Origin of the sequence: uncultured Methylibium sp., from assembly GCF_902826655.1 — a bacterium.
Taxonomy (GTDB): domain Bacteria; phylum Pseudomonadota; class Gammaproteobacteria; order Burkholderiales; family Burkholderiaceae_C; genus Methylibium.
On record NZ_CADEFR010000015.1, the window covers coordinates 1 to 56,972 of the forward strand.

Annotated in this window: 47 protein-coding genes and 1 tRNA gene (1 of these 48 running past the window's edge); 23 read left to right on the forward strand and 25 right to left on the reverse strand. The window is 72.1% G+C overall.

Annotated elements, in window-relative coordinates; all coding sequences use genetic code 11:
* From QZV97_RS08520 to QZV97_RS08535, 4 genes are all read left to right on the forward strand, one after another.
* The coding region (locus QZV97_RS08520; protein WP_295641156.1) for a bifunctional (p)ppGpp synthetase/guanosine-3',5'-bis(diphosphate) 3'-pyrophosphohydrolase at positions 1–1,837 on the forward strand (1,837 nt) is incomplete at its 5' end.
* 13 nt (positions 1,838–1,850) lie between these two features.
* Positions 1,851–3,041, forward strand: coding sequence for a CaiB/BaiF CoA-transferase family protein (locus QZV97_RS08525; protein ID WP_295641159.1), 1,191 nt, complete (start codon positions 1,851–1,853; stop codon positions 3,039–3,041).
* Positions 3,042–3,071: 30 nt separating this feature from the next.
* Positions 3,072–4,049, forward strand: a complete 978-nt coding sequence (locus QZV97_RS08530) for a tripartite tricarboxylate transporter substrate binding protein (RefSeq protein WP_295641161.1) — start codon at positions 3,072–3,074, stop codon at positions 4,047–4,049.
* A 69-nt stretch (positions 4,050–4,118) separates the two neighbouring features.
* A complete protein-coding gene (locus QZV97_RS08535; protein WP_295641163.1) occupies positions 4,119–5,555 on the forward strand; it encodes a bifunctional diguanylate cyclase/phosphodiesterase in 1,437 nt (478 codons plus the stop codon).
* 21 nt (positions 5,556–5,576) lie between these two features.
* Here the strand turns inward: QZV97_RS08535 and QZV97_RS08540 are convergent, their stop codons facing one another.
* Complete coding sequence (locus tag QZV97_RS08540; RefSeq protein ID WP_295641165.1) at positions 5,577–5,897, reverse strand: hypothetical protein; 321 nt, start codon at positions 5,895–5,897, stop codon at positions 5,577–5,579.
* Positions 5,898–5,999: 102 nt separating this feature from the next.
* Between QZV97_RS08540 and QZV97_RS08545 the strand changes: the two genes are divergently transcribed.
* From QZV97_RS08545 to QZV97_RS08555, 3 genes are all read left to right on the forward strand, one after another.
* Positions 6,000–6,572, forward strand: a complete 573-nt coding sequence (locus QZV97_RS08545) for an ECF-type sigma factor (RefSeq protein WP_295641167.1) — start codon at positions 6,000–6,002, stop codon at positions 6,570–6,572.
* 51 nt (positions 6,573–6,623) lie between these two features.
* Positions 6,624–9,584 (forward strand): serine/threonine-protein kinase, encoded by a 2,961-nt coding sequence (locus QZV97_RS08550; RefSeq protein ID WP_295641169.1) that lies wholly within the window; start codon positions 6,624–6,626, stop codon positions 9,582–9,584.
* Between the two features lie 99 nt (positions 9,585–9,683).
* The gene (locus QZV97_RS08555; RefSeq protein ID WP_295641171.1) at positions 9,684–10,064 is read left to right on the forward strand and encodes a hypothetical protein; all 381 of its coding nucleotides are present in this window, start codon (positions 9,684–9,686) and stop codon (positions 10,062–10,064) included.
* A 287-nt stretch (positions 10,065–10,351) separates the two neighbouring features.
* Here the strand turns inward: QZV97_RS08555 and greB are convergent, their stop codons facing one another.
* Complete coding sequence (gene greB / locus QZV97_RS08560) at positions 10,352–10,921, reverse strand: transcription elongation factor GreB (RefSeq protein ID WP_295641174.1); 570 nt, start codon at positions 10,919–10,921, stop codon at positions 10,352–10,354.
* 43 nt (positions 10,922–10,964) lie between these two features.
* Here greB and QZV97_RS08565 point away from each other — a divergent pair, with 43 nt between their 5' ends.
* The 4 genes from QZV97_RS08565 to QZV97_RS08580 all read left to right on the forward strand — a co-directional run bounded on the left by QZV97_RS08565 (position 10,965) and on the right by QZV97_RS08580 (position 16,894).
* Entirely contained in the window at positions 10,965–11,336 is a 372-nt protein-coding gene (locus QZV97_RS08565) for a DUF2946 family protein (protein WP_295641176.1), read from the forward strand.
* A gap of 87 nt (positions 11,337–11,423) precedes the next feature.
* Positions 11,424–12,758, forward strand: coding sequence for a PepSY domain-containing protein (locus QZV97_RS08570; protein ID WP_295641178.1), 1,335 nt, complete (start codon positions 11,424–11,426; stop codon positions 12,756–12,758).
* 40 nt (positions 12,759–12,798) lie between these two features.
* Entirely contained in the window at positions 12,799–15,111 is a 2,313-nt protein-coding gene (locus QZV97_RS08575) for a TonB-dependent receptor (protein WP_295641180.1), read from the forward strand.
* 49 nt (positions 15,112–15,160) lie between these two features.
* Positions 15,161–16,894 carry a M36 family metallopeptidase gene (locus tag QZV97_RS08580; protein ID WP_295641182.1) on the forward strand — a complete coding sequence of 578 codons (1,734 nt, stop codon included), beginning with the start codon at positions 15,161–15,163 and terminating at the stop codon, positions 16,892–16,894.
* A 30-nt stretch (positions 16,895–16,924) separates the two neighbouring features.
* On the opposite strand, the gene QZV97_RS08585 is transcribed toward QZV97_RS08580, so the two are convergent.
* From QZV97_RS08585 to QZV97_RS08610, 6 genes are read right to left on the reverse strand one after another with little or no spacing between them, the layout of a single operon-like run.
* Positions 16,925–17,347, reverse strand: coding sequence for a DUF6691 family protein (locus tag QZV97_RS08585; RefSeq protein WP_295641184.1), 423 nt, complete (start codon positions 17,345–17,347; stop codon positions 16,925–16,927).
* Between the two features lie 13 nt (positions 17,348–17,360).
* The gene (locus tag QZV97_RS08590) at positions 17,361–17,804 is read right to left on the reverse strand and encodes a YeeE/YedE thiosulfate transporter family protein (RefSeq protein ID WP_295641186.1); all 444 of its coding nucleotides are present in this window, start codon (positions 17,802–17,804) and stop codon (positions 17,361–17,363) included.
* Positions 17,801–19,114: a homogentisate 1,2-dioxygenase gene (hmgA, locus tag QZV97_RS08595; RefSeq protein WP_295641188.1), complete on the reverse strand. Its 1,314-nt coding sequence runs from the start codon at positions 19,112–19,114 to the stop codon at positions 17,801–17,803. The genes QZV97_RS08590 and hmgA overlap by 4 nt, the downstream gene beginning before the upstream one ends.
* Positions 19,111–19,320: a DUF2783 domain-containing protein gene (locus QZV97_RS08600; protein WP_295641190.1), complete on the reverse strand. Its 210-nt coding sequence runs from the start codon at positions 19,318–19,320 to the stop codon at positions 19,111–19,113. The genes hmgA and QZV97_RS08600 overlap by 4 nt, the downstream gene beginning before the upstream one ends.
* 10 nt (positions 19,321–19,330) lie before the next feature.
* Positions 19,331–20,968 (reverse strand): FAD-dependent oxidoreductase, encoded by a 1,638-nt coding sequence (locus tag QZV97_RS08605; RefSeq protein ID WP_295641192.1) that lies wholly within the window; start codon positions 20,966–20,968, stop codon positions 19,331–19,333.
* Positions 20,969–21,003: 35 nt separating this feature from the next.
* A complete protein-coding gene (locus QZV97_RS08610) occupies positions 21,004–21,957 on the reverse strand; it encodes an MBL fold metallo-hydrolase (RefSeq protein ID WP_295641194.1) in 954 nt (317 codons plus the stop codon).
* Positions 21,958–22,070: 113 nt separating this feature from the next.
* Here QZV97_RS08610 and QZV97_RS08615 point away from each other — a divergent pair, with 113 nt between their 5' ends.
* Positions 22,071–22,859 carry an IclR family transcriptional regulator gene (locus QZV97_RS08615; RefSeq protein WP_295641196.1) on the forward strand — a complete coding sequence of 263 codons (789 nt, stop codon included), beginning with the start codon at positions 22,071–22,073 and terminating at the stop codon, positions 22,857–22,859.
* A 7-nt stretch (positions 22,860–22,866) separates the two neighbouring features.
* Here QZV97_RS08615 and QZV97_RS08620 read toward each other — a convergent pair whose 3' ends face one another.
* A complete protein-coding gene (locus QZV97_RS08620; RefSeq protein WP_295641198.1) occupies positions 22,867–23,493 on the reverse strand; it encodes a LysE family translocator in 627 nt (208 codons plus the stop codon).
* 66 nt (positions 23,494–23,559) lie between these two features.
* On the opposite strand from QZV97_RS08620, the gene QZV97_RS08625 reads away from it, so the two are divergent.
* Entirely contained in the window at positions 23,560–24,546 is a 987-nt protein-coding gene (locus QZV97_RS08625; protein ID WP_295641200.1) for a YafY family protein, read from the forward strand.
* Positions 24,547–24,634: 88 nt separating this feature from the next.
* Here the strand turns inward: QZV97_RS08625 and QZV97_RS08630 are convergent.
* The 5 genes from QZV97_RS08630 to hemC form a co-directional block, all read right to left on the reverse strand.
* A tRNA-Arg gene (locus QZV97_RS08630) sits at positions 24,635–24,711 on the reverse strand.
* Between the two features lie 46 nt (positions 24,712–24,757).
* On the reverse strand, positions 24,758–26,005 hold the full coding sequence (locus tag QZV97_RS08635) for a heme biosynthesis HemY N-terminal domain-containing protein (RefSeq protein ID WP_295641202.1): 1,248 nt from the start codon (positions 26,003–26,005) through the stop codon (positions 24,758–24,760).
* Between the two features lie 9 nt (positions 26,006–26,014).
* A complete protein-coding gene (locus tag QZV97_RS08640) occupies positions 26,015–27,085 on the reverse strand; it encodes a uroporphyrinogen-III C-methyltransferase (protein WP_295641204.1) in 1,071 nt (356 codons plus the stop codon).
* A gap of 115 nt (positions 27,086–27,200) precedes the next feature.
* On the reverse strand, positions 27,201–27,995 hold the full coding sequence (locus QZV97_RS08645) for a uroporphyrinogen-III synthase (RefSeq protein ID WP_295641206.1): 795 nt from the start codon (positions 27,993–27,995) through the stop codon (positions 27,201–27,203).
* An 11-nt stretch (positions 27,996–28,006) separates the two neighbouring features.
* Positions 28,007–28,960: a hydroxymethylbilane synthase gene (gene hemC, locus QZV97_RS08650; RefSeq protein WP_295641208.1), complete on the reverse strand. Its 954-nt coding sequence runs from the start codon at positions 28,958–28,960 to the stop codon at positions 28,007–28,009.
* 89 nt (positions 28,961–29,049) lie between these two features.
* Here hemC and ppc point away from each other — a divergent pair, with 89 nt between their 5' ends.
* Positions 29,050–31,863 carry a phosphoenolpyruvate carboxylase gene (gene ppc, locus QZV97_RS08655; RefSeq protein WP_295641210.1) on the forward strand — a complete coding sequence of 938 codons (2,814 nt, stop codon included), beginning with the start codon at positions 29,050–29,052 and terminating at the stop codon, positions 31,861–31,863.
* Between the two features lie 12 nt (positions 31,864–31,875).
* Here ppc and QZV97_RS08660 read toward each other — a convergent pair whose 3' ends face one another.
* Both QZV97_RS08660 and QZV97_RS08665 read right to left on the reverse strand, forming a co-directional pair.
* Positions 31,876–32,718 (reverse strand): ZIP family metal transporter, encoded by an 843-nt coding sequence (locus QZV97_RS08660; protein WP_295641212.1) that lies wholly within the window; start codon positions 32,716–32,718, stop codon positions 31,876–31,878.
* Between the two features lie 74 nt (positions 32,719–32,792).
* Positions 32,793–33,677: a dienelactone hydrolase family protein gene (locus QZV97_RS08665; RefSeq protein ID WP_295641214.1), complete on the reverse strand. Its 885-nt coding sequence runs from the start codon at positions 33,675–33,677 to the stop codon at positions 32,793–32,795.
* Positions 33,678–33,779: 102 nt separating this feature from the next.
* Here QZV97_RS08665 and QZV97_RS08670 point away from each other — a divergent pair, with 102 nt between their 5' ends.
* Positions 33,780–35,327, forward strand: coding sequence for a Ppx/GppA phosphatase family protein (locus QZV97_RS08670; protein ID WP_295641216.1), 1,548 nt, complete (start codon positions 33,780–33,782; stop codon positions 35,325–35,327).
* Here QZV97_RS08670 and sixA read toward each other — a convergent pair whose 3' ends face one another.
* From sixA to QZV97_RS08690, 4 genes are all read right to left on the reverse strand, one after another.
* The gene (gene sixA, locus QZV97_RS08675) at positions 35,328–35,789 is read right to left on the reverse strand and encodes a phosphohistidine phosphatase SixA (protein WP_295641218.1); all 462 of its coding nucleotides are present in this window, start codon (positions 35,787–35,789) and stop codon (positions 35,328–35,330) included. It abuts the gene before it with no gap.
* A gap of 19 nt (positions 35,790–35,808) precedes the next feature.
* Positions 35,809–37,905, reverse strand: a complete 2,097-nt coding sequence (gene ppk1 / locus QZV97_RS08680; RefSeq protein ID WP_295641220.1) for a polyphosphate kinase 1 — start codon at positions 37,903–37,905, stop codon at positions 35,809–35,811.
* A 133-nt stretch (positions 37,906–38,038) separates the two neighbouring features.
* Positions 38,039–39,139, reverse strand: coding sequence for a porin (locus QZV97_RS08685; protein WP_295641222.1), 1,101 nt, complete (start codon positions 39,137–39,139; stop codon positions 38,039–38,041).
* Positions 39,140–39,447: 308 nt separating this feature from the next.
* Complete coding sequence (locus tag QZV97_RS08690) at positions 39,448–40,410, reverse strand: UDP-2,3-diacylglucosamine diphosphatase (RefSeq protein ID WP_295641224.1); 963 nt, start codon at positions 40,408–40,410, stop codon at positions 39,448–39,450.
* A gap of 255 nt (positions 40,411–40,665) precedes the next feature.
* Between QZV97_RS08690 and QZV97_RS08695 the strand changes: the two genes are divergently transcribed.
* Both QZV97_RS08695 and QZV97_RS08700 read left to right on the forward strand, forming a co-directional pair.
* Positions 40,666–41,130 (forward strand): hypothetical protein, encoded by a 465-nt coding sequence (locus QZV97_RS08695; protein WP_295641226.1) that lies wholly within the window; start codon positions 40,666–40,668, stop codon positions 41,128–41,130.
* Entirely contained in the window at positions 41,120–42,577 is a 1,458-nt protein-coding gene (locus tag QZV97_RS08700; RefSeq protein ID WP_295641228.1) for a PA domain-containing protein, read from the forward strand. The genes QZV97_RS08695 and QZV97_RS08700 overlap by 11 nt, the downstream gene beginning before the upstream one ends.
* A 64-nt stretch (positions 42,578–42,641) precedes the next feature.
* On the opposite strand, the gene QZV97_RS08705 is transcribed toward QZV97_RS08700, so the two are convergent.
* Positions 42,642–44,600: an acyltransferase family protein gene (locus QZV97_RS08705; protein ID WP_295641230.1), complete on the reverse strand. Its 1,959-nt coding sequence runs from the start codon at positions 44,598–44,600 to the stop codon at positions 42,642–42,644.
* Position 44,601: 1 nt separating this feature from the next.
* The gene (gene polA, locus QZV97_RS08710) at positions 44,602–47,382 is read right to left on the reverse strand and encodes a DNA polymerase I (protein ID WP_295641232.1); all 2,781 of its coding nucleotides are present in this window, start codon (positions 47,380–47,382) and stop codon (positions 44,602–44,604) included.
* Between the two features lie 64 nt (positions 47,383–47,446).
* On the opposite strand from polA, the gene QZV97_RS08715 reads away from it, so the two are divergent.
* The 3 genes from QZV97_RS08715 to QZV97_RS08725 are packed head-to-tail and all read left to right on the forward strand — an operon-like array spanning position 47,447 to position 49,589.
* Complete coding sequence (locus QZV97_RS08715) at positions 47,447–47,785, forward strand: hypothetical protein (RefSeq protein ID WP_295641234.1); 339 nt, start codon at positions 47,447–47,449, stop codon at positions 47,783–47,785.
* 6 nt (positions 47,786–47,791) lie between these two features.
* Positions 47,792–48,766, forward strand: a complete 975-nt coding sequence (locus tag QZV97_RS08720) for a homoserine kinase (protein WP_295641254.1) — start codon at positions 47,792–47,794, stop codon at positions 48,764–48,766.
* Positions 48,767–48,776: 10 nt separating this feature from the next.
* A complete protein-coding gene (locus QZV97_RS08725) occupies positions 48,777–49,589 on the forward strand; it encodes a BPSS1780 family membrane protein (protein ID WP_295641256.1) in 813 nt (270 codons plus the stop codon).
* Between the two features lie 75 nt (positions 49,590–49,664).
* Here QZV97_RS08725 and QZV97_RS08730 read toward each other — a convergent pair whose 3' ends face one another.
* Entirely contained in the window at positions 49,665–51,947 is a 2,283-nt protein-coding gene (locus QZV97_RS08730; RefSeq protein WP_295641258.1) for a PhoX family phosphatase, read from the reverse strand.
* Positions 51,948–52,169: 222 nt separating this feature from the next.
* Between QZV97_RS08730 and QZV97_RS08735 the strand changes: the two genes are divergently transcribed.
* On the forward strand, positions 52,170–52,394 hold the full coding sequence (locus QZV97_RS08735) for a hypothetical protein (RefSeq protein ID WP_295641260.1): 225 nt from the start codon (positions 52,170–52,172) through the stop codon (positions 52,392–52,394).
* Positions 52,395–52,419: 25 nt separating this feature from the next.
* Here the strand turns inward: QZV97_RS08735 and QZV97_RS08740 are convergent, their stop codons facing one another.
* Both QZV97_RS08740 and QZV97_RS08745 read right to left on the reverse strand, forming a co-directional pair.
* On the reverse strand, positions 52,420–52,920 hold the full coding sequence (locus QZV97_RS08740; protein WP_295641263.1) for a DUF1097 domain-containing protein: 501 nt from the start codon (positions 52,918–52,920) through the stop codon (positions 52,420–52,422).
* A 244-nt stretch (positions 52,921–53,164) separates the two neighbouring features.
* Positions 53,165–55,528 (reverse strand): UvrD-helicase domain-containing protein, encoded by a 2,364-nt coding sequence (locus QZV97_RS08745; RefSeq protein ID WP_295641265.1) that lies wholly within the window; start codon positions 55,526–55,528, stop codon positions 53,165–53,167.
* Between the two features lie 72 nt (positions 55,529–55,600).
* Between QZV97_RS08745 and QZV97_RS08750 the strand changes: the two genes are divergently transcribed.
* Positions 55,601–56,401: a gamma-glutamyl-gamma-aminobutyrate hydrolase family protein gene (locus tag QZV97_RS08750; RefSeq protein WP_295641267.1), complete on the forward strand. Its 801-nt coding sequence runs from the start codon at positions 55,601–55,603 to the stop codon at positions 56,399–56,401.
* 53 nt (positions 56,402–56,454) lie between these two features.
* Positions 56,455–56,972: the 5' portion of a hypothetical protein gene (locus QZV97_RS08755; protein WP_295641269.1), read on the forward strand. The gene runs 142 nt beyond the window's last position; the window shows 518 of its 660 coding nt (coding positions 1–518); the start codon lies at positions 56,455–56,457; its stop codon lies beyond the right edge, outside the window.

The window sequence follows — 56,972 nt, forward strand, 5'->3', positions numbered from 1 at the left end:
CGAGAGCTTCCGCAAGATGCTGCTGGCGATGGCGCGCGACGTGCGCGTGATCCTGATCAAGCTCGCCGACCGCCTGCACAACATGCGCACGATGGACGCAGTGCTGCCGGTCAAGCGCAGCCGCATCGCGCGCGAGACGATCGAGATCTACGCGCCCATCGCCCACCGCCTGGGCCTGAACGAGACCTACCGCGAGCTCCAGGAGCTGTCCTTCCAGCACCTGAAGCCCTGGCGCCACGCGGCGCTGAGCAAGGCCCTGGTGCGGGCCCGCGGCACGCGGCGCGACATCGTCGAGCGCGTGCAGCGCGATGTCGAGAAGTCCTTCAAGGAGGCCAAGCTGCCGGTGCAGATCTCGGGCCGCGAGAAGACGCTGTACTCGATCTATCACAAGATGGACGACAAGCACCTGAGCTTCGCCCAAGTCAGCGACATCTTCGGCTTCCGCATCGTCGTTCGCACGCTGCCCGAGTGCTACCTCGCGCTGGGCGTGCTGCACCAGCTGTACAAGCCGGTGCCGGGGCGCTTCAAGGACTACATCGCGATCCCCAAGGCCAACGGCTACCAGTCGCTGCACACCACGCTGGTCAGCCCGCTGGGCACGTCGGTCGAGTTCCAGATCCGCACCGAGCCCATGCACCTGGTGGCCGAGAAGGGCATCGCCGCGCACTGGCTGTACAAGGCCCACGGCAGCACCGACGCGCAGCACCTGGGCGCCTTGTGGCTGCAGTCGCTGCTGGACATCCAGGACGAGACGCGCGACTCGACCGAGTTCCTCGAGCACGTGAAGATCGACCTCTTCCCCGACTCGGTCTACGTCTTCACGCCGCAGAGCAAGATCCTGGCGCTGCCCAAGGGCGCGACGCCGGTCGACTTTGCCTATGCGATCCACAGCGACGTCGGCGACCACTGCATCGGCGCCAAGATCAACGGCGAGGCCGCCCCGCTGCGCACGCCGCTGGGCAGCGGCGACACGGTCGAGATCGTCACCGCGCCCAGCGCGCGGCCCAACCCGGCGTGGCTGAACTTCGTGCGCACCGGACGCGCGCGCTCGCGCATCCGCCACTACCTCAAGAACATGGAGGCCGAGGAGTCGCTCTCGCTCGGCGAGAAGCTGCTGGCCCAGGCGATCCGTGCCGAAGGCCTGGCCCTGCCGCCCGGCGACGAGACCTCGGCCGACACCGACGGCGCGGTCTGGCAGGCGCTGCTGCGCTGGAGCGGCACCAAGAAGCGCGACGAGCTGATGGTCGAGATCGGCCTGGGCAAGAAGATCCCCAGCATCGTCGCCAAGCGGCTGGCCGCGCTGCTGGCCGAGCGCGGCGCGCGGCCCGACGCGCTGACGCTGACCATGGGCCGCTTCGCCGCCGCCGACGACGGCCTGCCCTCGCACGGCACCGTGGTCATCGACGGCAGCGAGGGCGCGACCGTGCAGCTGGCCGACTGCTGCCGCCCGGTGCCGGGCGATGCGATCGTCGGCTACCTCGGGCGCGGCGAGGGCCTGATGGTGCACACCGCCGAGTGCAGCACCGCGCAGCGCCTGTTCGGCCGCGACAGCGAGCCCTGGATCACCGTCGAATGGTCCGAGACGCCGCAGCGCAGCTTCGAGACCGCGGTCACCGTGCTGGTCAACAACGGCAAGGGCGTGCTGGCCCAGGTGGCGGCCGCGGTGAGCGGCGCCGAGGCCGACATCGTCCACATCGACATGGCCGACGAGCGCGCCAGCGAGACCACCGAGCTGCGCCTGCTGCTGGCCGTGCGCGACCGCCAGCACCTGGCCGACACGCTGCGCGCGTTGCGCCGCGCGCCGCCCGTGCTCAAGGTCGCCCGAGTCAAGCCCTGAGCTCGACGGCAGCGTGCAGGTCCTCGAAGGCATCAAGGTCGTCGAGCTCGGCCAGCTGATCGCCGGGCCCTTCGCGGCCAAGACCCTGGCCGACTTCGGCGCACGGGTCGTCAAGATCGAGCCGCCCAAGGGCGGCGACCCGCTGCGCACCTGGCGCAAGCTGAAGGACGGCACGTCGGTGTGGTGGGACGCGCAGTCGCGCAACAAGGAGTCGGTCGCGCTCGACCTGCGCCGCCCCGAGGCCCAGGCCGCCGTGCGCGAACTGCTGCGCGACGCCGATGTGCTGGTCGAGAACTTCCGTCCCGGCACGCTGGAGTCCTGGGGGCTGGGCTGGGAGGCGCTGCACGCGCTGAACCCGCGGCTGGTGATGCTGCGGCTGTCGGGCTTCGGCCAGACCGGCCCGCGCGCCGGCGAGCCGGGTTTCGCGGCGGTGGCCGAGGCCTACGCCGGGCTGCGTCACCTGAACGGCGAACCCGGCCGGCCGCCGGTGCGCGCCGGCGTCTCGCTGGGCGACACCATCGCCGGCCTGACCGGCGCCTACGGCGTGCTGCTGGCGCTGTACCAGCGCGACGCGCGCGGCGGCGAGGGCCAGATGATCGACCTGGCGCTCTACGAGGCGATGTTCAACCTGACCGAGAGCCTTGCCCCGGAGTACGACGCCTTCGGCGACGTGCGCGAGCCGGCCGGCGGCGCGCTGCCCGGCATCGCGCCGTCGAACGCCTATGCCTGCGCCGACGGCCGCTTCGTGCTGATCTCCGGCAACGGCGACAGCATCTTCCGGCGGCTGATGCTGGCGATCGGCCGTGCCGATCTCGCCGACGATCCCGGCCTGGCGCGCAACGACGGCCGCGCCGCGCGCGCGACCGGGCTCGACGCCGCGATCGGCGCCTGGACCGCGCAACGCGGCATCGACGACGTGCTGGCCGCGATGGCCGCGGCCGAGGTACCGGCGAGCCGCATCTACACCATCGCCGACCTGGCGCAGGAAGCGCACTACGCCGCGCGCGGCAACCTCGAGCGCATCCCCGCGCTGGCCGGCGGCACGATCGCGGTGCCGGGCATCGTGCCGCGGCTGTCGGCCACGCCCGGTGCGGTGCATCGGCGCGCGCCGCGCATCGGCGAGCACAGCGACGCGGTGCTGCGCGAGATCGGGCTCAGCGACGATCAGATCGCGGCCCTGCGCGAGCGCGGCATCGTGAACTGAACCAACGACAAGAACACCCACGGAGACACCATGACCCCGATCCGCCGACTCGCCGCCACGCTCGCCTCATCCCTCGCCGGCCTCGCGCTGTCGACCACCGCGCTGGCCCAGGGCTACCCGACCAAACCCATCACCTTCATCGTGCCCAACCCGCCGGGCGGCGTGGTCGACACCTCGGCGCGCCTGGTCGGCGACCCGCTGGGCAAGGCGCTGCCCTTCCCGGTGGTCATCGACAACCGCGGCGGCGCCAGCGGCAACGTCGCCTACGGCCACGTCGCGCGCGCCGCACCGGACGGCTACACGCTGCTGATCTCGTACTCGGCCTATCACACCGGCAACCCTTCGCTGAGCGCGAAGCTGCCCTGGGACCAGAAGGACTTCGTGCCGGTCGCGCTGTTGACGGTCGCGACCAACGTGATCGCGATGCACCCCTCGGTGCCGGCCAACAACCTGGCCGAGTTCATCGCCTACGCGAAGAAGAACCCGGGCAAGCTGAACTACGCCTCGCAAGGCAAGGGCTCGCTGGCGCACATCGGCACCGAGATGTTCAAGCAGCAGACCGGCACCCACATCGTCCACCTGCCCTACTCCGGCTCGGGCGCGGCGATCAAGGACGTGCTGGCCGGCGAGGTGCATCTCTTCATCACCACGCCGCCGTCGGTGATGGGCCACGTGCAGGCCGGCAAGCTCAAGGCCCTGGCGATCGCCAGCGGCAAGCGCTACGACCAGATGCCGACGGTGCCCACCAGCGCCGAGGCCGGCCTGCCCGGCTTCGAGCTCGAGGCCTGGGTCGGGCTGTTCGCACCCAGGGGCACGCCGCAGGACGTGGTCGACAAGCTCAGCGGCGAGATCAGGAAGGTGCTCGAGTCGCCCGAGTCCCGCCAGCGCGCCGCCACCGCCGGCGTCGAGATCCGCTACCTGCCGCCGGCCCAGCTGGCCGACCTGGTGAAGCGCGACACCGAGTACTGGGCCAAGGTGATCCGCACCGCGGGCATCACCGCCGACTGAGCCTGCGGCCGGGCGGCCTGCGGGTCCGGCCGCCCTCAACCCGGCGGCCGGGAGGCCGATAAGCCGGAGATGCCGAGTCCTCTGAGCCCCCTGCTGCGGGCCGCCTCGTCCCTGCTGGGGCGGCGGCGGGACGCCGAACGCCCGGCCACCGCGCCCCACGACGCGCGGCGCGACCGGGTCACGGGGCTGCTGAGCCGCGCGGAGTTCGACCTCTCGCTCGACGACGCCGCACTGGACGCCGACCGCAAGGGGCAGCGCTTCTGCGTGCTCTACGTGGACATCGACAACTTCCGGCTCGTCAACGACGCCTGCGGCCACGAAGCCGGCGACCGGCTGCTGGCCGAGGTCGCGCGGGACCTGCCGGCGAGCGCCGGCCCCAGGGCCGTGGCGGGCCGCATCGCCGCCGACGAGTTCGCGCTGATCGTGCCCGGCGACCTGCCCGCCGGCCACGCAGCCGCCGCCTCGATCGCCGCGAGCCTCGGGCGCCCGCACAGCGTCGAGGGACGCGAGATGCGCCTGACCTGCTCGATCGGCATCGCCGCCTATCCGACGCACGGTTCGCGGCCCCGGCTGCTGAGCCACGCCTCGCTGGCGATGCGCAGCGTCAAGCTGGCCGGCGGCGCCGCGCACGCCGAATACAGCGTCCAGATGGGCACCGACCTGCGCGAGCAGGCCGACCTGGTCCACGACCTGCGGGCCGCCCTGGAGCGCCAGCAGTTCGAGCTCTACTTCCAGCCCAAGGTCGACGCCCGCAGCCTGCAGATCACCGCCGCCGAGGCGCTGCTGCGCTGGCACCACCCGCAGCGCGGCATGGTGAGCCCGGCGGTCTTCATCCCGGTGGCCGAGCGCTACGGCCTGATCGGCCCGATCGGCAACTGGGTCATCGAGGCCGCCTGTCGCCAGGCCGCGGCGTGGCGCCAGCAGGGGCTGCGCATGCGCGTCGCGGTCAACCTGTCGGGCTACCAGATGCGGCAGGACGACTTCGCCGAGCGCATCGAGCAGGCCCTCAGGCGCCACGGCATCCCGCCCGCGCGCTTCACCTGCGAGATCACCGAATCGGTCGCGATGGAGGACACGCGCGCCACGCAGCAGGCCTTCGAGCACCTGCGGCGCGTCGGCGTGCACGTCTCGATCGACGACTTCGGGACCGGCCATTCCAGCCTCGCCTCGCTGCGCCGCCTGCCGGCCGCCGAGCTGAAGATCGACCGCGCCTTCGTGTCCGACCTGGCCACCAGCGCCGATGCCCGCGCGATCGCGCGCGCCATCGTGCAGATGGCGCACTCGCTGGAACTGCACGTGGTGGCCGAGGGCGTCGAGACCGAGGCCCAGCGCGACGTGCTGGTCGAGATGGGCTGCGACGAACTGCAGGGCTACCTGTTCGCCAAGCCGATGACGGCCCAGGCGCTGGCGCTGTGGGCCGACGACGACGGCCCGGCCCATGACGGCGTCTTCAGGCCCTCGCTGTTCGAGGAGACCAAGCCGGCCGAACTGCCCGCCGGGCGCTGACGCCGGCGCACGCGCCGCGCCTCAACGCGCGCCCGACGCCGCCGGCGCGACCGCCGACTTCACCTTGTCGGCGCCGCGCTCGACCACCTCGCCGGTCTTCTCGGCACCCTTCTGCACGGCCTTGCCGGCCTTGTTCAGGGCGCGGCCGGTGGCCTGCGCACCGCGCTGCACGCCGCGCTCGATGGCGGCACCGGTCTTCTGGGCACCGCGCTTCACCGCCTGCCCGGTGCGGGCCGCGGTCGACGCGGCCGCACCGGCCGGCGCCGGCGCGTCGTGCGCCTGCACGACGGGCCAGGCCAGGCCCAGCAGCAAGGGGAGGATGGTGACGGGAAGGCGGTTCATCGGCAGGTATCGGTCCGTCCCACGACTGTAGCGCCGCCGGTCCACCGAAACCGGGCAAGATCGGCGCCGAGGAGCCCCTCCAGGCTCCGCAAGGCGCCGCTCGTGCCGGACCCCGACGTCCCGCTGACGCAATGGCTGGTCCTCGCTGCGCAAGGCGAGCGCGGTGCGCTCGATCGCGTGTTCGCGCTGCTCTACCCCGAACTGCGCCGCATCGCCCACGGCCGGCTGCGCACGCAGCGCGACGACGCGCTGCTCGACACCACCAGCCTGGTCCACGAGACCTTCCTGCGGCTGGTCGACGCCGCGCAGCTGGTGCTCAACGACCGCAAGCACTTCTTCGCCTACGCCGCCAAGACGATGCGCCACATCATCGTGGACTTCGCGCGCGAGCAGCTGGCCGAGCGCCGCGGCGGCGGCGTCGCGCCGCTGGCGCTGGACACGGCGCTGGGCGAGCGCCTCGGCGGACCGTCCGGCGAGACCACGCTGGTGCGCATCAACGACGCGCTGCTGGCGCTGGAGGCGGTCGATGCCGGGCTGGCGCGCGTCGTCGAGATGCGCTATTTCGCCGGCTACAGCGAGACCGAGATCGCCGAACTGCTGGGCAGCTCGGAGCGCACGGTGCGGCGCCAGTGGGACAAGGCCCGCAGCTTCCTGCTCGCCTCGCTGCAGGAGTGACGCGCGGCTGGCCGGTTCTGGCGCTCGTTTGCGTACGTGGATCAGAGATTCATGGACATCACCGCCACGCACTGGCCCCGCCTGTCGGCCCTGCTCGACGAGGCCTTCGACCTCGACGCCGGCGCGCGCGCGGCCTGGCTGGCCCGGCAGGCGCGCACCCACCCGGACCTGGCGCCCGCGCTGCACCGCCTGCTTGCCGCGCACGCGACGAGCGAGACGACCGACCTGCTGGCCCGCCTGCCGACGCTCGATGGCCATCCGCCGGCGCCGGCCGATCACGACACGCTGCGGCCGGGCGCGCGCATCGGTCCGTACCGCCTGCTGCGCGAGCTGGGCAGCGGCGGCATGGCCGACGTCTGGCTGGCCGAGCGCGCCGACGGCGCGTTCTCGCGCGACGTCGCCCTCAAGCTGCCGCGACTCAGTCGCCTGCGCCGCGACCTCGCGCTGCGCTTCGTGCGCGAGCGCGACATCCTGGCGCGGCTGGAGCACCCGCACATCGCGCGGCTCTACGACGCCGGCGTCGACGGCGACGGTCTGCCCTGGCTGGCGATGGAGTTCGTCGACGGCCAGGCGATCGGTGCGCACTGCGACCGCCTGCGCCTGGACCTGCGCGCGCGGCTGGCACTGTTCGCGCAGGTGCTGGAGGCGGTGCAGTACGCGCATGCGCACCTGGTGATCCACCGCGACCTGAAGCCATCCAACATCCTGGTCAGCGCCGACGGCCGGGTGCGCCTGCTCGACTTCGGCATCGCCAAGCTGCTGGCCGACGACGAGCAGGCGCACGAGACCCAGCTCACCGAACTGTCGGGCCGCGCGCTGACGCCCGACTACGCGAGCCCCGAGCAGATCCAGGGCCGGCCACTGACGATCGCCAGCGACATCTACTCGCTGGGCGTCGTGCTGTTCGAGCTGCTGGCCGGCCGTCGGCCCTACCGCCTGAAGCTCGACTCGGTGGCCCAGCTCGAGCAGGCCATCGTCTCGGTCGACCCGCCGCGGCCGAGCAGCGTCGTCGACGCCGCCGCCGCCGAGGCGCGCCGCAGCAGCGCGCCCCGCCTGGCACGCGCGCTCGCCGGCGACCTGGACACCGTGGTGCTGAAGGCGCTGGCCCGGTCGCCGACCGGGCGCTACGCGACGATCGCCGCGTTCGCGCAGGACCTCGAGCGCCATCTGGCCGGCGAGCCGGTCCTTGCGCGGGCGCCGTCGTGGATCGATCGCGCCCGGCGCTTCGGCGTTCGCCACCGGCTCGCCGTCACGGCAGCGGCGACGGTGACAGTGGCGCTGCTCGCGGCCGCGACCGTCTCGCTGCGGCAGGCGCAGCACGCGCGCGAGCAGGCCGCGCGTGCCGAGGAGGTCAAGCAGTTCGTCGTCGACATCTTCCGCGGCGCCGACCCCGGCGCCGGCAGCGACCGGCGCACCACCGGCGTCGAGCTGCTGCGGCAGGCGCGCCGGCGGCTCGACGCCGCGCCGTTGCGCGACGAGGCCGTGCGCGTCGAGCTGCTGACGACGATCGGCTCGGGGCTGTCGGGTCTCGGCGAGACGGCCCTGGCCGAGACGGTGCTGGCCGAGGCCGCTCAGCGCGCGGCCGCGCTGGACGACGGGCATCCGGTCGCGGCGACCGCGCGCGCGCAGTACGGCCAGGTGCTGCTGGAGTCGCGCGAGCCGGGCCGGGCCGCGCCGCTGCTCGAAACCGCCGAACGCGTATTCCGCCAGCGCGACGACCGCGCACGGCTGTCCGAGGTGTTGCGAGGACGCGCCGTGCTGCGCTCGCACGAAGGCCGGCTGCAGGACGCCATCGCCCTGGCCCGCGAGGCAGTGCAGGTCGCCGACGGACAGCGCGCGCCGGTCGACCTGCGGGTGCAGGTCGACGCCTGCTACATCCTCGCGGCGCTGCTGCAGACGGCGCAGCAGCCCGGCGCGCTCGACGCGGCGGCGCGTGCCCATGCGCTGGCGCAGCAGCTGTTCGGCGACCGCCCCACCGCACTCGGCCTGACGATCCGCAGCAAGCACGCGATGCTGCGCGCCCAGGGCGACGAGGTCGCAGCCGCGGTGGCCGAGTTCGTCGAGATCACGCGCCTGCACGTCGAGATGCTCGGACCCGATCACCCGGTCGTCGCCGACGATCTGAAGAACCTGGGCGTGCTGCAGCGCCGCCTCGGCGATCCGCGGGGCGCGATCGCCAGCTTCCGGGAGGAACTGCGCATCCGCCAGCTCACGGCGGCCGAGGGTCGCTCGGTCGCCGTCGCGGTGGCGCGCACCAGCCTGTCCGGCGCGCTGTTGCTCGGCGGGTCCTACGAAGAGGCGCTGGCCGAGGTGCGCGAGGCGATGCGCGTCTACGTCGCGCTGTTCGATGCGGACCATGCCGATGCGCGTGCCGCCCGCGCGGCCGAAGGCCTGGTGCTGGCCCGCCTGGGCCGCCTCGACGAGGCCGAGGCCGCCTTCGCCGCGGTGCTGGCGCGGCCCCACGGCAGTCCGGTCGAGGCCGCGATGGTGCGCGGGCGGCTCGCCATCCTGCGCACCGCGCAGGGTCGCCACGCCGAGGCCGCCGATCTGCTGGAACAGGCCGCCGCCTTCTACACCGGCGCGCCCTGGGCGCGCGCGCGACTGCAGGCCGAGCGGGCGCGCGCGCTGCTGCTGTCCGGGCAGCCGGCCGAGGCGCTGCAGATCCTGCAGGCCTCGCGCGCGGTGCTGGCGCGCATCCAGGTCGCCGCCTCGCCCGACCTGGCCGAGATCGATCTCGATGTCGCGCGTGCCCAGCTCGCGCTGGGTCGGCCGGTCGAGGCGGCGGTTGCCGCCGCGGCCGCGGCGACGACCTGGAGCGGCTTCGACGGGCGCCGTCGCGATGCCGGCACCGCCGGCCTGTGGCTGGCCCGGGCGCTGGCCGCTTCCGGCCGGCACGCCGACGCGGCAGCGGCCGCACGCCGCGCCGAAGCGGCGCTCGCCGGCAGCAGCCGACCGGCCGACCGCGAGCTGCTGCGGGAGACGCGGCGGCTCCTGGCAGCCGCCTCTCCCTAGAAGCGATCGTCCGCGCTGGCCGGTTCGGCACCGGCGCCCCGTTCGTCCACCTGCCAGCCGGTGATCGGCTGCGCATCCCTCGACGAACCGGAGCCCAAGATGAAGCACCTGTCCCACGCCGCGATCGCGGCCTGCCTGCTGTCGAACACCGCCTGCGGTGGCGGTGACCATCTCCTGCCCCCCGCGGAAACCACGGCGGCGCCCGCGACCGTCCGGCTGCGCGGCTGCGTCGTGGCCGGCTGGCTGACGCCGCGCGCCGGCGTGCCCGTGTCGGCCCGCACGACCGATGGTCGACTGCTCGATCGCAGCAGCAGCGACCGCGACGGCATCTTCACCTTGCGCCTGCCGGCGCGGCAGACCATCGCGCTCGGCCTCGACACCGGGGGCGGCGAGCCGCTGCTCATGACCGTCGGCAGCAGCGACGGCTGGGTCGGTGGCTGCCTGCGCGAGAGCGGGCCGGTCCACGACTACCAGGGATGAGGCGATGACGGACCTCAGCTGGATCGGGCCGGCCTTCGCGCTGGCCAACAGCCTGCGGGCACTGTCCTTCGTGCCGCAGATCCTGGCGGTCGCGCGCAGCACCGACGGCGCACGCGACATCGCGCTGGTGACCTGGAGCATCTGGACCGCGACCAACCTGCTGGGCGTCGCCTACGGTGCCGTGGTGGCGGCCGACGGCCTGCTGGCGCTGTCGTTCGCAGCCTCGGCGCTGGCCTGCGGCCTGACGATCGCGCTGACGGTGGTCAAGCGCCTGCGCTTCGGCGCGCTCAGCCCGAGGCCGGCTCCGGATAGCGCACCGACACGACCTCCAGCAGTTGCGGCCCGGCCGGCGTCTGCAGCGTCACCTCGTCGCCTTCGCGCGCCTTCAGCAGCGCGCGCGCGACCGGCGACACCCAGCTGACCTCGCCCTGCAGGTTGTCGGCCTCGTCGATGCCCTTGATCGTGATCGTGCGCTCCGTGCCGTCGGTCGTGGCGTAGGTGACCGTGGCGCCGAAGAAGATCTGGTCGTTGCCGTGGTGCAGGCTGGGGTCGGCGACCTCGGCGATCTCGAGCCGCTTGGTCAGGAAGCGGATGCGGCGGTCGATCTCGCGCAGGCGCTTCTTGCCGTAGAGGTAGTCGCCGTTCTCCGAGCGGTCGCCGTTCTTCGCGGCCCAGGACACGATCTCGACGACCTTGGGGCGCTCGTCGTCGATCAACCCCAGCAGCTCGGCGCGCAACCGCGCGTAGCCGGCCGGCGTGATGTAGTTCTTGCCGCCGGCGGGCAGCGGCGGCAGGCCGGTGTCCTCGTCGCCGTCGTCGACATCGCCGTCGCTCTCCTTGGTGAAAGCCTTGTTCATGATTGCCATTTTGGCGCCCGGTGGCCGCGTTACAGTCGCGCCCGTGCTGACCGTGCGCCATCGCCTGCCCTGGATCGCCCGCCTCGCCCTCGTGGCGACGCTGGCGCTCGCGCTGCTGCCGACGCTGTCGCGCGCGATGGCCGCCGGCGATGCCAGCGGGCCCTGGGCCGAGATCTGCTCGAGCACCGGCGTCAAGCCGCTGACCGACCCGACGCCGACCCAGGCCGCCGGCCACCTCGACCACTGCCCGCTCTGCACGCTGCAGGACGCGCTGCCGGGCCTGCCGGTGGTCGAGCACGCGGTGCAGTTTCCATCGGTCGAGGCCACGCCGACCTGGCGCCCGGTCCGTGTCGCGGCACCGGTCTCCGGGACCTGGCTCCGCGCCCAGCCGCGAGGTCCGCCCGCGCACGCCTGAAGACCCGCCCACGGCCCGCTCGCGCTTCGTCGCGACGACCGTGACCGCAGCGCGCGCCCGCCCGGCGCCGCCTCTTCAGGATCCGCCATGTCCGAGATCGACACCCCCGGTGCGCCCGCCTCGCGCGCCGGATCCGCCTTGCAGCGGGTGTTCTGGCGACTGCACTTCTGGGCCGGTCTGCTGACCGCGCCGCTGGTGCTGTTCGCCGCGTTCACCGGCCTGCTCTACGTCTTCACGCCGCAGATCGAGGCGAGGCTGCACGCCGGTGTCGACCGCGTGCCGGCCGGCACGAGCATCGCACAGCTCGACGCTCAGGTCGCCGCCGCGCGTGCCGCGCAGCCCGGTTGGTCGGTGCGCAGCGTGCTCGTCACGCCCACGCCCGGCGCCACCACCCAGGTGCTGCTGGCCCCGCCCGCCGGTCCCGGTGCGCATGCCGGCCACGCAGGCGGCCACGACCCCGGCCTGCCGCGCGGCCGCATCGTCTACGTCGATCCGGCCACGGCGCGCGTCGTCGGCAGCCTCGCCGAGATGGAGCGCTTCGGCACCTGGGCCAAGAAGCTGCACTCGAGTGCCCTGCAGGGCCAGGCCTGGCGCTGGCCGATCGAGCTGGCGGCGAGCTGGATGCTGCTGATGCTGGCCACCGGCGTCGCGATGTGGTGGGCGCGCCGGCCGCTCGCGGGCGGCAGCGGCCGCGCGCGCTGGCGCCGCTGGCACGCCCGGGTCGGCATCGTGGCGGGCGGGCTGCTGGCGGTGGTGTTGCTGACCGGGCTCACGTGGTCGGGCCAGGCAGGCGAGCGCTTCCGCGCTGCGCAGCGCGCGCTCGACCAGTCCAGCCCGCAGCCGCCGCGCGACTTGCGCTCGGCAGCACGTGGCGACACCGATCCGCTGGCCATGCAGGCCATCCTGGAGCGCGCCCGCGCCGAACTGCCGTCCGATCTGCCGCTGCTGCTGGCGCCGCCGCGCCCACCCGACGGCGTGTGGCGCATCGACGTGCAGGCCGGCAGCCGCCCCACCGCTCGCGCGACGCTGGCGCTCGACGCCGGCGACGGCCGCGTGCTCTACCGCAGCGGCTGGGACGAGCTGCCGCTGCTGGCACGCGCCACGGCGATCGGCATCCCCCTGCATCGCGGCGAATTCGGCGGGTGGAACCAGGCGCTGCTGGTCGTCGTCGCGCTGGCGGCCATCTTCTCGGTGGTGTCCGGCGTCTCGATGTGGTGGCTGCGGCGGCCGGCCGGCCGCTGGGGCGCACCGCCGGTCGGCGCTGCCCAATGGCGCTCGGTACCCGTGGGACTGTGGGCGCTGGCCGCCTTGCTGGCCTGGGCCCTGCCGGTCTTCGGCGTCAGCGTGCTGGTCTTTGCCGCCCTCGAACTGATCGTGGCCGCTTCGCGGCGGCTGCGCCTTCCTCCTCCTGCCGCGGCTTGAGCCGGGTGCTCGCCGCGGCATCATCAAGAAAGACATCGACATGAACCCCACGACTCCCCTGCGGCCGACGCGACTCGCGGCCGCCCTGCTCCCGCTGCTGTCCGGCGTCGCCGGCGCCCAGGAGACCTCGCCCCCGCTGTGGGTCGCCACCCACGACGAGCGCGTGCTCGAGCGCGTCACCGTCACCGGCTCGCGACCCAGCACGCTGCCGCTGGAGATCCCGACCACCACCGAAGGCGTGAGCGCGCAGAAGATCGAGCGCGGCGTCAACGCGACCGATTCGTCCGACGCGCTGAAGTACCTGCCCAGCCTCAACGTGCGCAAGCGCCACATCGGCGACTACGACCACGCGGTGCTCGCGACGCGCGCCTCGGGCACCGGCAACAGCGCGCGCTCGCTGGTCTATGCCGACGGCATCCTGCTGTCCAACCTGCTGGGCAACGGCGCCGAGTTCACGCCGCGCTGGGGCCTGGTCGCGCCCGAGGAGATCGAGCGCGTCGACGTGCTCTACGGCCCGTTCTCGGCCGCCTATCCGGGCAACTCGGCCGGCGCCATCGTCGACTACGTGACGCGCATGCCCGACCGCCTGGAGGCCCACGTCAAGCTGCAGGGCTTCACGCAGGACTACAAGCTCTACCGCACCGACGACCGCTACTCGGGCAGCAACGCGATGGCCACGCTGGGCAGCCGCAGCGGCGCCTTCGCGTGGTGGCTCAGCCTCAACCGCCTGCACAGCGACGGCCAGCCGCTGGTCATCGCGCGCCAGGCCGTGCCGGCGGCCACCAGCGGTGCGGGCACGCCGGTGAGCGGCGCGGTCCCGGGTCGCGATCACTTCGGCAACCCGGTGATGAACCTCGGCTCGACCGCGCAGACCGACACGCGCCAGGACCTGGCGCGCATCAAGCTCGCCTGGGACCTGAGCCCGACGCTGCGCGCCAGCTACTCGCTCGCGCGCTGGGGCAACGACACCGAGCGCCGCGTCGAGAGCTTCCTGCGCGACGCCGCCGGCAACCCGGTCTACAGCGGCACGGTCAACATCGACGGCCGCGCCTACACGCTGCCGGCCGCCTTCTTCGCGCCCAGCCGCGGCGACTTCGAGCACCTTGCCCACGGCCTCACGCTCAAGAGCCACACGCGCGGCACGTGGGACTGGCAGCTCGCCGCGAGCCTGTACGACTACGCGCGCGACCAGGTGCGCACGCCGACGGTCGCGCCGCCGGGGTCCTTCGACGGTGGTGCCGGCCGCATCGTCGACCAGGCCGGCACCGGCTGGAACACGCTGGCCGCCAAGGGCATCTGGCGCCCCGAGGGATCGGACGGCGCGCACGTGGCCGAGTTCGGCCTGCAGCGCGACGCCTTCCAGCTGCGCCGGCTCGAGTCGACCACCAGCGACTGGCGCGGCGGCACGCCCACGGCGACCGCGGCGGCCTTCCGCGGCGACACCCAGCTCACCAGCCTGTGGGCCCAGGACGCCTGGCGCTTCGCGCCGGCCTGGCGCAGCGTGCTGGGCCTGCGCGTCGAGCGCTGGCAGGCCGACAACGGCCAGCGCGTGGTGGGCGCGGCCCGCCTGGACTACCCCGAGCGCCGCGAAACCCACGTCTCGCCGAAGGCCGCGCTCGCCTGGCAGGCCAGCGAGGACTGGACGCTGAAGGCCTCGATCGGCCGTACGGTGCGCCTGCCCACGGTGAGCGAGCTCTACCAGGGCGGCATCAACACCACCACTGGCCAGGCGACGCTGAACGACCCGAATCTCAAGCCGGAGAAGTCGCACACCACCGAGCTGACCGCCGAGCGCGAACTGGCCGACGGCCTGCTGCGCACGACGCTGTTCCACGAGCTGACGCAGGACGCGCTCTACAGCCAGCTCAACGCCACCACCAACACCACCTTCGTGCAGAACGTCGACCGCGTCCGCACCACGGGGCTGGAGATCGCCTTCGACCAGCGCAACGTCGGCCTGCGCGGCCTGGACCTGAACGCCAGCCTGACCTGGGCCGACTCGACGATCACCCGCAACGCGGCCAACCCGGCCTACGTCGGCAAGCGCCAGCCGCGCGTGCCCGAGTGGCGCGCCAGCGTGTGGGCGCTGTATGCCTTCGACGACCGCTGGTCCGGCAGCCTGGGCGCGCGCTACAGCGGCACGCAGTACGGCCAGCTCGACAACAGCGACGTCAACGGCTTCGCCTACCAGGGCTTCAGCCGCTACTTCGTGGTCGACGCGCGGCTGCAGTTCCGCATCGACCGGCAGTGGCAGCTGAGCCTGGGCGTCGACAACCTCGGCAACGAGAAGTACTGGGCCTTCCATCCCTACCCCCAACGGACTTTCCACGCCGAGCTGCGCTTCGACCTGTGAGGCGGCGGCTCACAATGTTCCCGCGCGCCGATGGCGCTGGGAGCGGGCCATGCCGACCAAGCAGATCCAGTGCGCCGACTTCGAGGAAGAGAAGGCCGCCGTCGAGTCCAGCGGCCGCTACCGCGTGCTGCGCCAGGCGCGCGTGGCCGGCCAGGCCGGCGTGTGCACGCTGCACTACGAACCGCGCGGCGACCTGAAGCCGCGGCCGGTGCGACGCCTGCGCGGCATTGCCGGCGCGCAGGGCCGCGTCGAGATGAGTCGCAGCCGGCGCGTCGCACGACGACTGTTCGAGCTGCAGACGCCCGCCTCGAAAGACGCGCCGCGGCGCATCGCCGAGCGCTGGCTGAAGCGCCTGGCGCCGCTGCTGGGCATCGGTGCCGACCTCGCGGACCTGAAGTTCGACCAGGTCAGGCACTCGGTGCTGGGCCGCCACGTGCTGTTCCAGCAGCATGTCGGGCGCACGCAGATCTCGGGAGCCTGGGTGCGCGTGGACCTCGACGAGGACGGCCGCGTCTACAACCTGCAGAACGACCTGGTGCCGCTGCAGGTGCTGGCCCCGCGCCGCGCCGGTGCGACGCGCGCCTCGCGCCTGCACGGCGACGAGGGCCGCGCGCTGACGCGGGACCAGGCCAAGGCCCGCGCGCTGGCCGCGATCGCGCCCGCGCGCGGTCTGAAGAAGCAGGTCATCGGCACGCCCGAGCTGCTGTACCGCCCGACCGACGGCGACCCGCGTCTCACCTGGAAGGTGGTCGTGAAGAGCGGCCCGCCGTCGCGCGAGTGGAAGATGTACTTCGACGCCTTCAGCGGCGCGCTGCTGTGGCGCCGCAACCTGCTCAAGCGCGCCAGCGGCCGCGCCCTCGTCTTCGATCCGAACCCGGTGGTCGCGCTCAACACCGCCGAGCTGTCGAACCGCCGCGCGGTGCCGGCCACCGCCTACCGCGAGGTCGAGTTGCGCGGCCTGGACGGCAGCGGCTTCCTCGACGGCGACTTCGTCAGCACGCGCCTGACCAAGCGGCGCGTCAGGCGCGCGAACGGCGACTTCCGCTTCAGGCGCGGCGAGCGCGGCTTCACCGAGGCGATGGTGTACTTCCACATCGACCGCCTGCAGCGCCATCTGCAGGCGCTGGGCTTCGACAACGTACTCCACCGCGGCATCGCGGTCGACGTGGCCGGCCAGCGCGAGGACAACTCGTACTACAGCCCGACCGACAGGCAGCTGTCCTTCGGCACCGGCGGCGTCGACGATGCCGAGGACGCCGAGACCATCCTCCACGAGTACGGGCACGCGATCCAGGACGCGCAGCTGCCCGGCTTCGGCGAGAGCGACGAATGCGCGGCGATGGGCGAAGGCTTCGGCGACTTCCTCGCCGCCAGCTACTTCGCCGACTGGAAGCCGGCCTGGCTGCGGCCGGCGATCTGCAGCTGGGACTGCATCGCCTTCGCCGGCGACCCCCCCTGCCTGCGGCGCCTGGACAGCAACAAGAAATACCCCAAGGACATCACCGGCGAGGTCCACGACGACGGCGAGATCTGGTCGGCCTGCCTCTGGGAGCTGCGCCACGAACTGGGCCGCGCCAATGCCGAGAAACTGGTGATCGCGCACCACCACCTGCTCAACCGCTGGGCGGGCTTCGAGGATGCGGCTAACGCGATGCTGACCGCCGACCGGCGCCTCTTCGGCGGCCGGCACCGCGAGCTGATCACCGCGGTGTTCGTGAAGCGCGGCATCCTGCCGGACCCGCGGCGGCCGGGGCGGCGGGCGGGGGACCGGTTCGAGGGCTGAGCCGGGGCGCGCCGGGGCGCGCCGGGGCGACTAGCGCGAGAGCCGCGGCACGAGCACTCGATCGTGCAGCAGCATGCCGGCCAGCATCGCGCCGACGAACCACACCGCCTCGGGCATGCCGCGGCCGAGCGCGACGAGGGCCGGGCCGGGGCAGAAGCCGGCGATGCCCCAGCCGATGCCGAACAGCAGGCCGCCGCCGATCAGGCGCGCGTCGATGCTGCGGTTGACGGGCAGCTCGATCGGCGTGCCGACCCATGATCGCGTGCGGCGGCGCGCGACGGTGAAGGCGACCAGGCCCACCGCGATCGCGCCGGCCATCACCATCACCAGGCTCGGGTCCCAGGCGCCGGCGAGGTCGAGGAAGTTCCTGACCTTGGCCGGGTTGGCCATGCCCGACAGGATGAGCCCGAGGCCGAAGACGATGCCGCTGAGCAGTGCGATCAGGTGAGCCACGTCGCCGCCTCCTTCAGAGCCCGTGCCGCAGCACGAAGACCGTCGCGAAGCCGGCGCCCATGAAGGCCAGCACGTTGACGAGCGAGCGCAGCGACAGCCGGCTCAGCCCGCAGATGCCATGCCCGCTGGTGCAACCGTTGGCCATGCGCACGCCAACGCCGACCAGCAGGCCGGCCGCGACGACGGCGCCGGTGCCGACGTCGACGGCGGCCACCGGCAGCGGCTCGCCGATCCACCACAGCCAGGGGGCGACCAGCAGTCCCAGCAGGAACAGCAGCCGCGGCAGCTCGGGCCGCAGGCTGCGCCCGTCGACCAGCGCGGCGAGCGATGTCGCCACCAGCCCGGCGACGCCGGCGATGCGGCCCAGCCCCAGCAGGTAGATCGCCGCGGCGACGCCGATCAGCACGCCGCCGGCCAGCGACATCCACGGCGTGAACGACACCCAGTCGACGCTCATCTCGGTTCCTTCTTCGTCGGGTCGAAGTGCTTCTTCAGGCCCTGCCAGCAGCGCTGGTACTCGCGCTGGCGCTCGGCGGTGTCCAGCGCGTGCTGCGTCGGTCGCCAGACATGCCGCGTCTCGAACATGAAGGCCATGGTGTCACGGATCACGTCGGGCTTCGACAGGTCGGCGCGGCTGGCCTTCTCGAAGGTCTCGGCATCGGGGCCGTGGCCGCTCATGCAGTTGTGCAGGCTGGCACCGCCGGGCACGAAGCCCTCGGCCTTGGCGTCGTAGGCGCCGTGCACCAGGCCCATGAACTCGCTGGCGACGTTGCGGTGGAACCAGGGCGGCCGGAAGGTGTCCTGCATCGCCAGGATGCGCGGCGGGAAGATCACGAAGTCGAGGCTGCTGACGCCGGGCGTGTCGGAGGCGCTGTGCAGCACCAGGAAGATCGACGGGTCCGGATGGTCGTGGCTGATCGAGCCGATGGCGTTGAAGCGCCGCAGGTCGTACTTGTACGGCGCATGGTTGCCGTGCCAGGCCACCACGTCCATCGGCGAGTGGTCCATCGCGGCGCGCCACAGCCGGCCGCCGAACTTGGCGACCAGTTCGTGCGGGCCGTCGATGTCTTCGTAGGCCGCCACCGGCGTCAGGAAGTCGCGCGCATTGGCCAGGCCGTTCGATCCGATCGGGCCGCGGTCGGGCAGGCGCAGCGGCGCGCCGTAGTTCTCGCAGACGTAACCGCGGATCGGCCCGTCCGGCAACTCGACGCGGAAGCGCACGCCGCGCGGGATGATGACGATCTCCTGCGGCTCGGCCTCGATCACGCCGAGCTCGGTGACGATGCGGTGGCGCCCCTGCTGCGGCACGATCAGCAGCTCGCCGTCGGCGTCGTAGAAGGCGCGGCCCTGCATCGAGCGGTTGGCGGCGTAGACGTGCACCGCGTTGCCGGCCTGCAGCAGCGGGTCACCCTGGCCGGCCATCGTGACCAGGCCCTCGACGAAGTCGGTGGGTGCCTGCGGCATCGGCAGCGGGTTCCAGCGCAGCTGGTCGGGCGGCGTCGGCACACCGGCGAAGTCGCTGACGATGCGGCCGTCCGGCATGCGCTCGAAGGGCTGGTGCATCGCCGCGGGGCGGATGCGGTAGAGCCAGCTGCGGCGGTTGTCGGCGCGCGGCGCGGTGAAGGCGGTGCCGCTCAGCTGCTCGGCATACAGGCCGTAGGCGCAGCGCTGCGGCGAGTTGCGGCCGACGGGCAGCGCGCCGGGCAGCGCCTCGGTGGCGAACTCGTTGCCGAAGCCGCTCTGGTAGCTCGGGGTGTCGGGGGTCATCGCTGGCTTCCTTCCTGGGCCGGCGCTCGCGCGGCGCGCAGCGCCTCCAGCAGCACCGCCTGCTCGCCGATGTGATTGGACAGCAGCAGCACGAGGCGCGCGTTGAGGGCGTGGCTCTCGGGCTCGGGCAGGTCGCGGTGGGTGTCGATCAGCGCTTCGTAGAAGTCGTCGGGTGCCTCGAGATGCGGGACGGTGATCAGCGGCATGGGGGCTCCTTCAGGGCGTGCCGAGCGCACGCCGCAGCGCCGCCTCGACGGCAGCACGCGTCGGTCGGCGCCAGCGCGCGCACACATGCTGGTCGGGACGGATCAGGTAGGCGCTGCCGGGCTGCAGGTCGTAGCGCTGCGCGACCAGGCCTTCGGCGTCGATGCAGCTTGCAGGTGACGGCGGGGCATCGGCCGGCGCGACGACCAGATGGCGGACCGGCAGATCCCGCACCAGCTCGTCGTTGCCGCCCGCCGCGCTCAGCAGCGTGAAGCCCTCGCCCAGCTCGCGCAGCAGCCAGGTCGGCGTGCCGTCGGGGCGCTGCAGCGGCGCATCGGCCGCGACGGCGCCCGGCCGCAGGCGACCCGCGAAGGCATCGACGTCGGCGCTGTTGAGCTGCGAGCCCTCCAGCGTCGCCGGCACCGACAGCCGGCCGCTGTTCAGCAGCGTGCGCGCGAAGCCGTGCTCGCGCGCCAGCGCCAGCACGGCATCGCGGAACAGCCGGCTCACCGCGCTCTTGGGCGTGATGAAGTCGGTCGAGCGCGTCGACGCACGGAGGTTCTCGTCGGCCGCGGCCTCGCGCTCGCTGGCGTAGCTGTCGAGCAGCGCGTCGCCGGCCTCGCCCTGCACCACGCGCGCGAGCTTCCAGCCCAGGTTGTCGGCATCCTGCACGCCCGAGTTGGCGCCGCGCGCGCCGAAGGGCGACACGCCGTGGGCCGCGTCGCCCGCGAACAGCACGCGGCCGTGGCGGAAGCTGGCCATGCGCTGGCAGGCGAAGGTGTAGACGCTGGCCCACTCCAGCGTGAACGGGATGTCCTTCATCGCCGAGTGCGCCAGCAGTGCCTGGACCCGCGGGACGATGCGCTCGGGCTGCTTCTCCTGGTCGGGATCGGCGTCCCAGCCGAGCTGGAAGTCGATGCGCCACACCTTGCCGGGCTGGCGATGCAGCAGCACGCTCTGCCCGGGATGGAAAGGCGGGTCGAACCAGAACCAGCGCTCGGCCGGGCCGTCGTAGTCCATCTTCACGTCGGCGATCAGGAAGCGGTCGCGGAACACGCGGCCTTCGCTCTCCAGGCCCATCAGCCGGCGGGTCGTCGAGCGGCTGCCGTCGCAGGCGACCACACGGTCGGCGAGCAGCCGGTAGGCACCGTCGGGCGTCGCTATCGTCAGTGCCACCTGCTGCGGACCGGGCTCGATGGCCGCGAGGCGGTGCTTCCAGCGCAGGTCCACGGCCGGCAGCGCCATCGCCCGCTCGACCAGGCAGCCCTCGACGACGTACTGCTGAAGGTTCACGAAGGCCGGTCGCGCATGGCCGGACTCGGGCAGCAGGTCGAAGGCGTAGAGCAGGTCGTCGCGCAGGAAGACGCGACCGAGATTCCACGACACGCCCTGCGCCGTCACGCGCTGGCCGCAGCCCAGGCGGTCGAAGATCTCGAGCGTGCGCTTGGCGAAGCAGATGGCCCGCGAGCCGGTGGACAGGCGGTCGCCGTCGTCCAGCAGCACGACCGGCACGCCGCGCTGCGCCAGGTCGATGGCCAGACTCAGGCCGACCGGCCCGGCGCCGACGACGACGACCGGATGGCGCGCCGGCGCCGCCGCGTCCTGGTCGGCGTGGCGGCGGTAGGGAAAGACGACTTGCTGGTAATCCACGTCGGTGCCCGCCACGTCCGGTGGCTGCCAGGGCTTCAGCCTTCGAGCGTGGCCCACATCTCGCGGTCGCGATCGGCGGTCCAGATGCGCGGGTCGCGATGGCGCGTGACCTCGTCGTAGCAGCGCGTCACGTCGAAGGGCATGCAGTGGTCGAAGATGACCCAGTGGCCGTACTTCGGCTTGAGCTTCGCGAAGGTCTCCTTGTAGACCGCGTTCAGGTCCTTGCCCGCGGCCACGCCCGCCTGCACGCTGGCATGCACGTCGGCGATGAAGGCGCGCGTGCCGGCCAGGCCGGCCTGCACCTGCTCGGGCGTGGTCAGCGCCGCGCCGCGGCCGGGGACCAGCTGCTCGGGCTTCAGGGCCGCGATGTTGTCCAGCGTCTGCGGCCAGTCGGCGAAGTAGGCGTCGCCGGCATAGGGCGTGGCATCGAACTCGACCAGGTCGCCGCTGAACAGGATCTTCTGCTGCGGCAGCCAGGCCACCGTGTCGCCCTTGGTGTGGCCGCGGCCGAGCTGCAGCAGCTGCACCTCGAGCCGGCCCAGCCACAGCGTCATCCGGCCGGTGAAGGTGAGGGTCGGCCAGGTCAGGCCCGCCGGCACGCTCTCGACATTGCGGAACAACCGCGGGAAGCGGCCGATCTCGCTGGCCTTGTCCTGCTCGCCACGCTCGACGATCAGGTCGTGGGTGTCCTGGCTGGCGATGATCTGCTGCGGCGCGTAGGCGCTGGCGCCCAGCACGCGCACCGCGTGGTAGTGGGTCAGCAGCACGTACTTGATCGGCTTGTCGGTCACCTCGCGGATGCGGCGGATCACGTCCTGCGCCATCACCGGCGTGGCCTGGGTGTCCAGCACCAGCACCGCGTCGTCGCCGACGATGACGCCGGTGTTCGGGTCGCCTTCGGCGGTGTAGGCGTAGGCGTTGTCGGAAAGACGGGTGAAGCTGACCTGCTTCTCCTCGAGGTCGGCTTGCGAGGCAAAGGTCTTGGTCATGCGTGTCTCCAGCAGCGGCGGGGCCTGGCCGGCCCGGGGAATCGCTGCGATTATCGAATCGTGATTCGCCTATGTCAAACTTGTTTGCTAAAGTGAAACCTCGGAGGCCGGTGATGAAGGACGAGGCGAACCCGCGCAAGGAACAGCGAGCGATCCAGTCGGTCGAGGTCGGCGGACCGCTGCTGCTGGCGCTGGCCGACCATCCGGTGCCGATGACGCTGAAGGACCTGGCAGCCGCCGTCGGCCTGACACCCTCGCGCGCCCATCCCTATCTGGTCAGCTTCGGCAAGCTCGGGCTGGTCGAGCAGGACCGCGCCAGCGGCCGCTACGCACTGGGCCCGGCCGCGCTGCAGATCGGGCTGAGCTGTCTGCACCAGTCCGACCCGCTGAAGGCCGCGACGCCGGTCGCCGAGGCGCTGGCCGCGGAACTGGAGCACGCCGTCGCCGTCGTCGTCTGGGGCAACTTCGGCCCCACCGTCGTGCGCCTGATCGAAGGTCGCCAGCCGCTGCACGTGAACCTGCGCGTCGGGGCCGTGATGTCGGTGCTGGGCACGGCGACCGGCCGCGCCTTCGCCGCGGTGCTGCCACGCGCGGCGCTCGATGCCGCGATCGCCAGCCAGGCCGGCAGCGCCGCGTCGCCCGGGAAGACGACGGTCGCCCGCGAAGTCCGCGAGGCCGCGGCCGAGCTGGCCGAGCACGGCGTGGCCCGCGCGATGGGCCGGCCGATCCCCGGCATCAACGCCTTCAGCGCACCGGTGTTCGACCACGAAGGCCGCGCGGCGCTGGTCCTGACCTCACTGGGACCGGCGGACAGCTTCCCCGCCGACTGGCGATCGCCCTGCGCCGCGGCCGTCCGGCGCGCGGCCGAGCATGTGTCGCGACGGCTGGGTCACCGGCGCTGAGTCGGCCTCAGACCGCGCGCCAGCTCTGCCACAGCGTCCACGCCGCGGTGGCGATCAGCAGGCCGCCGACGCTGCGTGCGACGCGGACCTGCCTGGCCGCACTGCCACGCAGGCAGCGACGCAAGCCGGCAGCGCCCGCGACGACGCTCCCGTAGACCACGGCCTGGGTCACTGCGACGATCGCGCCCAGCCCCAGCACCTGCCGCAGCAGGCCGCCCTGATCGGGCCGCATGAACTGCGGGAACACGGCGATCATGAAGACATAGGCCTTGGGATTGAGCAGGCAGGTGAGGATGGCGCGCAGGAAGGTCTGCGCGGTCGGCCGCGACGGCACGTCGCCCACCTCGCCCAGGCTGCCCGGATGGCGCAGCAGGCTCCAGCCCATCCACGCGACGTACAGCGCGCCGGCGACGAGCAGCGCATTGAACGCGGCCGGCAGCAGCTGCAGCAGCAGGCCGATGCCGAGCGAGCTCATCGCGACATGGACCATGCCACCGACCACCAGGCCTGCGACGGCCGCTGCGCCGGCGCGGCGGCCGTCGACCAGCGTGCTCGACAGCACGTAGGCCATGTCCATGCCCGGCATGACGATGATGCCCAGCACCAGCAGCGCAAACAGCCACGACGGATCCATCGCGACGAGTCTGCCGCCCATACCTGCCAGCCTGCGGCATGATTGCAGCGCACCCTCCCACCCACGATGCGCGCGAGCCGCCTGCTGTCGATCCAGATGCTGCTGCAGACGCGGGGCCGCCTGAGCGCGCGGGCGCTGGCCGAGGCGCTGGAGGTGTCGATCCGCACGCTGTACCGCGACGTCGACGAGCTCAGCGCCGCGGGCGTGCCGATCTACGCCGAGCGCGGCCGCAGCGGCGGCTTCGAGCTGCTGCCGGGCTGGAAGACGACGCTGACGGGGCTGACGCCGTCGGAGGCACAGGCGGTGTTCCTGAGCGGACTGGCCGGGCCGGCCGCCGAGCTGGGCCTGGCCGCAGACGTCGAGCGCGCGCAGCTCAAGCTGCTGGCCGCACTGCCGGCGCCCTGGCGCGACGGGGCGCGCCGCACCAGCTCGCGCCTCTACCTCGACCCGGTCGACTGGTACCGCGAGGCCGACGACCTGCCGCAGCTGCAGCGCGTCGCCTCGGCCGTGTGGGACGAGCGCCAGCTCGCGATCCGCTACGAGAGCTGGCAGCAGACGACACGGCGCACCGTGCATCCGCTGGGCCTGGTGCTGAAGGCCGGCGCCTGGTACCTGGTGGCGATGGCGGTGCCGGATCAGAAGCCGCGGACCTACCGCGTGTCGAACATCCTCGAGGCCGACGTGCTGGAGGCGGCCGTTCGTCGCCCGCCGCGCTTCGACCTCGCCGCACACTGGCGCGCGTCGGTGCAGCGCTTCGAAGCCGAGCTGCACCGGGGCGAGGCCCGCGTGCTGGCGACGCCGCTCGGCCTGAAGTCGCTGGGGCACCTGAGCAGCGCCGTCGCCCGCGCCGCGCGCGCGGCTGCGCCGAGTCGCCGTGCCGACGGCCGCCACCTGCTGACCATTCCCATCGAGTCGATCGAGCACGCCACCGGCCAGCTGCTGCGGCTGGCGCCCGACGTCGAGGTCATGGGGCCGGTGGCGCTGCGGCGGTCGATGGTGGAGCGCATTCGCCAGCTGGCCGTGCTGTACGGCACCGCGCGTGTCGCCGACTGAGGCATCGCGTCCTGGTGACGCAGGAGCGCGCCGTCGCGACAAGGAGCAAGGGCCTGATCCCTCGCGGAATCAGGCCCTCATGACGATTTGGTGCGGCTGGCAGGATTCGAACCCACGACCCCTTGGTTCGTAGCCAAGTACTCTATCCAACTGAGCTACAGCCGCATCAAGCCTCGCAGTTTATCACGGCGGTCCGGCCCACCGGCCGGGCTCAGGCCAGCAAGGCGGCAGCCCGGTAGCAGCGCGCCGACCGGCTCTCGTCGCGATCGCGGTCGGCCATCGCGGCGAGACGCAACCACGCATCGCGGCGGGCGTCGGTCTGCAAGGCCTCGTCCTGCGCGGCCTGTTCCAGCAGCTGCTGCGCCTTGCCCCAGAGTTCGCGCGCCGCCAGCGCGCAACCGACGGCATAAGCCATCGCGGCCTCGCGCGGCCCCTGCTGCAAGGCCGACTCCAGGCGCGGCAACCACTCGGGGCCGATGCCGTGCGAGGCCTGCGCCAGGGCGAGAGCCAGCACGTCGCGTTCCTCGCGCGGCAGGCTCGCGACACGCTCCCACGACGGACGCAGCCAGAGGCGCGCCTCCTCCGGCGCGTTCAGCGCCACCAGACGACGCGCCGCATGCGAGACCACGACCACGTCGCGCCGATCGGCGGCGTCGAACTCGCGCCAGACGCCCTGCACCTGCTCGGCATCGCGTGCGGCATCGAGCGCTTCGACCGCCAGGGCCCGCATCAGTCCCTGCGCCGCCGCCGGCGAAAAGCCCTGGTGCTTGGCCAGCAGGCGCGCCGTGCGCAGGGCCTCGAGCGGCTGACGGGCCAGCCTGGCCGCCTGCAGCTTGAGCCGCAAGGCCTGGGTGCGACGCGCGACCCCGGGCGGCAGTTCGGCCAGCAGTTCGAGCGTGCGAGCGGCATCTCGATCCTCCAGTGCCCACTCCGCAGCCAGCAGGCGTGCACCCTCCTCGGCCGGCCGCGCGCCGAGACTGCGGCGCGCCAGGTCGAAGGCGCGTTGCAGCTGTTCGTCGCGTCGCGTACGGTCCTGCAGGCGGTGCAGGCTGCCGGCCGCCAGCAGGTGGCCCAGCACGGTGAACTCACCGTCCTGCCGCAGCTCGGGCGTGTCGGCCTGGATCGCCACCGCGCGCTGCGCCGCCTTCTGCGCCCGCGCGTAGCGGCCACCGAAGTACTGCGCCAGGGCCTCGCGCAGGGCCGACTGCGCGATCCGGTCGCGCCGCGACACGCGCCACTCGCGCGCACGTTGCGGCAGGTCGATCAGCCCGCCGACGACCTGGATCAGCGCATTGAGCACCAGGCACAGCACGACCACGCCCACCATGAAGAGGTTGAACGACAGGTCGACGCGCCACGGTGCCCAGTACAAGGTGACGAGGTTCTCGTTGCTGCCCAGCAGGGTGGCCGCGACCGCGGCCACGATGGCCAGCAGCAGCAGCCAGACGACGCTGCGCATCGCCGCGCCTCAGCGGCCCGCCGCCGCCAGCGCGGCCAGCGTGTCGTCGGGACGCGGCACACCGGCCTGGCGCGCCTGCATCGCGACGCTGCGCACGGTCTCGGCCAGCGTCAGCGTGCGGCGCGCGCCGCGGTCGAAGTAGCTGTCGATCGCGCCCTGGGCCGTGCGCAGGTCGCTCTGGGCGGTATCGAACTGGCGACTCAGCAATGCGAGGCGGGCGTTCAGCAGCTTGAGCTTGAGGTTCTCGCGCAGGAAGAAGCGTTGCTCGGGTGCCAGCAGCATGGCCTCGGGCTGGTCGACGCGGGTCACGCGCAGCAGGCCGCGGGCCTCGCTCCAGAAGCCGCGCAGCCACTCGCCACCGGCCGCGGGCAACCAGGCCAGTGCGTCGGCGGCAGGCGTCGCCGGGTCGGCCGCGGTCGATGCCGCGGCGGCGGGCGACACAGACGCCGCCGATGCCGCCGGCGTCCCGGCGCGTGACGGTGCGGGCCGTGCCGGCTTCGCATCCGGCGAGGGACGGGGGATCTCGACCGCCAGCAACGGCGCCTCGTCGACGAGGCGCGCCGCTTCGTCCAGCTTGCCGGCCAGCGTCGCGATGTCGGCCACGCTGACGGCCTTGACGCGATCGAGGTCCCGCGCGATGGCGCGCCGCACGACCTCGAGCCGGGGCTGGTTGACGCGCGCCAGGCGCTCATCGGCGGCCTTCAGGGCCACCACCAGCGGCGTCGCGCTGCCCGTCACCGCGGTCTGCTGCATCGCCACGCGCACGCCGGCGTCGATCTCGACCAGCAGGCTCTCGTCGCGCGAGCGCGACAAGGACTGGATCAGTTCCTCGAGCTGCGTGCGCTGCACCGAGAGCTCGGCCACACGACTTTCCAGCAAGGCGGTCTTGGCCACGGCGTCGCGCGACAGTTCCTGCGACTGGCGCGCCAGCAGCTGCGCTTCGTTCGACTGGTCGCTGCTGGCCTGCTGGCGGCGGACCAGTTCCTCCTCGAGCGCCTGCACGCGCTGCTGGCTGGTCCACGCCACGGCCAGCGCGGCCGCACCGACCAGCACCGCGAGCCCGGCGGCCAGGGTCTGCACGCGCCCCGCACGAGCCGGCGTGGCGGGCGGAGGCGACGCCGGTGCCCCGGGGACCGCGAGGGAAGACGGTTCTTCGGCAGCAGTCGTTTGGGGCTCGCTCACGGTGCGATCGATTCTATCGACGGGGGTGCAGCGACCGCAGGGCCTCGGCCACGGCCGCGAGCGAGGGCGGCGTGTCGACCACGTGACCGAAGCCCGCGGTCCGCGCCCGCGCCGCGATGCGCGGATGCGTGGCCACGGCCTGCGCCGCCGACCAGGGTTGCGGCGTGGCAGGCACCAGCGCCTCGAGCTGGTCGATCGCTTCGGAACTGCTGAACAGCCAGGCATGCGCCGCCGGCGCGTCGAGCGCCTGCCGGAGCAGCGCGCGCTGGCCGGCATCGAGCTGCGGCGCCGCGCGGCGGTAGGCCGCGAGCGTGTCGACCGACACGCCCGATTCGCGCAGCCGCTGTACCAGCCATTCGCGGCCGCTGCCTTGCGCTTCGGTGCCGGCGCCGCCGCGCACGATCAGGGCCGAACCGCCGCCCCACGAGCATCGCGGCCCGAGCACGGCCCACAGGGATTCAGAGTCGAACTGCGGCGCATCGGCCGCGGGCTCGACGATGCAGTCGGCCGGCACGCCCGCCACCCGCAGCGCCGCGCCGGTGCCAGGTCCGGGCGACGCAGCCAGCGTGCCTGCGGGCCAGGCCGCGCCCGGCGGCCGCAGCGCAAACAGCCCGTCGACCGCATTCGGACTGACGAAGACCACCAGGTGCCGCTGCGCCAGCGCCTGCCATGCGGCGACCAGCGGCGCGGGGTCGGCCGGCGGCGCGATCGCGATCAGCGGCAGCGCGGCCGCGTCGATGCCCCGCTCCTGCAGCTGGCGCACCCAGTCCCTGGCCTGTGCCGCAGGCCGCGTCACCAGCACGCGCATGGAAGCCGGCCTCAGAGCGCGGCCAGCAAGGCCGCACCGCCCTGCTCGCGCAGGCGGTCGGACACGCGGCGTCCCAGCGCCTCGGCGGCGTCGGTGTCGGCCACGAGGGCGCTGCTCTGCACCCGCACCAGCGCGATCGGCTGGCCTTCGCCGCTGCCCAGCGCTGCGTCGAGCAGCAGGCTGCCGTCGGCCTGCCAGCGCGCGTGCGCAGCCAGCGGCATGCTGCAGCTGCCGCCCAGGGCTCGCGAGACGGCGCGTTCGGCATGCACGGCCAGCCAGGACGGTGAGTGCGTCAGTGCCTGCAGCACCTGCCACAGCGGCGCGTGGCGATCGCGCGCATCGGCCCGCACCTCGATGCCGAGCGCGCCCTGGCCGGCAGCCGGCAGCATCGTGTCCGGCTCGAAGACGCTGCGGATGCGCTCGGCCAGCCCCAGGCGCTTGAGGCCCGCGGCCGCCAGCACGATGGCGTCGTACTGGCCCTCGTCGAGCTTGCGCAGCCGCGTGTCGAGGTTGCCGCGCAGCGGTTCGATCCTCAGGTCGGGCCGCTGCGCGCGCAGCTGGCTCAGGCGACGCAGGCTGGAGGTGCCGACCACGCTGCCGGACGGCAGGGCCTCGAGGTTCGCGTAGCGCGGCGAGACCCAGGCATCGCGCGGATCCTCGCGCTCCAGCACCGCGGCGAGGACGAAACCCTCGGGCAGGTCCATCGGCACGTCTTTGAGGGAGTGCACGGCGAGATGGGCGTCACCGGACTCGAGCGCCGTCTCCAGTTCCTTGACGAACAGGCCCTTGCCGCCGACCTTGGACAGCGTGCGGTCGAGGATCTGGTCGCCGCGGGTCGTCATGCCGAGCAGGTCGACCGGCAACGCCAGCCGCTCGCCGAGCAGCGCACGCACGTGTTCGGCCTGCCACAGCGCCAGCCGGCTCTCGCGGGTGGCAATGATCCAGCGGTCGGCTCGCGTCTCCATGCGGGCATGCTAGCAGCGCGAAGGCACGCCATGGACCCGCGCCTGGCACGGCCGCTGCTAGCATCGTTTGCACTCCCGACCGACCTCCGATGCCGCGCACCGCACTGCCCCGCCCGACCCCGTCCCGAGAGAAGGACCGCCCGCTGGTCGAGGACATCCGCCTGCTGGGTCGCATCCTCGGCGACGTGATCCGCGAGCAGGAAGGCGAAAGCGCCTTCGAGCTGATCGAGCGCATCCGCCGCCTCGCGGTGGCCTACCGCATCAAGCGCGACGCGCCGGCCGGCCGGGCGCTGGACCGGCTGCTGAAGAACCTGTCGGTCGAGCAGGCGGTGTCGGTGGTGCGTGCCTTCAGCTACTTCTCGCACCTGGCCAACCTGGCCGAGGACCGGCACCACGTGCGGCGGCGCGAGCACCACGAGAAGCTCGGCCACGTGCAGCAGGGCTCGCTGGCGATGAGCTTCGAGCGCCTGGCCCGGCGCGGCGTGCGTGCCGCCGACATCGCCGACACGCTGGGCCGCGCCTACCTGTCGCCGGTGCTGACCGCGCACCCGACCGAAGTCCAGCGCAAGAGCATCCTCGACGCCGAGCGGGCCGTGGCGCTGCTGATCGCCGAGCGCGACGCGCTGGCCACCGACCGCGAGCGGCGCGCCAACGAGCAGCTGCTGCGCGCCCGCGTCACGCAGCTCTGGCAGACGCGGCTGCTGCGCACCTCCAAGCTCAGCGTCGCCAACGAGATCGACAACGCGCTGTCCTACTACCAGAGCACCTTCCTGCGCGAGATCCCCAAGCTCTACGCCGAGCTCGAGGCGCAGCTGCCGGGCTTCGAGATCGCGCCCTTCTTCCGCATGGGCAACTGGATCGGCGGCGACCGCGACGGCAACCCGAACGTCACCGCCGAGACGCTGAAGCTCGCGCTGGCGCGCCACTGCGAGACCGCGCTGCGCTTCTACCTGACCGAGGTGCACGAACTGGGCGCGGAGCTGTCGATGTCGGCGCTGCTCGTCGAGGTCACGCCCGAGCTGCGCGCACTGGCCGAGCGTTCGGGCGACCTCAACGAGCACCGCCTCGACGAGCCCTACCGGCGCGCGCTGATCGGCGTCTACGCGCGGCTGGCCGGCACGCTGCAGGCGCTGACCGGCACCGAGGCCTTGCGCCACGCGGTCGCGCCGCAGGCGCCATACGCCGACGCCGCGGCGCTGCTGGCCGACCTGCGCACGGTGGCGGCATCGCTGGCCTCGCACCACGGTGCGGCGCTGGCGGCGACCCGGCTGACGCCGCTGATCCGCGCCGTGCAGGTCTTCGGCTTCTCGCTCGCCACCATCGACCTGCGCCAGAGCTCCGACCAGCACGAGGCCGTGCTCGCCGAACTGCTGGCCGCGGCCCGTATCGAGGCCGACTACGCCGGCCTGCCCGAGGAAGCGAAGATCGCGCTGCTGCTGGGCCTGCTGAACGACGCCCGCGACCTGCAGGTGCGCGGCGCCGCCTACAGCGCGCGCACGCGCGGCGAGCTGGCGATCCTGGAAGCCGCGCGCGAGGGTCGCCTGCGTTTCGGCACGCAGGCGATCCGCCACTGCATCATCAGCCACACCGAGACGGTGTCCGACCTGCTCGAGGTGCTGCTGCTGCAGAAGGAGTGCGGCCTGCTGCATGGCACGCTCGACGGCCAGGGCGAGCTGGCGGCGCGCGCCGACCTGATCGTCGTGCCGCTGTTCGAGACCATCGCCGACCTGCGCCACGCGGCCGGCATCATGCGCGACTACTACGCGCTGCCCGGGATCCTGCCGATGGTGCTGCGCGGCGGGGCCGACCAGTACGGCGAGCAGGACGTCATGCTCGGCTACTCGGACAGCAACAAGGACGGCGGCTTCTTCACCAGCAACTGGGAGCTGTACCGCGCCGAGACGGCGCTGGTCGAACTGTTCGCGCCGCTGGAGCGCACGCACGGCCTGCGGCTGCGGCTGTTCCATGGCCGCGGCGGTACGGTCGGGCGCGGCGGCGGCCCCAGCTACGAGGCCATCCTCGCGCAGCCGCCCGGCACGGTGAACGGCCAGTTGCGGCTCACCGAGCAGGGCGAGGTGATCGCGTCGAAGTACGCCAACCCCGAGATCGGCCGGCGCAACCTCGAGACCCTGGTCGCCGCCACGCTCGAGGCCACGCTGCTGCCGCCGCGCCGCCACGCCTCGAAGGCCTTCCTCGAGGCGGCCGAGGCGCTGTCGGTCTTCAGCATGGCGGCCTACCGCGCACTGGTCTACGACACCGCCGGCTTCGCCGACTACTTCTTCGCCGCGACGCCGATCCGCGAGATCGCCGAGCTGAACATCGGCTCGCGCCCCGCCTCGCGCAAGGCCACCCGCGCGATCGAGGACCTGCGCGCCATCCCCTGGGGCTTCAGCTGGGGCCAGTGCCGCGCCGCGCTGCCGGGCTGGTACGGCTTCGGGTCGGCGGTCGAGCGCTTCCTGGAGGGCGACGCGAAGGTCCGCGAGGCGCGGCTCGCCCTGCTGCGTCGCATGCAGGCCACCTGGCCCTTCTTCGACACGCTGCTGTCCAACATGGACATGGTGCTGGCCAAGAGCGACCTGGCGGTGGCCTCACGCTACGTCGAGCTGGTGCCGGACAAGCGCGTGGCGCGCAAGGTCTTCGCGGCGATCCGCGCCGAGTGGGAGCGCACCCAGCAGGCACTGACGCTGATCACCGGGCGCGCGCATCGGCTGGCCGTCAACCCGTCGCTGGCGCGGTCGATCGAACACCGCCTGCCCTACATCGACCCGCTGAACCACCTGCAGGTCGAGCTGATGCGCCGCTACCGCGCGCAGCAGGGCGGCGGTGAAGCCCATGCGCGCGTGCAGCGCGGCATCCACATGTCGATCAACGGGGTGGCAGCGGGGCTGCGCAACTCGGGCTGAGCGCGGCGGCGTTCAGCGCGCGGAGTCGTGGCTCGGGCCACGCTCGTGCCCATGCTCGTGCTCATGCTCGTGGCCATGCCCCAGCAGCGACAGCAGCGCCGTCGCGGCCAGACCCACGGCCAGCCAGGCCAGCTGCGTGATGGTCTCGCGCCAGGCCAGCCGCCGCTGCAGCTGCGGGATCAGATCGGCCACCGCGACGTAGATGAAGCTGCTGGACGCGACGACCAGCAGGTAGGGCAGGAAGACCTCGAAGGGCTGGATCACGAAGTAGCCGAGCACGCCGCCGGCCACCGCGGCCAGCCCCGACAGCGCGTTGTAGGCCAGCGCCCGCGCCCGCGAGAAGCCGGCGTTGAGCAGCACGATGTAGTCGCCGACCTCCTGCGGGATCTCGTGCGCGATCACCGCCACCGCGGTGGCGACGCCGAGCCGCGCATCGACCAGGAAGGCGGTCGCGATCAGCACGCCGTCGCAGAAGTTGTGGATGCTGTCGCCCATCAGCACGCTCCAGCCGCCGCGGCCGGCCTGCTCGGCGTCGAAGCCGTGGTGGTGGTGGTGGTGCTCGTCGTCGCCTTCGTGGTGGTGGCTGTGGCGGTAGAGCTCGACCTTCTCGAGCAGGAAGAAGAACAGCAGACCGCCCAGCAGCGTGGCGAACAGGGCCTGGGCCGGGGCACCGGTCTCGAAGGCCTCGGGCAGCAGCTTCAGCAGCGCCGTGCCCAGCAGCACGCCGGCCGACAGGCTGACCAGGTGACGCACGATCAGCTTGAGCACGACCAGCGTCAGCCCCGCGGCGATCACGACCGACAGCACGCCGCCGGCCACGGTGGCCAGCACGATCCAGAACAGGGTCCACGTCATGTCGTCGTCTCGGTGCTCGTCAAGAAAAACCGCGCCCCTCGGGGCGCGGTCGGCTCACCGGCAGGCGGTGTCGCTCAGCCGACGCCGTTCGCCTTGAACCAGGCCAGGCAGCGCTTCCAGCCGTCGTCGGCGGCGTCCTTGCGGTAGCTCGGCCGGTAGTCGGCGTGGAAGGCGTGCGGCGCGTCCGGGTAGACCACGAACTCGGACTTCTTCGCCGCCGCGTTGCCTGCCGCCAGCGCCACTTTCATCCTATCAACCGTGTCAAGCGGGATGCCGCCGTCCTTTTCGCCGTACAGGCCCAGCACGGGGCCGTTCAGCGCGCCGGCCACGTCGACCGGGTGCCTGGGCGTGCCGGGCGCCACGTCGCCGACCAGGCGGCCGTACCAGGCCACGCCGGCCTTGACCTTGGGGTTGTGCGCCGCGTACAACCAGGTGATGCGGCCGCCCCAGCAGAAGCCGGTGACGCCGACCCGGCCGGTGTCGCCGCCGTTGGCGCCGGCCCAGGCCAGGGCCGCGTCGAGGTCGGCCATCGTCTCGGCATCGCCCTTCTTCGACACCACCTCCTTGATCAGCGTCGGGATGTCGCTGTAGGCCTTGGCATCGCCCTGGCGCACGAAGAGCTCGGGCGCGATCGCGAGGTAGCCCTGCTTCGCGAAGCGCCGCGCGACATCGGCGAAGTGCTCGTGCACGCCGAAGATCTCGCTGACCACCAGGACGATCGGCAGGCCGGTCTTGCCGTCCTTGGCAACCGCCGGCTGGGCGCGGTAGGCCGGCAGCTTGAAGTCGCCGACCGGCACGCTGACGACCCCGGCCGTGAGTCCGGCGGTGTCGGTGGTGATGGTCTGCGCGCCCACCGGCAGCACCGCGGCCGCGAAGCCGGACCCGACCGTGGTCGCGACGAAGTCGCGGCGGCTGAAGGGCCGCGTCGGGGTCAGGCTGTCGAGGTCTTGCTTCAACATCGCAGGTCTCCACGTCGGATTGAGGTGGGGCGGATTCTAGGAAGGGCACAAGCCCCTGGCTGGCGTGCGGACCTGCCATCGAATGCGGACACAATCCGCGCCATGCCGAGTTCCCCGCCCGTCCCGGCCGATCCGCACGACGGCCTGCTGCTGGCCGCGATCGACATGGGTTCCAACAGCTTCCGGCTCGAGATCGGGCAGCTGGCCCGGGGCCGCTACAAGCGCATCGACTACCTGAAGGAGACGGTCCGCCTGGGCGGCGGGCTCGACGCCGACGGGCGCCTGAACGAGGAAGCGCAACTGCGCGGCCTGGCCTGCCTGGCGCGCTTCGCCTTGCGGCTGCGTGGCTTCGAGGCCTCGCAGATCCGCGCCGTGGCGACGCAGACGCTGCGCGAGGCGCGCAACCGCGATGCCTTCCTGGCGCGTGCGCGCACGGTCCTCGGACATCCGATCGAGGTCGTGTCGGGCCGCGAGGAAGCGCGCCTGATCTTCGCCGGCGTCGCGCGCCTGCAGCCCAGCGAGCGGCCGCGGCTGGTGATCGACATCGGCGGGCGCTCGACCGAGATGATCCTCGGCCAGGGCCGCACGCCGCGCCAGGCCGAGAGCTTCCAGGTCGGCAGCGTCAGCCTGTCGATGCGCTACTTCCCCGACGGCCGATTCACCGCCGAGGCCTTCCGCGCCGCGCAGATCGCCGCCGGCGCCGAACTGGAAGAAGCGCTGCAGCCCTTCGCGCCGGGCCAGTGGGTCGAGGCGCTGGGGGCCTCGGGCACGGTCGGCGCGGTCTCGCAGCTGCTGGCGGCGAACGGCATCAGCGACGGCGTCATCACGCCGGCCGGCCTGCGCTGGTGCATCGGCGCCTGCCTCGAAGCCGGGCACCAGGACGCGCTCGACCTGCCCGGCCTCAAGCCTGAGCGCCGCGCCGTGCTCGGTGGCGGCCTCTCGATCCTGTACACGCTGGCGCTGCAGTTCGGCATCGACGCGCTGCAGCCGGCGCGCGGCGCGCTGCGCCAGGGCGTCATCTTCGACCTGTCCGAGCGTCTGGAGGCGGCGGCCGCACCGGCCCGTCGAGGCGCCGGCCAGGACATGCGCGATGCCTCGGTGCACGAGTTGCAGCGGCGCTTCGGCAGCGACCTCGCACAGGCCGCGCGGGTGCAGCGGCTGGCGCTGTCCCTGTTCCGCAGCACCGGCGCGCCGCGCCCCGGCGGCACCGGCGCGGAGACGACGCGCGAGCTGGGCTGGGCCGCGCTGCTGCACGAGATCGGCATGTCGGTCTCGCACCACGACCACCACCGGCACAGCGCCTACCTCTTGGCACACGTCGATGCGCCGGGCTTCTCGCAGAGCCAGCAGCGGCGCGTGGCGGAACTGGTGCTCGGTCATCGCGGCAGCCTGCGCAAGCTCGACCACACGCTGCAGCAGGAGGCCACGCTGTGGCCCGTGCTGTCGCTGCGGCTGGCCGCGCTGCTGTGTCACGCCCGCAACGACGTGCCGGAGCGCGTCGTCGCGCTCCGCCGCACCGCCCAGGGTGCCCAGCTGCGCATCGCGCGGGGCTGGGCCGACGGCCACCCGCGCACCATGCACCTGCTGGGCGAGGAGGCGCGGGCCTGGGAGCGCTCGGGGCGGATGGCGCTCGCCGTGCTCGGCGACTGATCAGAGCAGGTCCGGCCCCTGCATCGCCTGCAGCACGACCTGCACGCCGGCCTCGCGTTCGCGGTGGCGCAACCACCAGACCGCGCCCTTCTTCACCGACCACGCCTCGGCCGACCCGGCCAGCAGCAGCGCCGCCACCTGGCCGAGCGTCGGCTGGTGTCCGATGACCAGCACCGGCTCGTTCGAGTCGGGCCAGCGCGCCACGGCCAGCAGTTCCTCGACCGAGCCGCCGGGCGCGAGCGCGGCGACGGTCTTGAAGCTGCGCTCGAGCGCCTTCGCGGTCTGCTGGGAGCGCAGTGCCGGGCTGACCAGCACGCGCGTCGTCTGCGCGATCCGGCGGTTCAGCCAGTCGGCCATGCGCTGGGCCTGGCGCTCGCCCTTCGGTGTGAGCGCGCGCTGGGCGTCGGTCTGGCCTTCGCGCAGCAGGTGCGCCTCGGCATGGCGCCACAGGATCAGGTCCATGCCGCGCCCCGCCCGCCGATCAGGCCTTGTAGCGCGCCATCAAGGCCTGCTGCGCGCTCGGCCCCTGCGTGCCGACACGCTCGTAGTGGCCGTCCGACTGCTGCTGCCACGCATCCATGCGGTCGTGCAGGTAGGGCTGCAGGCACTCGTCGATGACGCGCTGGCGCAATGCCGGTTCGCGCACCGGCCAGGCCAGCTCGATGCGGCGCAGCATGTTGCGCGTCATCCAGTCGGCGCTGCTGAGGTAGAGCACCTCGTCCTCGTCGGCCGGACCCCAGCGGAAGTACAGCACGCGCGTGTGCTCGAGGAAGCGGCCGACCACCGAGCGCACCCGCACGCGGTCGGTGATGCCGGGCACGCCCGGCGGCAGCATGCAGGCGCCGCGCACGATCAGGTCGATCTCGACGCCGGCCTGCGAGGCCTCGGCCAGCGCGAACATCAGGGCCTCGTCGGTCAGCGCGTTGAGCTTGGCGACGATGCGGGCCGGCCGGCCGGCCCGCGCGGCCTCGCCGCAGCGCTCGATGAAGTGCAGCATCCGGCGGTGCAGGCTGCTGGGCGCGAGCAGCAGCTGCTTCGGCGCCTTGCCGCGCGTCAGGCTGGCGAGCTGCTGGAACACCAGGTCGGCATCGGCCGTCAGTTCGGCATCGGCGGTCAGGCAGCCGACGTCGGTGTAGAGCCGCGCGGTCCGCGGGTTGTAGTTGCCGGTCGACAGGTGCGCGTAGCGGCGCAGCAGCGGGCCGCGCGGCCCGGCCTCGCGGCGCGTGATCAGCAGCAGCTTGGCGTGCGTCTTCAAGCCGACGATGCCGTAGACCACCTGGGCGCCGACCGCCTCGAGCCGCTCGGCCCAGTTGATGTTGGCCTCCTCGTCGAAGCGCGCCTTCAGCTCGACGACGCACATGACCTCCTTGCCGCGCCGCGCCGCCTCGAGCAGCAGGTCCATCAGCACCGACTGGGCGCCGGTGCGGTAGATCGTCTGCTTGATCGCCAGCACGTCGGGGTCGTGCACCGCCTCGCGCAGCAGCTGGACCACCGGCTCGAAGCTCTCGAACGGGTGGTGCAGCAGCACGTCGCCCTGGCGCAGGCGCTCGAACACGCTGCCGCCGTTGCCCGGCCCGCGCGGCAGCGTGGCCGGCCAGGCGGCCTCGTGGCGCGGGAAGCGCAGCGCATCGGCCTCGGCCTGGTCGATCAGCTGGTTGAGCCGCACCAGGTTCACCGGCCCGTTGACGCGGTACAGCGCCGCATCGGGCAGGTCGAACTGCTGCAGGAGGAACTCGCTCAGCTCCTCGGGGCAGCTGCTGACGACTTCGAGGCGGATCGCCTGGCCGAAGTGGCGCGTGCTCAGCGACGACCGCAGGGCCTGGCGCAGGTTGGTGATGTCGTCCTCGTCGACGTCGAGGTCCGAGTCGCGCGTGACGCGGAACTGCGAGAAGGCCTCGACCGTGCGGCCCGGGAACAGCTCGCCGAGGTGAGCGCGGATCACGCTGGACAGCATCACGAAGGCCTGCCGCCCCGGCGCCAGCGGCTCGGGCAGGCGAATCACCCGCGGCAGCACGCGCGGCACCTTGACGATGGCGATCGAGTTGTCGCGCCCGAAGGCGTCGCGCCCGCCGAGCTTGACGATGAAGTTCAGCGACTTGTTGGCGACCTGCGGGAACGGGTGCGCCGGGTCCAGCCCGACCGGCACCAGCAGCGGCCGCACCTGCTTCTGGAAGAAGCCGTCGACCCAGCGGCGCTGGGCCTCGTCGCGCTCGGCGTGGTTCAGCACGACCAGGCCTTCGCGCTGCAGCGCCGGCATCACCACCTCGTTGAAGGCGCGGTACTGGTCGTCGATCAGCGCATGCGCGGCCGCGGCCACCTCGCCCATCTCGCGCGCGGTGATGCCCGAGCCGGGCAGGCGCGAGGCCTCCAGGTAGTCGGCGAAGCGCACCTCGAAGAACTCGTCCATGTTGGACGAGACGATGCAGACGTAGCGCAGCCGCTCCAGCAGCGGCACGTCCTCGCGCAGCGCCTGGGCCAGCACGCGGCGGTTGAATTCCAGGATGGCCTGCTCGCGGTTGAGCAGCAGGGGCCGCCGGGAAGCCGGACTCGGCTCGGCGGGCGTCGGGAGGGCGCTCATTTCCAGAGTCTAGGCATGCGCCATGGCGACTTCGTGACAAGCCCCGGCGCGCCAGAAAGAAAAAACGCCGGGACCGCTACGGCGGCCCCGGCGTCGGCGCTGTCCGGGCGAGCCCGGACAACGGTGCGGACGCTCAGAAATCGTGCTTGATGCCGACGTTGATGATCGACGCCTTCTGGCCGGCCGGCGTGCCACCCGCGGCGATGCTGGTCTCGGCACCGGCGTTGATGTCGCGATCGACGTGCACGAACTGCCCGTAGAGCACCGTGCGCTTGGACAACGAGTGGTCGTTGCTCAGCACGATCGAACGGGTCGTGCCGTCCGCGATGCCCTTGTTCTTGCCCTGGTAGAGGGCCAGGGTGGCCGAGTTCGCCGGGCTCCAGCGCCAGTCGGCACCGACGCCGAAGTTGTCGACCTTGTCGGTCGGCACGCCCGGGGACTCGTATTCGGCCTTGGCGAACAGGCCCTTGATCGTGAAGTCACCCAGCGGCACGGCCAGGCCGACGCCGAGGCGCTTGGTCTCGTCGTCCGCACCGACACCGAGGCCGCGGATGGTCTGGTACGAGAACGACACGACGACCGGGCCGCTGTAGCTCAGGCCCAGCGAGATCGTGCGGCCGGCCGAGTTGTCGCCCGCCACTTCGCCGAAGCCGTAGGCCACGCCCAGGTTCACCGGGCCGAACGAGTTGCTGTACGACACCAGGTTGCTGGTGAAGATGCCCAGGCCGTTGTTCGGACCGACATCGTTGCCCGCCGGCGCCTGCGTCAGCGCGTAGGGCAGCAGCATCGAGTACGACTCCTTGTAGCCGCGCGGGTCGGTGCCCAGCTCGGCGATGATCGCCGGGCTGTACTGACGACCCAGCAGCACGGTGCCGAAGCCGCCCGACAGGCCGACGTTGGCCTGACGGCCGAAGGCGCTGCTGATGCTGCCCAGGCCGCGGCTGCCACCGGTGTCGCCGCCGAAATCGCTTTCGAGGTTGAACACGGCCTTCAGGCCGTTGCCGAGGTCCTCGCTGCCGCGCATGCCCCAGATGCTGGGCAGGATGCCGCCGTTCTTGAGCTCGGACAGCGAGTCGCCGGCCGGGTTGACCTTGTTCGTGAACTGAAAGCCGACGTCGAGCCGGCCGAAGAGCGTCACGTTCTGAGCCTGCGCCGCACCGGCGGTCGCCGCCAGAACGGCTACGCCGATCAGCGAACGTCGAACCAGGCTGCGAGCTGGATACCTTGTCGTCATGGTGTCTCCTCGTTGTGGATGGTGTGAGTCTCGGGTTCTGTGCACATGTCCGCGACCAAAGCCGCGACGCGAGTGGCGCAATCGCTATGCCAGTCGATGCCGCTCTTCGCGCCGCCGCCGGTCTGCGCCGCAATGGCGCAGGCAGACGGCTCCGGAAAGTCTGGGGCAATGGTCTCGCCAGGCGAACCGAGGGATTCCACGGAGAAACAACAGTCCCGGTTGTCCCCGCTGGGCATGACACAGTGCCGTTACGTTGTCACACAGTGCCCTGTCGGTGGAGCACGCCGGCCAGGGTGCGAACCGCGCGCTCAGGCTGTCTCGGTCCTGACGGCCGTCACCGCGACGGCCCCCGCCTCGGCGTCGTCGCTGTCTGGCAACGACGCCCGGGCGGTCCGTGCCGACGAGGCCCGCCCGCTCCAGTCGACGATCTCCAGGCGGCCGTCGGCGTGTTCGACCAAGGCCGTCAGGCTCTCGACCCAGTCGCCGTCGTTGGCGTAGAGGATGCCGTCGATCTCGCGCAGCTCGGCGTGGTGGATGTGGCCGCAGACGACGCCCTGCACACCACGCTTGCGGGCCTCGCGCGCCACCGCCTGCTCGAAGTCGCCGATGAAGCTGACCGCGCGCTTGACCTTGAGCTTCAGGTACTTCGACAGGCTCCAGTACGGCAGCCCGACGCGCGCCCGCAGCGAGTTGAACCAGCGGTTCAGCCGCAGCGTGAACTCGTAGGCCGCGTCGCCGACGTGCGCCAGCCAGGGCGCGCACTGGATCACGCCGTCGAAGTGGTCGCCGTGGGTGATCCACAGGCGCCGGCCGTCGGCCGTGACGTGGATGCAGTCGGGGACGACCTCGATGCCGCCGAAGTTGTGGCCCAGGTACTTGCGCGCGAACTCGTCGTGGTTGCCGGGCACGAAGACCACGCGCGTGCCCTTGCGCGCCTTGCGCAGCAGCTTCTGCACGACGTCGTTGTGCGCCTGCGGCCAGTACCAGCTGCGCCGCAGCTGCCAGCCGTCGATGATGTCGCCGACCAGGTAGAGATGCCGGCTCTCGACCGACTTCAGGAAGTCGAGCAGCGCATGCGCCTGGCAGCCCGGCGTGCCCAGGTGCAGGTCGGAGATCCAGACGCTGCGCACCGCCAGCCGTGCCGGGGCCGGCGCCCCGTCGTCGACCGGCGGTCGCGCCACGACCGGCAGGCCGGCGAAGAGGTCCTCGCCCCCCCGCGAACGCGGGGGTCGGCTGGCCCGGGCCATGAACGAAGCTGCATTCCACGTCATGGCCCGCCAGCATGACGGGCGTCGATGACGCCCGAGCGTCGGCCCCGCGTCGACGCGATGACAGCGGGCCTTCGCATGCGGCGCGAGCCCGCGTCAAGTCTGCGTAACACCGCTGGTGTGCGGCTGCCGCGCTTCCTTAGACTCTGCGTGCGTTTTTCACGCTGCGCTCGATCTTCTTGGGAACCGGGCCACAGAGCCCCGTGCGCATCCGTCGCGGCCACAAGCCGCCCCGTGTTTCGTCCAGGAGACCTTCCGATGAAGAGGCAAAGTAGTTCCCGATGGAGCGGCCCGGCCCTGTGGCTGGCGCTCGGTGCCTTGTGCGCCACGAGCGGAGCGGCCGCGCAGGCGGCTCCCGAAGCCCAGGCTGTCGAAGCCTTCGGCGGCCAGAAGGTGATGCGCGACCCGGCCACCGGCCAGTTGCGCCATGCCGAGCACGACGAGGCCCAGCCGGCCGCCGCCAACGCGCGCAGCGCCGTGTCGGGCGCCCAGCAGCGGCGCGCCCAGACGCTGCAGCGCTTCCGCGAGATGACGGCCGTGACGGCGCCCTCCGGCGCGCGCGGCCAGAGGCTCGACACCAGCTTCCTCAACTTCAGCGTCGCACGGCGCAACGCCGATGGCAGCCTGACGCAGGACTGCGTGGTGGGAGAGGACGCCGCGAGCACGGCGATGAGCGCCCCGGCATCGACCGCCAAGCAGAAGGAGGCCGGCCATGCGCACTGACCTCCTCAAGCACCTCGGGCGCGGCCTGCTGGCGGTGGCCGCCGCGTCCTGCCTGACACTGGCCCACGGCCGCAGCCCGGGCCCGGCCGTGATCCAGATCGTCAACGGCAACGAACCCGGCATCGGCTTCAACGATCCGTCGCCGGCGCTGCCGGTCGGTGGCAACACCGCCGCCACCGTGGGTGGCCAGCGGCTCGCGGTGTTCCAGTACGCCGCCAACCTGTGGGGCACGAAGCTCAAGTCGGACGTGCCGATCACGATCCTGTCGACCTTCGAACCCCTGCCCTGCACCGCCACCGGTGCGACGCTGGGCGCGGCCGGCGCGATCAGCGTCTGGAGCGACTTCCCGGGCGCCGAGAAGCCCGGCACCTGGTACTCGTCGGCACTGGCCAACAAGCTGGCCGGCGAGGACATCGACCCGGTGCCGTCGCCGACCGGCGACGACCTCGACATCGTGGCCTTCTTCAACTCGGACCTGGGCCAGCCCGACTGCCTGGCGGGATCGGGCTTCTACCTGGGCCTCGACGGCCTGGCGCCGGCCGGTCAGATCGACCTGCTGACGACCATCCTGCACGAGTTCGGCCACGGGCTGGGCTTCCAGACCTTCACGAGCGGGCGCACCGGCAACCAGCTGGCCGGCCAGCCGTCGATCTGGGATCACTACCTCTACGACCCGGCGCAGAACAAGACCTGGGTGAAGATGACGGCCGCCGAGCGCGCCACGTCGGGCATCACGCCGCGCAACCTGCAGTGGTACGGCAACACGGTCATCGGCAAGGCCGCCGCCGTGCTGGACCGCGGCACGCCGGAGCTGTTCCTGACCGGGCCGGGACTCGACCGCAACGTGCTGATCGGCACGGCGCTGTTCGGACCCCAGATCGACAGCCGGGACGACCAGCTCAGCGCGCAGATCGGCCAGGTGGTCGACCAGGTCAACGGCACCGGCCTCGCCTGCACGCCGCTGAGCGCGGCCAACGCGGCGGCGGTGCGCGGCAAGATCGCGCTGGTCGATCGCGGCACCTGCGGCTTCACCGTCAAGGTGAAGAACGCGCAGGATGCCGGCGCGCGCGCGGTGATCGTGTCCGACAACGTCCCCGGCGGCCCACCGCCGGACCTGGGCGGCGTCGACCCCACGATCACGATCCCGGCCGTGCGTGTCTCGCTCGAGGACGGGACCGCCCTCAAGGCGTCGCTCGCCACGCCCAGCAAGTTCGGCAACTACGGCGTGCTGTCCTTCAACACGCAGAAGCTCGCCGGGGCCGACTACGGGAAGCGCGTCTTCATGTTCACGCCCAACCCCTTCCAGCAGGGCTCGTCGGTGTCGCACTTCGACACCTCGGCCAAGCCCAACCTGCTGATGGAGCCCTTCCTGAACGCCGGCCAGCCGATCGCTGTCTCGGCACCCAAGGACCTGACGTTCGAGCTGCTGAAGGACATCGGCTGGTAAGCCGAGCCTCGCAGCCTCGTGGCGAGCCCGGCTTCGGCCGGGCTTTTTCTTGCTTGTCTGCGCCTCAGCGCGGGTCGGGCACCGTGCGTCGCATCATGTCGACCCACAGGTCCGCCGACGATCGCGTCACGTGGCTGCCGTCGAAGTAGATCGGCCGGCCGTCGACCTGCACCGCGCAACGCCCGGTGCCGCACAGCAGCGCCGACGGCGAGAAGCTGCCGGCCAGCGAGGCCCGGTTCTTCTCCAGCGCGGCCAGGAAGACGGCGTGGTCGGCGCGGTAGCGCTCGGGCGTGATCACCAGATCCGGCACCTCGCGGCCGAGCGCGGCACGGGCCAGCGCCTGCGGCACGCTCTGCAAGGCGCCGGGCACCGGCTCCCAGACGTAGACGCGGCGACCGCCCGCATGCAGCGCCTGGACCGTGGCCGCGAAGCGCGCGTCGAACAGCGACAGCGAGGCCGGCAGCGACGGCGCCGTGTCGGCCGTCGGCACCAGGCGCCCTTCGGCCGCCTGCAGCCAGGCCGACACCAGCACCACCGAGTCGACCTCGGGCCGGCGCTCCAGCAGGCCGGCCATCGCCTCGTTGAAGTCGTGGCACTGGCTCTGATCCTTGAAGACATGCACACCGCGGATCGGCGGGCAGGAGTTGCGGAACATGAACAGCCCCGCCTCGCCGCGCGACGCCAGCCAGCGGTCGAAGGCGCCGTGCGCGGCCCAGGCGTGCGAGTCGCCGTAGACCAGCCAGCGCGGAGCCGGACCGGGCGCGCCGATGCGGCACGGCTCGACGGGACCGCGGCGGTTGGAGAACTCGCAGTCGGCCAGCGGCGGCGAGCGGTCCTCGGCGAACGCGGCGAGCCGCGCCACCTCGGCCGGAAAGCGCTGCGGCAGACCGCCGGTGCGCCACACCAAGCCGAAGCCGAGCAGCGTCAGCGCGAACGCCACGCCGTAGCCGACCAGCACGCCGCGCTCGCGCGCCAGGACGCGACGCTGACGCACCGGCTGCTCGATCGCGTGGTAGATCGCTGCCGCCGCGGCGACAGCCAGCGCGAACATCGCGAAGCGCAGGCCCCAGCCGTACTGCTCGCCGTACCAGCGCGAGGCGAAGACGTTGATCGGCCAGTGGACGAGGTAGAGCGGGTAGGAGATCTTGCCCACATAGCTCATGACCGGCAGGCTCAGCAGCCGCGAGGCCAGCGTGGCCTCGTTGCGACCGGCCAGCAGCAGGCCCATGCCGCCCAGCACCGGCAGCAGCGCGAACCAGCCCGGGAAGCGGGTCTGCTCGTCGTAGGCGACGATCGCCGCGACGATGAGCGCCGCACCGCCCCAGCCCAGCGCCTCGTCGATGCGCCGATGCGGGCGCCAGCGCTCCGTCAGCAGCAGCGTGAACGCCCCCGCGAGCAGCTCCCAGGCGCGCGTCGGCAACAGGTAGAAGGTGGCCTCGGGGCGCGACGCGACGAAGGCCAGGTTCAAGGCGAAGGACACCAACAGCACCGCCGCGAGGACCGTCCAGAACCAGCGCCGCAGCCAGCGGTGCACGGCGATCAGCAGCAGGGGGTACAGCAGGTAGAACTGCTCCTCCACCGCCAGCGACCACATGTGCAGCAGGAAGATGTTGTCGGCCCCGAGGCCGAAGTAGTTGACGTTCTTCCAGTAGTAGATGTTGGCGACGTAGAACTGGGAGGCCAGCGCCTGGCGCACCAGTTCCAGGAAGTCGGCCGGCAGCAGGTCCAGCGCGCCGACCGCCAGGGTCAGCGCCAGCGTGACCAGCAGCGCCGGCGCGAGGCGCCGCACGCGGTGGGTGTAGAACTGCCCGAGCCGGAACGAACCCTCGTCGAGCTGGCGCCGGATGATCCCGGTGATCAGGAAGCCGGAGATCACGAAGAACACGTCGACGCCGATGAAGCCGGCCTTGCCGGCCACCAGCAGCTCGAAGTGGAAGACCAGCACCAGCAGCACGGCGATGGCGCGCACGCCATCGATGTCGCTGCGGTAGCCGGCGGCGGCCTGCGGGGTCGCGGCCGCCACCTCAGTGCGCCTCGTCCCAGTTCGCTCCCACGCCCACCTCGGCCAGCAGCGGCACCTTCAGCTGCGCGACACCGGCCATCAGCCGCGGCACCTCGGCGCGCGCCCAGTCGAGCTCGGCCTCGGGCACCTCGAACACCAGTTCGTCGTGCACCTGCATGATCATCCGCGTCCGGCGCCGCTCGGCGTCGAGCGTGCGCTGCACCGCGATCATCGCCAGCTTGATCAGGTCGGCCGCGGTGCCCTGCATCGGCGCGTTGATCGCCTGGCGCTCGGCGCCGGTGCGGCGCGGGCCGTTGCCGCCGTTGATCTCGGGCAGATAGATGCGCCGGCCGAAGTAGGTCTCGACATAGCCCTGCTCCCTGGCCGAGGCGCGCGTCTCGTCCATGTAGCGCTTGACGCCGGCGAAGCGCGCGAAGTAGCGATCGATGTAGTCCTTCGCCGCCTTCTGCTCGATGCCCAGGTTGCTGGCCAGGCCGAAGGCGCCCATGCCGTAGATCAGGCCGAAGTTGATCACCTTGGCATAGCGACGCTGCTCGCTGCTCACGTCGGTGACCGGCACGCCGAAGACTTCGCTCGCGGTGGCGCGGTGCACGTCCAGGCCTTCGGCGAAGGCCTTCAGCAGGCCCGGGTCCTCGGAGATGTGGGCCATGATGCGCAGCTCGATCTGCGAGTAGTCGGCGCTCAGGATCACGTGCCCGGGCGGGGCGATGAAGGCCTCGCGCACGCGCCGGCCTTCGGCGGTGCGAATCGGGATGTTCTGCAGGTTGGGGTCGTTGCTGGCCAGCCGGCCCGTCACCGCCACCGCCTGCGCGTAGTTGGTGTGCACGCGGCCGGTGGCGGGGTTCACCATCTGCGGCAGCTTGTCGGTGTAGGTGCCCTTGAGCTTGGCGAGGCCGCGGTACTCCAGCAGCTTGGCCGGCAGCGGGTAGTCGGCGGCCAGTTCGTCGAGCACCTCCTCGTCGGTGCTGGGCGCGCCGCTGGCGGTCTTCTTCTTCACCGGCAGGCCCAGCTTGACGAAGAGGATCTCGCCGATCTGCTTGGGGCTGCCCAGGTTGAAGGGCTGGCCGGCCAGCGCATGCGCCTCCTGCTCCAGCGCGACCATGCGCTCGGCCAGCTCCTGGCTCAGCCGGGCGAGGTGGGCGCTGTCGATCAGCACGCCGTGGCGTTCGATGCGCAGCAGCGTCTCCGAGGCCGGCATCTCGATCTGCTCGTAGACGAAGCGCAGCTTCGGCTCGGCCTCGAGCTGCGGCCACAGCACCTGGTGCACGTGCAGCGTCATGTCGCTGTCCTCGCCCGAGTACTCGGTCGCGCGCGTCAGCTCGACCTGGGCGAAGGGAATCTGCTGCGCGCCCTTGCCGGCCACGTCCTCGTAGCTGAGGCCCCTGCGGTCGAGGTGGCGACTGGCCAGGCTCTCCAGGTTGTGCGGCTTGTGGGCCTCGAGCACGTAGCTCTGCAGCATCGTGTCGTGCAGGTAGCCGCGCGCCAGGATGCCGTGGTTGGCGAACACATGCTCGTCGTACTTGATGTGCTGCCCGACCTTGGCGCGCGAGGCGTCCTCGAGCCAGGGCTTCAGCGCAGCCAGTACGTCGTCGAGCGGCAGCTGCTCGGGCGCGCCCGGATAGGTGTGGGTCAGCGGGATGTAGCAGGCCTCGCCCGGCTGCAGGCTGAAGCTCAGGCCGACGATGCGGGCGCGCACCGCCTCGAGCGAGTCGGTCTCGGTGTCGAGTGCGACCAGCTCCGCGGCTTCGATGCGCGCGCGCCAGGACTCGAAGGCGTCGCGCGTCAGCACCGTCTCGTAGTGCTTGTCGGTCGGCGTCGCGACCGCGGGCGCGTCGGCGGCCGGCGCGGCGCTGGCGGCGACCGGTGACGCGGCCGGCGCGGCAGCGGGCGCGACGCCCAGCGCCTCTTCCATCTCGCGCTTCCATTCGCGGAAGGCGTGGCGCGTGTAGAAGGCCAGCAGTGCCTCGCGGTCCGGTTCGCGCCAGCCCAGCGCGTCCCAGGCCGCGGGGGCATCCCAGCCCGGCAGCGGGCCGGACAGGTCGCAATCGGTCTTGACGGTCACCAGCTTGCGCCCCATCGGCAGCCAGTCGAGCGCCTTGCGCAGGTTCTCGCCGGCGACGCCCTTGATGCCGTCGGCCGCCGCGATCACGCCGTCGAGCGAGCCGTGCTCGGCGATCCACTTCGCCGCGGTCTTGGGGCCGACCTTGTCGACGCCGGGCACGTTGTCGACCGTGTCACCGACCAGGGTCAGGTAGTCGACGATTGCGGACGGCGGAACGCCGAACTTCTCCTGCACGCCGGCCGGGTCCAGGCTCTCGTTGGACATGGTGTTGATCAGCGTGACCTGCGCATCCACCAGCTGCGCCAGGTCCTTGTCGCCGGTGGAGATCAGCACGCGCTGGCCGCGCGCCGCCGCGGCCCGGGCCAGCGTGCCGATCACGTCGTCGGCCTCGATGCCGGGCACTTCCAGCACCGGCCAGCCAAGCAGCTTGACGACTTCGTGGATCGGCGCGATCTGCTTCGCCAGGTCTTCGGGCATCGACGCGCGGTTGGCCTTGTACTCGGGGTACCAGTCGTCGCGGAAGGTCTTGCCCTTGGCATCGAAGACGCAGGCCGCATGCGCCGACGGGAACTGCTCGCGCAGCTTCTTCAGCATCGCGACCATGCCGCGCAGCGCGCCGGTCGGTTCGCCGGCCGGATTGCGCAGGTCGGGCAGCGCGTGGTACGCGCGGTAGAGGTAGCTGGACCCATCGACCAGCAGCAAACGGGCTTCGTTGCTCATGGGGCCATTGTGGCGGCAGGGAGGCCACGCCCGCCGCGAGGGGACGCCCCTCTACAATCGGATCATGGCTTCGCCCCGTGTCCTGCTGATCGCCGCCTTGTGCCTCGCGCCGCTGCATGCGCCGGCGCAGACGACGGCACCCGCCGCCAAGCCCGCCCCGGTGGCCGTGCCGGCCCCGGCCGGTGAGCCGTCCGTCCGGCGCAACGTGGTCGAGGACGACAACGCGCGCATCGAGGAGCTCAGCGTCCGCGGCGCGGTGCGCAGCATCCGCGTGCAGCCCAAGGGCCCGATCAAGGCCGAGTACGAGGTGCTGCCCATCGACGCGGGCCGCGACGTTTCGGACGGCCCCAGTTCGGCCAAGGGAGCGGCCGGCAAGCGCGTCTGGCGCGTCCTGACGTTCTAGTCCGCGATGGCGGTCTTCACCGAAGTCGGCGTCGACGAGGCCGCCGGGCTGGCGTACCGCCTCGGGCTGGGCGCGCTGAAGTCGCTGAAGCCGATCACCGCCGGCATCGAGAACACCAACTATTTCCTCAGCGCTGAACGCGGCGAGTACGTGCTGACGCTCTTCGAGCGCCTGACGTTCGAACAGCTGCCGTTCTACCTGCACCTGATGAAGCACCTGGCCCGGCAGGGCATCCTGGTGCCCGAGCCGCAGGCCGACGCCAGCGGCGAGATCCTGCACGCGCTGCACGACAAGCCGGCCGCGGTGGTCGACCGCCTGCGCGGCGGCCATGCGCTGGCGCCCAGCGCCGCGCATTGCGAGCAGGTGGGCGCCGCCCTCGCCCGCATGCACCTCGCCGGCCACGACTACCCGCGCCAGCAGCCCAACCTGCGCGGCCTGCCCTGGTGGGATGCGACGGTGCCGCTGGTGCTGCCCTTCCTGACGCCCGGGCAGCATGCGCTGATCACCGCCGAGCTGACCTTCCAGCACAGCGTTGCCGCGTCGGCCTCCGACGCCGCGCTGCCGCGCGGCGCGATCCACGCCGACCTGTTCCGCGACAACGTGATGTTCGAGGACGGCCCCGACGGCGCGCCGCGCCTGAGCGGCTTCTTCGACTTCTACTTCGCCGGCGTCGACCGCTACGCCTTCGACATCGCCGTGTGCCTGAACGACTGGTGCGTCGACCTGCCGAGCGGACGCCTCCTCGAGGACCGCGCCAGCGCCTTCGTCACGGCCTACGACGCCGAGCGCCGGCTCACCGGCGACGAGCTGCGGCTGATGCCGGCCCTGCTGCGCGCCGCGGCGCTGCGCTTCTGGATCTCGCGCCTGTGGGACTACCACCTGCCGCGCGAGGCGCATGCGCTGGTGCCGCACGACCCGGCGCACTTCGAGCGCGTGCTGCGCGAGCGCGTCGCGCAACCCTGGCACCCGGCGCGCGCATGAACGGCCGGCGATGAAGCTCAAGACCGTCCGCGCCCTGCAGGGCGTGCAGTGGGTGCGCGCCGGCTGCCGCATGTTCCTGCGCCAGCCGCTGGCCTACACCGCGCTGCTGGCGCTGTGCGGCATCGGGGCCTGGGTGCTCTCCGAGCTGCCGCTGTTCGGGCCGCTGCTGGCGCTGGTGCTGACGCCGGTGGTCAACGTCGGCTTCATGCTGGCCACGCGCGAGGTCCTGAGCGGCCGCGTGCCCGGGCCGCGCCTGCTGATCGCGCCGCTGCGCGACCCGCTGCACCTCAAGCGCCTGCTCCAGGCCGGCGCCGCGTATGCCGGCACGATGATCGCCGCGATGCTGCTGGCGCACGTGATCGACGGCGGCCAGCTGACCGAGAACATGCTCGCGGTGGCCGAGGGGCGCAGCACGCCCGAGGCGGTGCAGCAGGAGTCGGCCTTCCTGTTCTCGGTGCTGCTGCGCCTGGGCCTGCTGAGCCTCGTGTCGCTGGCCTTCTGGCACGTGCCCGTGCTGGTCTGCTGGGGCCGCCTGGCGGTCGGCAAGGCCCTGTTCGCCAACGCGGTCGGCTGCTGGAACGCGCGCAGCGCCTTCCTGCTGTACGGCCTGACCTGGTTCGGCCTGCTGATGCTCTTCGTGCTGCTGATGCGCACGGTGCTGACGGTGTTCGGGCTGATGGACCAGCCGATGGCCGTGACGCAGGCCGTGATCCCGATGGCGATGCTGGCTTCGACGGTGTTCTATGCCTCGCTCTACTTCAGCTTCGTCGACAGCTTCGAGCTGGCCGACGAAGCGGCGGACGGGCCTTCCGAGGCCGCGTGAACGAAAAAGGCCGGCGCGATGCGCCGGCCCGGAAAGACCGTCCGCGTGCGGCGGTCGGTCGAGGAGGCTCCAGCCTCAGCTGCCGATGCGGCCACCGTCGTTCTTGGTGATCGCCACCGTGGCCGAGCGCGGCCGCGCGGTCGCACCGCCCGCGCCGTAGCCGACGCTGCCCGGCCAGTGGCTGCGGTAGTTGGCGGGGATCGGCACGTTGGCCGCGCTGATCGTCTCGCCCGGGTGCTGGATGTTGGCGAACACCGTCGTGCCGTCCGGTGTCTCGGTGCAGCCGGTCAGCTCGCAGTCGACCGGCCCGACCAGAAAGCGCTTCAGCGTCGTCGCCGACGGCCGCGCGCCGACGAAGGTGTCGACGTTGACGTTGGCACCGCCGGCCACCGGGTAGCTGAGCGTCGTGCGCACGCCGTCGCCGACCGAGCCCGGCACGCCGATCAGCATCATGCAGTTGGTCGCGTCGGTGTAGGAGCCGTCGTCGGTCTGCACGTAGAGCAGGCGCGTGTTCTGGCTGAACCACAGGCCGTCGGGGCTGGAGAAGTCCTGGTCGGCGGTCAGGTTGGACAGGTTGACGCGCGCCGCGTACTCGGTGTCGGTCAGCGTGGTGTTGGCAGCATCGCGCGCGGCCTGCGCGCCGAACAGGTAGACGTCCCAGGCGAAGGTGGCGGCGTTCGACAGCCCGCCGGCCTCGCGCATGCGGATGATGTGGCCGTTGACATTGCCCGGCGAGCCCGGCGCGGCGGCGCCGCGCGAGTCGCTGTAGCTGCGCGGGTTGGCAGCGTCCAGGCCGAACTGCCCGGCGGCCGGCGCGAGCTTGCGGCTGCTGTTGTTGGTCAGCGTGTAGTAGATCTCGCCGTTGACCGGGTTCACCGCGCACCACTCGGGGCGGTCCATGCGGGTCGCGCCGACGGCGTCGGCGGCCAGGCGCGCGTTGATCACCACGTCACCCTGGTCGGCGAAGGCATAGCTCGCATAGCCGGAGATCAGCGGGTCGGTGATCGTCAGCTCGATCCAGGTGCCGGTGCCGTCGGCGTTGAAGCGCGCCACGTACAGGCGGCCGGCATCGAGGTACTTGTCGCCGGTCGCGATGCGGTTGGCGGCGGTCGCGTCGGCAGCGTCCCAGTTCGCGGTCGACACGTACTTGTAGATGTACTCGCCGACCGAGTCGTCGCCCATGTAGACGGCCAGCGGGCGACCCACGGTCGGCGGGCCGAAGGCCGCGCTCTCGTGCGCGAAGCGACCGAGCGAGGTGCGCTTCTTGACCGCCGCGGCGCGGTCGTAGGGGTCCATCTCGACGATGTAGCCGTAGGTGTTGAGCTCGTGGCGGTAGTCGTCCGTGCCTTCGGCAGACGCGCCGCTGCGGCTGATGTCCCAGCGGCGGTACTTGTCATCGGCACCCGAGGTCTCCCAGCCGTGGCGGCTGGCCGCGCCCTGGGCGCGACCGTAGCGGTTGAGCGCAGCGACGCTCTTCGCGTCGACTCCGGTGCGGGCCGCGTTGTCGGCCGCGCCGCGCGTGAAGTAGCCGGCCCAGTTCTCCTCGCCGGTGAGGAAGCTGCCCCACGGCGTGTAGCCGGTGCCGCAGTTGTTGATGGTGCCGCGCGCGCCGGTGCCGGCGGGCGAGTACAGCGTCCGGGTCAGCGCGTTGCCGCGCGCCACGCCCGCCAGCTCGACCGGCGTCAGCGGCGTCACGCGGCGGTTGTAGGCCGAGTTCTGGACATAGGCCCACTGCGTGCCGGTCTTGCGCACCTCGACGACCGACACGCCGTGCGCCGGGATCTCCTTGTCCGACTCGGAGGCCGGGCGCGGCCGCGCGCTGCTGCCGGTGACGTGCAGGAAGTTGTCGGTCAGCGCCTCGTGGTTCATTGCCAGCAGGCCGCGGGTCGAGCCCTGCGGGTCGCGCGCCGTACCGGCGGCGTTGAGGCCGAAATACTCCATGCCGTCGTGGTGGTCGCCGGCACGGTTGTCGTAGTCGGTGTCGCTGCCGTCGTTGGCGAAGGCCGGGGTCGCGGCCGTCAGCGGATCGCCCAGCGCATAGATCGGCGTGGCGGCATAGCCGGTCGGCACGGTCACCACGTCCAGCGTGTTCTTCGCCACCGCTGCGAAGGCGAGCGAGGTGATGGGCGCCGGGCCCGAAGGTGCAGCCGGTGCCGGATCGTCGTCCCCGCCACCGCAGGCCGACAGGCTCAGGCCGCCGAGCACGACGCTGGCGGCGCTGCCGACCCCGCCGCGCAGCACCGAGCGGCGGCTCAGGCGCGCGTCGAGCACGTCCATGAAGCTCGGATTGCCGCTGGTGTTGTGGTCCTCGTCGTCATGCGCGAGCGCGTCCAGGGGGAGATCGACCGGCTTGTTCATCTGTGGGGTTCCTTGCGACTGCTGGGGAGGAGGGCGACGGCCCTGCAGCGGGACCGTCGAGAACCCGAGGACGGTAAGCAGCGCAGATGAACCCGCCGTGTAGGCGGCGTGACGAAGCCGTGACAGGCGCGCGTAGCAAGTCGATACGCCGGGCGGCCGGCGGCCGCCGACAATTCCGAAGGCACAAGCCGCGCGAGCGCGGCGCCGCAAGGAGAGCTGGCGATGTCGAGGGGTTGGAGGACGGTGATCCTGGCGCTGGCGGTCGTCGGGGCGGGCAGCCTGGCAGGCTGCGCTGCCGTCGGCCTGGCCGCTGCGGTCGTCGGCACGACGGTGAGCGTGGCCGGTGCCGTGGTCGTGACCGGCGTGGAGGTCACCGGCAAGGTCGTCGGCGCCGGCATCGATGCCGTGACGCCGAGCAAAAAGCCCGACGTCCCGGCTCAGGAGTGAGCCGGGAGCGCCGGACCAAGGCGGATCAGGCCGTCGCCGTGGCGGCCTTCTTCGCGAGCATGCCGCCGAGCGCTTCGGAGGCATAGCCGAACACCGCACCGATCACGATCGACACGATGGTCGGCACGATCGCATCCATCGGCGCGACGCCCTTCAGCAGGATCAGGCCCGCCACGCAGGCGAAGCCGTAGACGCAGGCCGGGATCGTGGCCAGCAGGCTGAGATGCGCCGCCAGCACGATGACGGCGGCGCCGATGCCGACCGCCACCGGCGCGGCCAGCGCACCGAGCCCGCCCAGCTGACCGGCCAGCATCACGGACAAGGCACCGACGACCGTGCCGAAGGACATGCAGATGATGGTGCTCTTGGTTCCTGCGACCTTGCCGCCGCAGTGGTAGTGGCTGGCCCAGGCCACGAAGGCCTGCCAGATCTGGACGCCGAAGGCCGCCAGCGGGCCGAGGAACAGGAAGGTCGCGACGACGGCCAGCACGCCGATCGAAATGGCCAGGGCAATGAGCAGGGGCATGACTTGTCTCCTCAGGGATCTAGGTCTCGATGCAAGAAAGAAAGCGTCCGCCCTCCGGCCGACACGCCACCCCCGACAACCAACGACAAGTGGTGGCGGCAGTGTTCGGACGTGCTCCGACCGCCACAAGCACGGGGAAACCTTCGTGGGCAGCGCAGCATTTGGTTACAAGGCGCCGCGGGCTGTGTCACGCGGGACCACCGCGCACCATCGAGGAGCGCTGCGTGGCGTGCGAACGACAGCTTCAGTCGACCGGTGTCAGCTTGGCCACGCTGAGCGCCAGCCACTTCATGCCGTGGCGGCCGAAGTTGACCTGGGCACGGGCGTCGGCGCCGACGCCTTCGAGCGTGACGATCACGCCCTCGCCGAACTTGGTGTGGAAGACGCTCTGGCCGGAGCGCAGGCCGCCAGCCGAGCGTGCCCGGGCCTCGAACGCCGCCGGCGGCTCGACACGCCCGGCGCCGACCATCCCGCCGAGGCCCGAGCCGCGCTGCCACGCCGCCTGGTAGTCGCGCGCGAAGCCCGAGCCGAAGCCCTGCGCCTTCGGCGTGATCCAGCGCAGCGCCGCCTCGGGCAGCTCGTCGAGGAAGCGGCTCTTGATGTGGTAACGGGTCTGGCCGTGCAGCATGCGCGTCTGGCTGAAGCTGAGGTACAGCCGCTGGCGTGCACGCGTGATGGCCACGTACATCAGGCGACGCTCCTCCTCCAGGCCATCGAGATCGCTGGCCGAGTTCTCGTGCGGGAACAGGCCCTCTTCCAGCCCGGTGATGAAGACGTGGTCGAACTCCAGGCCCTTGGCGGCGTGCACCGTCATCAGCTGGATCGCGTCCTGCCCGGCCTGGGCCTGGTTGTCGCCGGCCTCCAGAGCGGCGTGCGTCAGGAAGGCTGCCAGCGGCGACATGATCTCGCCGGTCTCGGCGTCGGGCTGGGTCTCGGCCAGCGCGACGGCAACGGGCAGACCCTGCGCGATCGCGCCGGCCTGCTCGTCGATGGGCAGCGCGACCGCATCCTTGCCGAAACCCTCCTGCGTGACGAAGGCCTCGGCCGCGTTGACCAGTTCATCGAGGTTCTCCAGCCGGTCGCCGCCTTCCTTCTCGTTGCGATAGAAGTCGGCCAGGCCCGAGGTCTGCACCGCGTGCTCGATGATCTCGCGCAGGGTCAGGCCGCGCGTCGCTTCGCGCATCGCGTCGACCAGTGCGGTGAAGGCCAGCAGGTTGGCGCCGCCCTTGCCGGCCAGGGCGCCGACGCTCTGGTAGAGGCTGCGGCCGCTCTGGCGCGCGGCGTCCTGCAGCTGCTCCATCGTGCGCGCGCCGATGCCGCGCGTCGGGAAGTTGACGACGCGCAGGAAGCTGGTGTCGTCGTTCGGGTTCTCGATCAGCCGCAGGTAGGCCAGCGCGTGCTTGATCTCGGCGCGCTCGAAGAAGCGCAGGCCGCCATAGACGCGGTAGGGCACGCCGGCGTTGAACAGTGCGCTCTCGATCACGCGGCTCTGCGCGTTGCTGCGGTACAGGACCGCGATCTCGCTGCGCGCCGAGCCGTCGCGCACCAGCTGGCGCGACTCGTCGAGGAACCACTGCGCCTCGGCGAAGTCGCTGGTGGCCTCGTAGACGCGCACCGGCTCGCCGGGACCGGCCTCGGTACGCAGATCCTTGCCCAGGCGTCGCAGGTTGTGCGCGATCAGCGCGTTGGCGCTGTCGAGGATGTTGCCGAAGCTGCGGTAGTTGCGCTCCAGCTTGATCAGCTGCTGCACGCGGAACTCGCGCTCGAAGTCGGCCATGTTGCCGACCTGCGCACCGCGGAAGGCGTAGATGCTCTGGTCGTCGTCGCCGACGGCCATCACGTTGTTCTGGTCGCCGGCGAACATCTTGAGCCAGGCGTACTGCAGCTTGTTGGTGTCCTGGAACTCGTCGACCAGGATGTGCCGGAAGCGCCGCTGGTAGTGCGCGCGCAGCTCGGCGTGGTCGCGCATCAGCTCGTAGACGCGCAGCAGCAGCTCGGCGAAGTCGACCACGCCCTCGCGCTGGCACTGGTCCTCGTAGGCCTGGTAGACGGCCTGCTGGGTGCGAGTGAGCTCGTCGCGCACCTCGACGTCCCTGGGCCGCAGGGCCTCCTCCTTGCAGCCCGCGATGAACCATGCGGTCTGCTTGGGGACGTAGCGCTCCTCGTCGAGCTTCATCGCCTTGATGACGCGCTTGACCGCCGAGACCGTGTCCTGCGCATCGAGGATCTGGAAGCCCTGCGGCAGCGCCGCCAGCTTCCAGTGCGCGCGCAGAAAGCGGTTGCATAGGCCGTGGAAGGTGCCGATCCACATGCCGCGCGGATTGATCGGCAACAGCGTCGAAAGACGCGTGAGCATCTCCTTCGCCGCCTTGTTGGTGAAGGTCACCGCCATCACGCCGGCCGGCGAGACCTGGCCGGTCTGAACCAGCCAGGCGATGCGCGTCGTCAGCACCCGCGTCTTGCCGGAGCCGGCCCCGGCCAGGATCAGCGCGTTGCCCGCGGGGAGCGTGACCGCGGCCAGTTGCTCGGGGTTCAGGTGGCGCAGCAGGCCGGCCGACTCGGAGGTCGCGGCCGGTGCCTCGTGATCATGAGCGGGGAACAGTGACATTCACGGATTCTAGGGAGCCGCTCCCCGGCGACGGGTATCCTTCGAAGCGTCTCCATCGCCACGACCTGCCCCATGTCGGACGCGCTGCTCATCGGCATCTCCGCGCGCATCTACCACCCGAGCACCCCGGTCGCCGACATCGGCGGCATCTTCACGAAGACGCTGCACTACCTCGAGCAGTCGGTGGCGCACTGGGTGCTGCAGCCGCAGGTGCTGGCGCTGATGATCCCGCCGATCGAGAGCGAAGGCCTCTTGCAGCCCAGCGAGGTGAGCCTCGACGACTACGCCGAGCGCCTGGACGGCCTGGTGCTGCAGGGCGGTGCCGACCTGGCGCCCGAGACCTACGGCGAGACTCCGCTGCAGCCCGAATGGGCCGGCGACCGCGTGCGCGACCGCTACGAGATCGCGCTGTTCAAGGCCTTCGTCGCGGCCGGCAAGCCGGTGATCGGCATCTGCCGCGGCTGCCAGCTGATCAACGTGGCGCTGGGCGGCACGCTCTACCAGGACATCCCGACCCAGCTGCCGCAGGCGACGCTGCACCGCGACGAGGATCGCTACGAGCACCAGTTCCACCGTGCCAGTCTCGTGGCCGGCAGCGGGCTGGCGGCGCTCTACCCGGACCGGACCAGTGCCGAGATCAACTCGATCCACCACCAGGCGATCAAGGACCTGGGCCGCGGTCTGGCGGTCGAGGCGATCGCCGTGCCCGACGGCCTGGTCGAGGCGGTGCGCTGGCGCGGGCCGAGCTACGTGTTCGGCATGCAATGGCACCCCGAGTTCATGGCGCAGCGCCAGCTGCACCCCGAGCAGCTCGACGGCGGGCCGATCCTGCAGGAGTTCCTGGCGGCGGCGCGCGCGCGGCGCGGCTACTGAGTGGCGAACGGATGGCCGGTGTAAGGCCGCCGCGACGCGGTCGACCAGACTCGATGTTTCCCAGACTCCTGCTCGTCGTCGCCGCCGCCGTGACCGCCGTCGCGCAGGCGGCCCCGTCTTGCCCGGCGCCGCGCCAGGTCGTCGAGCGCTTCGTCCCGGCCGATTGCGAGGCCTGCTGGGCCGAACCCGGCGCGGCGTTGCCCGGTTCGACCTGGGTGCTGGACTGGATCGCCCCGAGCCCGCGCGGCGCCGAGGCCGCGCTGGCGGTGGCGGCGCTCGCGGAAGCCGCCGAACGGCTGGATGCACTGGAGGCCGCGCCGGCCGCGGTCTCGACGCAGGTCTTCCGCTGGACCGTGCGCGCCCGCCCGGGGCCGGCGCTGCGCGTGGCCGGCGGCCCGGCCTGGAACGGCTACCTCGGGCTTGAGCTCACGGCCCGCGGCAAGCCGCCGGCCGGGGCGGTCGCCTACCTCGCGCTCGTCGAGGACGTGCCGGCCGGCAGCGAAGGCACGGCCGTGGCACGCCGCCTCGTGCGTGCCGTGGCCGGCCCCCTGCCGCTGGACGCCGGCGGGCG

Excerpts from the sequence above, each read along its gene's own strand:
- QZV97_RS08530 (WP_295641161.1), top strand. The coding sequence starts at position 3,072 with ATGACCCCGATCCGCCGACTCGCCGCCACGCTCGCCTCATCCCTCGCC.
- QZV97_RS08535 (WP_295641163.1), top strand. The coding sequence starts at position 4,119 with ATGCCGAGTCCTCTGAGCCCCCTGCTGCGGGCCGCCTCGTCCCTGCTG.
- QZV97_RS08540 (WP_295641165.1), bottom strand. The coding sequence starts at position 5,897 with ATGAACCGCCTTCCCGTCACCATCCTCCCCTTGCTGCTGGGCCTGGCC.
- QZV97_RS08550 (WP_295641169.1), top strand. The coding sequence starts at position 6,624 with ATGGACATCACCGCCACGCACTGGCCCCGCCTGTCGGCCCTGCTCGAC.
- QZV97_RS08555 (WP_295641171.1), top strand. The coding sequence starts at position 9,684 with ATGAAGCACCTGTCCCACGCCGCGATCGCGGCCTGCCTGCTGTCGAAC.
- greB (WP_295641174.1), bottom strand. The coding sequence starts at position 10,921 with ATGAACAAGGCTTTCACCAAGGAGAGCGACGGCGATGTCGACGACGGC.
- QZV97_RS08570 (WP_295641178.1), top strand. The coding sequence starts at position 11,424 with ATGTCCGAGATCGACACCCCCGGTGCGCCCGCCTCGCGCGCCGGATCC.
- QZV97_RS08575 (WP_295641180.1), top strand. The coding sequence starts at position 12,799 with ATGAACCCCACGACTCCCCTGCGGCCGACGCGACTCGCGGCCGCCCTG.
- QZV97_RS08580 (WP_295641182.1), top strand. The coding sequence starts at position 15,161 with ATGCCGACCAAGCAGATCCAGTGCGCCGACTTCGAGGAAGAGAAGGCC.
- QZV97_RS08590 (WP_295641186.1), bottom strand. The coding sequence starts at position 17,804 with ATGAGCGTCGACTGGGTGTCGTTCACGCCGTGGATGTCGCTGGCCGGC.
- hmgA (WP_295641188.1), bottom strand. The coding sequence starts at position 19,114 with ATGACCCCCGACACCCCGAGCTACCAGAGCGGCTTCGGCAACGAGTTC.
- QZV97_RS08600 (WP_295641190.1), bottom strand. The coding sequence starts at position 19,320 with ATGCCGCTGATCACCGTCCCGCATCTCGAGGCACCCGACGACTTCTAC.
- QZV97_RS08610 (WP_295641194.1), bottom strand. The coding sequence starts at position 21,957 with ATGACCAAGACCTTTGCCTCGCAAGCCGACCTCGAGGAGAAGCAGGTC.
- QZV97_RS08615 (WP_295641196.1), top strand. The coding sequence starts at position 22,071 with ATGAAGGACGAGGCGAACCCGCGCAAGGAACAGCGAGCGATCCAGTCG.
- QZV97_RS08620 (WP_295641198.1), bottom strand. The coding sequence starts at position 23,493 with ATGGATCCGTCGTGGCTGTTTGCGCTGCTGGTGCTGGGCATCATCGTC.
- QZV97_RS08625 (WP_295641200.1), top strand. The coding sequence starts at position 23,560 with ATGCGCGCGAGCCGCCTGCTGTCGATCCAGATGCTGCTGCAGACGCGG.
- QZV97_RS08635 (WP_295641202.1), bottom strand. The coding sequence starts at position 26,005 with ATGCGCAGCGTCGTCTGGCTGCTGCTGCTGGCCATCGTGGCCGCGGTC.
- QZV97_RS08645 (WP_295641206.1), bottom strand. The coding sequence starts at position 27,995 with ATGCGCGTGCTGGTGACGCGGCCTGCGGCACAGGCCAGGGACTGGGTG.
- hemC (WP_295641208.1), bottom strand. The coding sequence starts at position 28,960 with ATGGAGACGCGAGCCGACCGCTGGATCATTGCCACCCGCGAGAGCCGG.
- ppc (WP_295641210.1), top strand. The coding sequence starts at position 29,050 with ATGCCGCGCACCGCACTGCCCCGCCCGACCCCGTCCCGAGAGAAGGAC.
- QZV97_RS08660 (WP_295641212.1), bottom strand. The coding sequence starts at position 32,718 with ATGACGTGGACCCTGTTCTGGATCGTGCTGGCCACCGTGGCCGGCGGC.
- QZV97_RS08665 (WP_295641214.1), bottom strand. The coding sequence starts at position 33,677 with ATGTTGAAGCAAGACCTCGACAGCCTGACCCCGACGCGGCCCTTCAGC.
- QZV97_RS08670 (WP_295641216.1), top strand. The coding sequence starts at position 33,780 with ATGCCGAGTTCCCCGCCCGTCCCGGCCGATCCGCACGACGGCCTGCTG.
- sixA (WP_295641218.1), bottom strand. The coding sequence starts at position 35,789 with ATGGACCTGATCCTGTGGCGCCATGCCGAGGCGCACCTGCTGCGCGAA.
- ppk1 (WP_295641220.1), bottom strand. The coding sequence starts at position 37,905 with ATGAGCGCCCTCCCGACGCCCGCCGAGCCGAGTCCGGCTTCCCGGCGG.
- QZV97_RS08685 (WP_295641222.1), bottom strand. The coding sequence starts at position 39,139 with ATGACGACAAGGTATCCAGCTCGCAGCCTGGTTCGACGTTCGCTGATC.
- QZV97_RS08690 (WP_295641224.1), bottom strand. The coding sequence starts at position 40,410 with ATGACGTGGAATGCAGCTTCGTTCATGGCCCGGGCCAGCCGACCCCCG.
- QZV97_RS08695 (WP_295641226.1), top strand. The coding sequence starts at position 40,666 with ATGAAGAGGCAAAGTAGTTCCCGATGGAGCGGCCCGGCCCTGTGGCTG.
- QZV97_RS08700 (WP_295641228.1), top strand. The coding sequence starts at position 41,120 with ATGCGCACTGACCTCCTCAAGCACCTCGGGCGCGGCCTGCTGGCGGTG.
- polA (WP_295641232.1), bottom strand. The coding sequence starts at position 47,382 with ATGAGCAACGAAGCCCGTTTGCTGCTGGTCGATGGGTCCAGCTACCTC.
- QZV97_RS08715 (WP_295641234.1), top strand. The coding sequence starts at position 47,447 with ATGGCTTCGCCCCGTGTCCTGCTGATCGCCGCCTTGTGCCTCGCGCCG.
- QZV97_RS08720 (WP_295641254.1), top strand. The coding sequence starts at position 47,792 with ATGGCGGTCTTCACCGAAGTCGGCGTCGACGAGGCCGCCGGGCTGGCG.
- QZV97_RS08725 (WP_295641256.1), top strand. The coding sequence starts at position 48,777 with ATGAAGCTCAAGACCGTCCGCGCCCTGCAGGGCGTGCAGTGGGTGCGC.
- QZV97_RS08730 (WP_295641258.1), bottom strand. The coding sequence starts at position 51,947 with ATGAACAAGCCGGTCGATCTCCCCCTGGACGCGCTCGCGCATGACGAC.
- QZV97_RS08735 (WP_295641260.1), top strand. The coding sequence starts at position 52,170 with ATGTCGAGGGGTTGGAGGACGGTGATCCTGGCGCTGGCGGTCGTCGGG.
- QZV97_RS08740 (WP_295641263.1), bottom strand. The coding sequence starts at position 52,920 with ATGCCCCTGCTCATTGCCCTGGCCATTTCGATCGGCGTGCTGGCCGTC.
- QZV97_RS08745 (WP_295641265.1), bottom strand. The coding sequence starts at position 55,528 with ATGTCACTGTTCCCCGCTCATGATCACGAGGCACCGGCCGCGACCTCC.
- QZV97_RS08750 (WP_295641267.1), top strand. The coding sequence starts at position 55,601 with ATGTCGGACGCGCTGCTCATCGGCATCTCCGCGCGCATCTACCACCCG.